This is a genomic window from Oricola indica (assembly GCF_019966595.1).
GTDB lineage: Bacteria > Pseudomonadota > Alphaproteobacteria > Rhizobiales > Rhizobiaceae > Oricola > Oricola indica.
The window spans coordinates 1-56,756 of record NZ_JAINFJ010000015.1 but is presented as its reverse complement, the minus strand read 5'-3'; the positions used below and the strand labels follow the sequence as shown (position 1 = coordinate 56,756).

Genomic DNA, 56,756 nt, shown 5'->3' with positions numbered 1-56,756 from the left:
TGCTCTTTAACCCGGATGTCATCGTGGCGACAGGCAATGGCTGGTGGACCGGCGACGCCAACATCGTCCCGATCCAGAAAGCGAACGTCAGGGCGTGGGCGTCGTTGTTCGGTTTGCCACTGGTTTTCGCTTTCAATGACTGAAAGTCCTCCAATGATAATCGATATTGACCATATTAGTCATTCGACCTCGACCATCTCCATATGATCGAACCCAGCAAACGAAGGGCAAAACTGTGATGTTTCATTATTCAATGTCACTACAAATGCCCGTATTGCTTCATTCAGATCAACACGCGACGCAATCCGTCCTGCGCTAGGAGTGGCGGTGAGAAAGTCTGCCACGGTAGCGGCGGGATAGTCCTGCCGCGAAGGATCGCAGAGAAACCTGCATGGATCCGTGATCACGACAGCCCGATCTACCACAATGTGGCACGGAATCTTGAGGTTCACGGTCCCAACCAACTTTGGGTCGCCGACATCACACATATCACCATAGGAACCGACTTTGTAGGGACCATGGGCCGAAGAGGAAATGGGCGCTGTGGAATTGGTCGTCGCCACAAGGATCTGAATTGTTGATGAGTGGCGGCGGAGGGGGTGTGACATCTGACTATATTCGCTCAATTGAACATGAATACAGCGGCGATTCACTTTTCAATAACACGTGCATGGGTCGGGCGCGGCGTGGTATCCAAGCCGCGCCCCTTCGTCATGTAAAACCCGGGCAACTCAGGCAGCGAGTTCTTCCTTCGCGGAAGCGGCGTCCTTGCCGAGTATCTGCCGGAAGGCGTCGTGTAGAAAACGGCGGCCGTCGCGTTGCACATCGCCGCGGAAGCGCCCGGCGATGTATCCGTCCGGCCGGACAAGCACCATCGAGACTGCTTCATCTCCCCGGTAGATGCGCGAAAACTTCGGTTCTTCCGGCTGGTAATCGCCCCGTCCGCTCAGATCGGCGACCGAAAGGCCGATGTCGAAGGTGTCGCGAATGCCCGCCGCTATTTCCTGCCATGCCGCGGCTTCGTCGATCGCCACGAGAACAAACCGGCCACCGTAGAGGTCGATTGTGGAAATCGTGTCGCCATCCCCTGTCTGCAACCAGACATGCGGGGCTCTGGTGCCCGGGATTGTCGTTTCGACATAGTCTTTCAGCGTCGGATCGGGCGCAGTCGTGCCGTCGCAGATCACGGAATCAGATCGGTAAACCGTGCCGAGCTGATAGCCTGTATGAAGCACGGCATTATCGCCATGCGGCTTCATGCGTTCCTGCAGGAACTGCTGACATGCCTCGCTGACCTCTCCATGGGTGTAGAGCCGCGGCTCTCCGACCAGCGCTGACTGTACGATCGACTGATAATGCAGCGAGTTGTAGGTGGCCGACTTCACGGTCTGCAACGCCTTCGACTTGCGCTCGATCTCAAAGGTGTCGAGCAGGTCTTCCGAAGCCGCGCCCTTGATGACGAGATTGAGTTTCCAGGCGAGATTGTTGGCATCCTGGATCCCCGAATTCGCACCGAAGCCGCCCCAAGGCGAATGCCAGTGGGCCGCATCGCCGGCAAAGATCACATTGCCTTCGCGCCAGCGCCTCAGGAGCCCCGTGGTATAGTCAAACCGGTAGGTGCGAATGACCTTGATCGGCAGGCCGGGTTCGCCGAGCGCCCCGCGAATCCGTGCCAGCACCACATCGGGATGCGGCAGCTCATCCTCATCATGCCGGAAACTGTAGCGCCATGACCCGGTTTCCGGATGTTTGCTGCCGAACCAGCCGGCATAGCGCGGATCGAGAACGAAGGAATGAAAGAAACCGTCCTTGCCGAGGCTATGATCGAGTTCCGCTTCGAATTCGACCAGAACCTGGTTGATGAAAGCAGGCCCGTTATCTTCGCCCTTGCCGATACGGTTGCGAATGAAGCTGTGCGCGCCGTCGCAGGCGACGACATATCGTGCCCTTACGGTCTCTGGCGAACCGTCATTCTGGTCACGCACCTCGAGAGCCAGATAAGTGTCGGCCTCCTGGATATCGGTAACGCGACGGTTGAAGTTGAGGTCGACATTCGGCCATTCTTCCGCTTTGCGGCAGATCGCCGCTTCGTAGTCGGAGGCAGGGATTTTACGCGGGTAGACGGGCGTTAGCGGAGCCCATTTTTCCTTATAGTCCTCTTCGCTTCCCATATTTGCGCGAACCTGCGCGACCGGACCGCTGGCGATATTGACATAGTAGCCCTGTCCATTGGACTTGTTGATTGGCCAGCCCTTGTTTGCCAGTTCGTCCCAGATACCCCATTGCCGGTAGAGCTCGGCTGTTTGGGCATGCATGTACTGGCCCTTTGGCAGGGTGGTCGTGCCGGCCCGCTTTTCGAACAGGCGGACGCGAATGCCCTCGCGGCCCAGAAGATAGGCAAGCGAAAGTCCAACAGGGCCTCCGCCGCAGATTGCGACATCGATCAGTTCGGCCGGTTGACTGTGCGTTTCTTCCTTGTTCGCTTCGGAATTCATGCCCGATGCCTCCCTTTGAGCTGTTGTTTTCCGTTTTCGATGAGGTGGCGCAGATAAGGCGCGCTACTCGCCATGCGTTCCTGAAATCTGCTCCATTGCGACCAGGAGCCGACAAAGAGGCGTGGCTGAATGCCAACCGTTTCCAGTGTCATGAAGACGAGGGCCGACAGAACGCCGCCGCCGCAATAGACGACGACTTCGGCGCCCGGTGTGATACCGGCCTTCTTGAAAAGTTCCGATATCTCGCTTGACGACCGCATGAGGCGGGACGGCGTCCATTGGTCGGACGCCGGTAGATTGATTGCCCCGGGGATGCATCCGGATAGATAGGCGGTCTCATCGCGCGCATCGATCAGGATCGTGCGCTCGTCGAGCCGTTCGACATCGTCGATGTCTATCGACGGCAAATTCCCTGGAGACAGGTTTGCGCGGCTGGATTTTCGCGCCGGGCGCGGCCGGGAATCGCCCTGCGCGACGGCGCCGCCGGCCAACTCCCAGGCACGCAGGCCGCCATCAAGGAAGCGAACATTGTCTAGGCCTGCCCATTTGAGAACCCACCATCCGCGCGCGGCAAGGGCAGGCGAGGGACCATAGACAATGATCTCGGTATCGACGCCCACTTGCCAGGCGTCGATCTGCTCCTGCAGCCGGGCGATATCGGGCAGCGGAAGGCTTCCGCTCGTTGGTGTCTCCGGGCCGGCAAACACGTCACGAATCTGCGCATAGACGGCGCCGTGAATGTGACCCTCCCTGAAATTGTCGATCTCCTCCTGCAACTCGGTGCCGAAATGGGCGTCGATGAAAAGTCGGTCGGGATGCGGCTCCGAGACCAACTGTCCGGCCTGAACGATCTGGCTGGAAACGGGCATCAGATAGGCGGGAGCGGCGATGTTCATCATTTTCCTCCCGCCCGGATTCCCGAAACGGGCAGGACCGGATGGTTGTGGACCTCCGTCCGGATGGATTTGGCACGCATTTTTCGACTCTCCTCCTGGATCATGAATTTTCTCTTGTAAAATGACCGCTAAGCGGTTATTCTTAGCCGCTAAGCGGTCATATTAGGCCGCGTTGAACAGTTCCGTCAAGAAAGGCGATGGAAATGGCGACTCCGGAGAGCGAATCCTTCGTGCGAACATTCGCTCGGGGACTGAAGGTCATTGAGGCGTTGAGCGTTGAGACCGACGGCCAGTCCCTGGCCCAGCTCGCCACGACGACCGGCCTGCCGCGCACCGCCTTGAGGCGCTTTCTCCTGACGCTGCTGGATCTTGAGATGGTGCGCAGCGACGGCAAACGATACTGGCTGACGCCGAGGGTATTGCGGCTTGGACTGTCCTATCTGGCGACCCTGCCTTATTGGCGGGAGGCCCAGTTCGCGCTGGAGGAACTCAGTGCGAACATGAACCAGTCATGCGCGCTTTCGGTGCTTGACGGCGACGACATCGTGTACCTTCAGCGTCAGCACGCCCTGCGGATTCTTCCAATGAGCCCGTCATTGGGCAGCAGGATGCCGGCCTACAGCGTATCGATGGGGCGGGCCTTGTTGTCGGGCCTGTCGGATGAGGAACTCGCCGCCTATCTGGAAAGAGCTGAGGTCAGGCGACTGACATCCAAGACGATAACGGACAAGGAATTGCTGGCCGAGGAAATCAGGAAAGTCCGCAGGCAGGGCTATTGCTGGGGAGATGGGGAATTCGACGAATCGATTGCGGGTATCGCCATGCCTGTCCGCGACATGGCTGGCGATGTGGTCGCGGCGATCAATATCAGCCTGCCAGCAGGCCTGTTCACCGAAGCGACGGCGGTGAAAGAGCTTTTACCGGCATTGCAGCACACGGCGGCCCGTATCCGGGCAAGTACAGGTTCCTGAACCCGACCGGGCTAACCGGCGTCGTGTGGGTCTCAGCGCATGCGCAAAACGGTCTCGATCTCGTCGCGGGTCTGCTGAAGGTTTGAGATAATTTCCTTCATCTTCGCCGGCTCCTCGCCGATATCCGGCCGGAAGTTGCAGCTTATCGCCGCGATGGTGCGATGAAGGCGATCGCGCACGGGCATGGCGACGCCGGAAATGCCGAGTTCGAGTTCTTTCATGACAATCGAGTATCCGCGTTCGCGGTCGATCTTTAGCCGCTCGCGAAGATCATCGACGTTGTCGATCGTGAAGGGAGTGAACTTTTCCAGGGTGGCCTGGGAAAGATATTGCTCGAGCTTTGCGTCGGGCAACATGGCGAGTTGAATGCGGCCAAGCGAGACCACATAGGCAGGAATGCGACTTCCGACGCCGAGATAGGATGCCAGCATCCGTTTGGTCTGGGCCCGCAACACGTAGACGACATCATTACCGTCGAGGACCGCAATCGAAGCCGATTCGCCCAGGCTCTCGCGGAGCTTCTCGAGATATTCCTGCGCAAAGCCCCAAAGCTCCATCGAGGACAGATAGGAATAGCCCAGATCGAGAATGCGCGGGGTCAACCAGAAGAACTTGCCGTCGGTGTCTGCGTAATTTTCGTTGCATAGCGTGTAGAGCAGACGCCTTGCGCCTGCCCGCGACAGGCCTGTCCGCTTGGCGACATCGGTAAGTGTCAGACGCGCGGCGTCCTCTCCAAAGCAACGAATGACTGCCAATCCGCGCGTAAACCCCTGAACGGATTCGATCCCGTTCGATTCACTATCTACCACGTCACCTACATCCGATTTTGTGCTCTCAGCGAACAAATGTTTGAAATATTGAAAAACGGCAGTCAAGGCGGTTGACCGATCTAACAATCGTCGAATATGTTCGATCTAAGAACAAAAGTTCGCAGGGAGAACAATTCGATGGGAGGAGCGCCACTGTCAGGAGTGCGCATTCTTGATCTGTCCCGAGTGCTTTCGGGGCCTTTTGCCACGATGCAATTGGCTGATCTCGGTGCGGACGTCTGGAAGGTCGAGCCGAAGGAGGGCGATCCCAGTCGGGATCTTTGCCCCCCGAGTATCGATGGCGAGTCAGCCTACTATCAGAGCGTCAATCGCAACAAGCGCAGCCTGTGCATCGATTTCCGGCATCCGGAGGCCGGCGCGTTACTGCTGAAAATGGCTGAGAAGGCCGACGTCGTCGTCGAGAACTTCCTGCCAAGGGTGAAGGAGAAGCTCGGTATCGATTATGAAGCGGTCCGGGCCCGCAATCCCCAAGTCGTTTACTGCTCGATCTCCGGCTTTGGCCAGACAGGGCCTTATGCCGACCGTCCCGGCCTCGACAATATCTTCCAGGGCATGGCCGGCCTGATGGCCGTCACCGGCCCCAACTCCCGGCCGGTCAAGTGTGGCGAGAGGGTAGCCGACATGGTTGCCGGTCTGAATGCTGCGCTCGCGATTGTTGCCGCCCTGCGCGCGCGCGATCGTGACGGCGAAGGCCAGTTCATCGAGCTTTCGCTGGTTGACTGCCTGGTCGCTCTGCAGGCGCCCCAGATTTCCAACTATTTCGCAACCGGCGAGCAGACGCCGAAAGTGGGCAACGGCTCGTACTTCTCGGCCCCCACGGATAGTTATGAGACAGCCGACAGGCCGATCAATATCTGCGTGATGAGCAACAAGCACTGGAAAGCGATGTGTTCCGCTTTGGGTGCCGAAGATTGGGTGCACGACCCAAGATTCACGAACAATTCCGACCGTGTTCGTCACCGCACTGAACTCGATAAACTTATCGTTCCGCTTTTTCGCGCCAGAACGGCCGACCACTGGGTTTCCGTGCTCGGCGGCGCGGGCGTGCCGATCGGCCTCGTGCTCGACTATGCAGAAGTCTTTTCGGATCCGCAGATTCAGCAAAACGGGATGGGTGCGAGGATCTCGGACGGCTCGGGCCGAACAGTCCCGACAATCGGTCTGCCCGTTCGCTATGGACGAACTCCTGCCGAACTCCGCTTGCCGCCACCCCTGCTGGGTGAGCACGGAAGAAAAATTTTGAGTGAAGCTGGTCTGTCGGCCGCAGAAATCGAGGCTGCGCTTGAAAGCAGTCTTTTGGTGTCAAACGGGCCGGCCGAAGCCGCCTAACCCCTTTTCAAATCAGAGAGGACAACAAGGAATGCAAGCGATTTCAACGGGCGAATTCGAGACCGATTTCTGGAAAGACGCAGGAGCGCGGCAAACATGGGATCAAATCGTTCCGGGCGCGCCGCGCGATACGAAGCCGTATACGCTGACGAAAGAGATCATCGCCACCTTCGCAGAAGCGATGGGCGAGACCAATCCGCTCTATTTCGATGAAGAGTATGCGCGCAAAACGCCGTATGGCGGAATTGTCGCGCCGCCGACCATTCACATTCTCCTGATGTTCGCATGCACGGGCACGGAAGACTGGATGCGTTCGCCCGGGACAATCAACGCCAGCCAGAGCTGGTTCTACAACGTTCCGGCCAGACCCGGTGACACGATCACCATGCAGGGCAGGGCGCTCGACCGCTACATGCGCAAGGGCCGCCTCTTCGTCATCCATGACAATGTTTTCACGAACCAGAACGGTGACGTGGTTTGTTCCGGCCGCGGCTGGACCATCCGCCCTCAATAAGAAATGGAACGACCGATGACGAACAAGACAACCGAACAGCATTTTTCGGAAATCAACGAAGGGGATCGCTTCGAAGGCACGCCCTTCACCCCGAGCCGGGAAACGATCAAGCGCTTCGCCGAAGCGTCGCTGGATTTCAACCCGCTTCATTTCGACGACAATTACATGGCGGATGATTTCGGCAAGACGAATTTCGGCGGCGTGATCATGCACGGCATGCAGAATTTCGCGCTGATCACCCGTACGCTGACCGATTGGCTGATGCCGCGCGGCGGCTATCACCGGCGCCTTGAGACCCGTTGGCTCAGCCCGGTGAAGCCCGGAGACACGATCACGCCGAAAGTGACGGTCAGCGAAAAGCAGATCACGGACAAGGGACGTTGGGTCGTCTTCGATGTCGCAGTGTTCAACCAGAGGGATGAACAGGTTGCGAGCGGAAGGGCCATGGCCGAGTTCCCCGATGAACTCACCATCGCCGCGCCGTTGGCCGCAGCGGAATAAACACAAGAACTAGATACCGAACTAGTCATTCAACCCAGCATGCAACCCAAGTGGAGGAGAAAGCATGATAAAGCAATTTGCCAAGGCGGCCGTTCTAAGCGCCGCCATATTCGGGGCGGCGAGCCAGATGGCCGCAGCCGCTGACGACAATCCGGAGTTCTTCAAGATTGTTTCCACGTCGCCCGGCGGCATCTGGCATACTTTCGGAACACAGCTTTCCGAAAAGCTGCAGAAGAAGTTCCCGGATATCGCTTTCAGTCACACACCCGGCGGTTCGCAGAAGAACCAGATGCTGGTCAGTGAAGGCAAGGCGCAGATGGGTTTCAGCTTTACGCCTGTGTCGCTTGAGGCGTGGAACGGAGAGGGCAGCTTCGACCGGAAGTACCAGAATGTCCGCCTGATCGGCACATTCTATCCGGCGTATCTCCACGCCGTTACTCGCAAGGACGCCAACATCAAGTCGATGGCAGACCTTCAGGGCAAGGTTGTCAGCCCCGGTAAACGCGAATGGTCTACGGCCCAGGCTGTCATGCAGATCCTGGAGACCAAGGGAATCACCGAGGAATCGCTGGCTGCCAATGGCGGACAAATGCAGTTTCTGGGTTTGAACGACGCAGGCAACATGATGCAGGACCGTCGCCTTGACGCCTTCATGTATTACGGGTCGGTGCCCAGTCCGCTGCTTCTGAAGCTTTCCGAGTCGCCGGGCATCGATATCCCGCCCTACACTGAGGAAGAAGTGGAGCAAGCGCTTGACGCGCTCACGCCGAAGGGCGCCTACACCAAGATGATGTATCCGGCCGATCCCTATAAGGGCGTGAAGGGTGACTTCCCGGTTCCCGTCATGTGGTCGATCTTCCTCGTCTCCGCGGATATGCCGAACGATCTGGTCGAGGAAATCACCAAGACGATCTATGAAGACCCTGACCTGCAGAAATTCATGGGTGGGGGCCCTTCGTTGAATGTCGAGCTTGCGACGAGCAGCCTGAAGGACGGCCCGATCCCGTTCCATGACGGTGCCATCGCCTATCTGAAGAAGAAGAACGCCTGGTAAGGCGTCACGGCGCGGCCGCTACGTTCGTGGCGGCCGCGCTTTCTCTGTGAACCATCTGCTTGAAGCGCGTCCCGGCATTTATCATGCGCGGTGGCGTGGGGAGGATGTAGTGGCAATTCACTACGAGGAAGAAAATGCAGCCGACTCCTGGTTCAATGGAACGGTTCGCACGATACCCGGCTGGTTGGTATTCGCCGCCGCCACGTTGGCTTTTGCCACCGCCATATATCATCTCGCAGGAGGACTTTTCGGTGTTGCGGAAGCGTTTCGCCACAGGCTGACGCATATAACCCTCTTTCTGCTTCTGACTTTTATTTTCTATCCGCTCGGCCGGAAGAGCTGGACCGCGCCGCTGCGTCTGGTCTCTCTTGTCGATCTTGCGCTGATCCTCGGTACTGTCGGCTGCTACACCTACATGATCAGTGACATCGATGGATTGGCGATGCGTTCGGGTCTGCCCGATCCGGGGGACGTCATCAACGGCACGGTGTTGGTACTCCTGGTTCTGGAATCCATTCGCCGCACGGTCGGAATGGCGCTGGTGATACTGCCCGTCTTTTTCATGCTGCACGCCGTGTTTGCGCCGAGTTTTCCGGGCATCTTCTATGCTGCGCCGACCGAGTATGAATCCCTCATTTCCTATCTCACGATGGACACTGACGGCATGCTCGGCATTCCGGTCTCTGTTGCCTCGACCTTCATCATTGCATTCATGATGTTCGGCGCGATCCTGGTCCGTTCCGGTGCCGGACAATTCTTCACGGATCTTGCGATTGCCACCACAGGAAACATGAGGGGCGGTCCGGCCAAGGCTGCGGCAATCGCGAGCGCGCTTTACGGGACGCTGTCTGGAAGCACGACCGCGAACGTGGTCACCTCCGGTTCCTTCACCATCCCTTTGATGAAGTCGTCGGGATTCAGTGCGCGAGTTGCGGCTTCGGTCGAGGCCATTGCGTCGAATGGGGGGCAGATCATGCCGCCAATCATGGGCGCCGCCGCATTTATCATTCCGATGTACATCCCGGGCACCGGTTACCGTGACGTGGTTATGGCGGCGTTGATTCCGGCGCTTCTCTACTTTCTCTCGCTTCTTGCCATGATCCACTTCGAGGCCGGCAAGAAGGGCCTTGTGGGCATGCCGCGCAGCGAGCTTCCGGATTTCCTGAAGGTTCTGCGCCGCGGCTGGCCGCTCCTGCTGTCTCTTGTTGCGATCATTACGCTTCTGATCATGGGATTCACGCCGATGGTTGCCGGCGTCGCAGCGTTGATCGTGACGCTGGTCGTGATCCAGTTCCGCCCCGAAACCAGGCTCGGACCGGCAGACGTGATCGCCGGCCTGGAGAATGCGATCAGGGCGACGATACCGATCGCGATCGCCTGTGCCGCCGCGGGCCTGATCATTGGTTCGATGGACCTCTCGGGGCTCGCCGGCAGGTTCTCCAGGCTCATTCTGGAAGTGTCGCAGGGCAACATGCTGCCTGCGCTGATCATGACGATGATCATCTGCGTCGTGCTCGGAATGGGCATGACCACGACGATCATTTACATCACGCTTGCGGCGCTCGTTGTCCCGTCAATCGTCGACATGGGCGTTTCGCCAATGGCCGCGAACCTGTTCGTGTTCTATTTCGGTGCCCTGTCGGGCGTCACTCCGCCGATCGCATTGACGACATATGCGGCGGCCGGCATTGCCGGCTCCAGTCCCTGGACGACCGGCTGGACCGCGTCCAAGATCGGGATCGCATCTTTCATCATTCCGTTCATGTTCGTTTACACGCCGGGCCTGCTGCTGAACGGGTCACCGTTCGAAATCGGTATTGCCGCTGCATCCGCGGGGCTGGGCGTGATCGTCCTGGCTGCCTCTATCCAGGGCTATTTCATGTCCCAACTGGCTGCCTGGGAACGGCTGCTCCTTGCGGCCGCTGCCATGCTGCTGATCACCCCCGATGCGCGTTACGGGCTCGCCGCGGTCACCCTGGTCGCGTTTGTCGCATTCCGTCAGCGCCGCCAGGGCAATGCGAACCGCACCAAGGAGGTTAGAACATGAAATTCTTACTCCAATGGATCATGGTCCTGCTGCTCACCGGCATCTGTTTTGTCCCGGCCTATCTCGGAATGCATTTCACGAACTACCTCGAATACCTGGCCCTGACGCTGGTCTGCGCGGTCGCGGTCATGGTTGGCATGCGGTTCGTTCACAAGGTGGCGCCGCTCAAACCAACAAGCTCCGACACTTACAAGGAAACCAAATGATAGTTGGAAAGTCGCTTGCATATACTGCAATTCAATATCGGGACCGGCCTGCAATCGTCTTCGAGGGAAAAAGCTGGACCCACCGCGAACTGCATGCACGTGTAAACAAGCTTGCCGATGCCCTGAATGCGCGCGGGTATCGCAGGGGCGACCGCATCGCCGTGCTGGCCCGCAATAGCCATCGCTATCTGGAGATTTCCTTTGCGCTCGGCCTGGCCGGTATCTGCATGGTGCCGATCAACCACCGCCTGCGGGCTGCAGAAGTTGCCGTGCGGCTTGAACATGCACAGGTCACCGGCGTTTTCATCGAGCCGGAATTTACCGAGTTGCTGGCAACCCTTCAGCCGGACATGGCGGCGACCATTGCGGCACGCACGATCGTTCTCGACGACGAGGCAGGCGGCGAACAGAATTACGAAACCATCCTCGAAGCCGGCCGGGAGATCGCGCCCGAGGTCGATTTCACGCCGGAGGAGCCGCTTTATCTCGGCTATACTTCAGGCACGACGGGGCGGGCCAAGGCCGCAATCGTCAGCCATCGCGCAATCGCCGTCGGCTATCTCTACAAGACGCTTCTCTATGATTTCCGGCCGGAGGAAGTTTCCCTGAATCCCGGGTATTTCTGGCATTCCGCACCGCGCGATTTTGCCCAGCTGCAAATCTATCTCGGTGGTACGTCCATCGTGATGCGAGACTTCAAGGCGCGCGAATGTCTGGAGTTGATCCAGAAATACAAGGTGACCAACGGGTTCTTCGTGCCAACCATGTTTCGCATGATGCTGGAATGCGAGGACTTCGCATCTTTCGACACCAGTTCTATGCGGCTTCTGATCAGCGGGGGTGCGCCATTGCCGACCAAGATCAAGAACGACGTTCTCGAAGGCTTCGGGCCGATCCTGCAGGAATTCTACGCTGCGACCGAAACGCGGATCATTGCGTCGATCGGATCGGAAGAACTGAAAAACAAGACCCGCAGCGTCGGCCGGCCGGTGCGCGATATCGATGTGCGCATTCTCGACACCGAAGGCAATGAAGTGCCGTCAGGAACGGTGGGAGAGATCTATCTGCGCACACCGACGCTTTTCAGCGGTTATTACAACGACCCGGAAAAGACGGCCCAGGCATTTCGCGGCAGCTGGTTTTCGCTCGGCGACATGGGCCGGCTCGATGAGGATGGTTATCTCTACATCGTCGACCGGCGCCACGACATGGTGATCAGCGGTGGCGAGAACATCTATCCGAGCGAGGTCGAGGACGTGTTGCAGCACCATCCTGCCGTCTCGGACGTGGCCGTGTTTGGCGTTCCGGACCCAAAATGGGGCGAGACCCTGAAAGCCGCGGTCTGCGTGAAGCCGGGCTTTAGCGTGACCGAAGACGAACTGACTGCGTACTGCGCGGACCATCTCGCCGATTACCTCAAGCCGCGCAGCTACGACTTCGTGGATGAACTGCCGCGCAATCCGACAGGCAAGGTTCTGAAACGCGTCTTGCGCGAGCGTTATTGGCAGGGAGCGGACGCGAAGGTTTGATTATGACCGAGTTGACCGAAAATACCGCTTACCTCGTCGACGGCGTGCGCACACCCTTTGGCCGCTATGGCGGCGCGCTCGCGAGCGTCAGGCCGGACGACATGGCCGCCGCGCTGATCATGTCACTTATGCAGCGCACCGGCATGGATCCGGCGCTGGTGGAAGAGGTCATCCTCGGATGTTCCAACCAGGGTGGCGAGGACAGCCGCAATATCGCGCGCAATGCGCTTCTGCTCGCCGGCCTGCCGGAAGAGACGCCGGGGCATACGGTCAACCGGCTGTGTGCCAGCGGACTTGCAGCTCTGGCTGCGGCTTCGCGCATGATTTCCTGCGGTGATGCCGGTCTGCTCATTGCGGGGGGCGCCGAAAGCATGAGCCGGGCGCCCTATGTGACTGCCAAGCCCTCGAAAGCATATCAGCGTACGGTCGAAACCTATGACTCGACCCTGGGCTGGCGGTTTCCCAACAAGGCGCTGCTCGAACGCATCGGCGACGACAGCCTGGCAGATACCGCGGAGAACGTTGCGGTGGAATGGGGCATCAGTCGCGAGGATTCCGATGCCTATGCCTATCGCTCACAGCAGCGCTACGCGGCAGCTCTGGCACGCGGATTTTTTGCCGATGAACTCGTGCCGGTCGACGTCAAGGGCAGGAAGCCATTCAGATTGGAGCAGGACGAGCATCCGAGGCCCGGCACGACCGCCGATGATCTTGCCGGGCTCCGGACAATTTCCCCCGAAGGTCAGGTGACGGCCGGCAACGCGTCTGGCGTGAATGATGGCGCTTGCGTGATTGCTGTCGCCGACAAGGCGGGTTGCGAAGCATTGGGACGCAAGCCGCTTGCAAAGGTCGTCTCGACCGCAGCGGTAGGCGTGCCCGCGCGCGTCATGGGGCTGGGGCCGATCACATCAATTCAAAAGGCATTGCAGCGCGCCGGTCTCGAATTGTCCGATATGGACATTATCGAGATCAACGAGGCGTTCGCGGCCCAGGTGCTTGGCTGCCTGAAAGGCCTTGACCTCCAGTTTGACGATGAGCGCGTCAACCCGAATGGCGGCGCAATTGCCATCGGCCATCCTCTCGGGGCCTCCGGAGCGAGGCTGGCATTGACGGCGGCGCGTGCTCTGCATGAACGCAACGGACGTTATGCTGTTGTCAGTCTTTGCGTTGGAATAGGGCAGGGTGAAGCCATGGTGATCGAACGGGTTTAACCGCCGGGAGACGTTTCTGGTATTTTGTTGGATTGCCCAGGGCGGACATGCAGTCACGCCGGCAAGCGCCTTCTTATCGGCAGGGGCACGGTCAGGAACGGTTTATCTTGTTCAATAGCAAAACGGGCAGTTCATGACCTTGCCGCCGGGGCTGTCGGTTGACCGGTCGATTTCAGTTGTCGAGCATATTTCCGCAATTGCGATAATATGCGCGGCGATGCTGACGCTTTTCGATACGCTCAGCGGCCATCACATGGCGGCGCTCGTCGCGCTGTTTTCTATCGTCGTCTACGTAATCGCCGGTTGGCCGGCGATGCGGTCCAGTTCGCGCATTACGGTCCTTGCGGCGGCTGCAGCGGCCGTTTTCTTCGTGGTTCTCGGGGGTGGACTTGAAGCGCTTGCACTGGCGGCGAGCCGGGCAATCTATTTGCCTGCATTGCTTGCCGTGATGACCCTCTTGCGTGTGGCAGCGCAACAATCGCGGCAGGTTCAAACCGCGGCTCATTTCGTTGTCGATCAGCCGCCGCGCCGCCGTTTCTGGTTACTCACGGCCGGCGGACATATTTTCGGCGTTCTGTTGAATGTTGGCGGGCTGCAGTTCCTGTTGCGGATCGCTCTCGCCGGAACCGTTCGCGAGAAAGAGGATGCGGCTGTTACCGAGATCCGTACCCGGCGAATTACGAATGCCGTTATGCGCGGCTTCGTTTCCACGGTGTTGTGGTCACCCGTCGGTGTCGCGATGAATCTTGTCATTCCTCTTATGCCGACAATGAGCTGGGTGGATTATCTGCCATATGGCCTTGGCATGATGGTTCTCTTTCTTTTTACGGGATGGATATTCGATTTTCTTGAGCCGAAGCCGAAAGCTCGGATCACGCCGACAAACCGCGACGGAGGGGTCGGCGCTGTCTTCATGTTGCTCGGGCTTGTTTTCGCTATCACGGGTTCGGCAGCGATGGGGGAATTGATTTTCGGTATTCCCATACGCGCAGCGATTCTGATCGTCGTGCCCTTATCCGCGGTCCTGTGGACGGTTCTGACAGGTGCCGCGTCGCCACGTGCCAGCACGGCGATGTTGGGCATCAACGGCTATCGCGCATTGCCTTCGTCCGTTTCGGAGATTTGCATTATGGCGTCCACGAGCTTCCTCGGCCTTTTGCTTGCGGAGATGATCCCGATGGAATTCGTTCAGGCCCTGGTTTCCGGTCTCAATGCAGGACCCGGCGTTATTGCCTGTCTCATCGTACTGGTCATGCCGCTCTTGAGCATAGTCGGCGTCAACCCTTTCATCACGGGCACGGTCATCGTCGGTTCGCTGACCGCAGCCGGGGTGCCTATCCCGGAGCCGATGCTCATGGCTGCCGCACTGTCTGGCTGGTGTAGCGCCATGACCATTTCTCCGGTCACTGCTACCGTCGCAATCGCGGCCGGGGCGGCAGGAAAAGGTACCGATGTAATCGGACTGCGCTGGAACGGTTTGTTTGCAATCGCATTTGCCGGCATTTCGATGGGTGTGTTCCTGATTTGGGGAAGCTTCGTTTCTCCCGGCTCATAACTGCAAGTTTGCTGGAAACGGGTGGCCTGCTGCCGGTTTCGTGGACACTTGGTTTTGAACTGCTGGGGTTGATGCCCCCTTCGTCCGGCATCGTATTATACCATCTGCGCCGGTGTGGCGCTTTCGAAGGAGGAGCACATGTCAGGCGTGCATATTCAGGCGATCGATCTAGCCAAGCGAAGCTTCCAGGTTTGTGGTGCCGATCGAGGCCACGTCGGGCGGCAAAATCGATGTTCTCGATGCATGCATCGGAGAACCGCAGTTTGGCGGCGGCGAGTCTGTTGGTGCGCCGTTTGTCCACGCGCATGGCCGCTTCGCGATCGAGCATGAGGCCGAGCCATTCATCGCGGCTGAGATGGTTTGCGTTGTTCTGGTCCGCCAGATCCCGATAGGCGGATGCCATCCTGCCAAGCCCGAGTGCCGGCATCTGATCCAGGGTGGGATGTGTGAGCATAGGTCGGTTCCTTTCGTTGATTTATAGTAGGATCTGCCGCGGATTTTGGTGTGCGGCGGTGTCGGCTTGATGGGTTCGGCAGCGGGCTTCGCCCGGTCGAGGCCGGATTTGAGGATCGCCGCGACGGAGGATTAGGTGACGGCGTTAATGGTCAGCGACCGCTCGCAAGCGGCTTCCAGCCGGCCCCGCTCGTAGCGCCGAGCTAGCGAGAGAATGCCCATAGCTGATCGGTATCCCTGCTTGGGATGCGGCCGGTCGCGCATCATGTGTTCGACCAGAATGCCTGTGTTGGGACCGATCCACGCGGCTTGTCTGATCAGGGTCGCCGGTGTCGTGTTGGTGTAGCCCTGATCGGCCCTGGGCATGTGCGCGTTGACGGTGACGTGACCGGAACGCTGAGGACGGCGGACATGATTGGCGACGCGTCTATGATTGTGGAAGACCTCGACCACCCGGTGCGTAAAATTGCGCGCCGACAAGACCGCGAATGGGTGGCGGTTGAACGGCGAGAAAACCTCGATCAGCTTTTCCACGCAGGCAGATGCTGCCGTGGTGTTTGCCCGCAGCGGTGACCCGGCAGGCGGTTCGCGCGGGGTCAGTGCATTCTTTGTCGATCTCAATTCCAAGGGCATCATCCGGACGCATCTGGACGACATCGGCACGAAGCCGGTAGGCCGTGGCTCGCTGTTTTTCGATGATGTGCATGTGCCGGCAGAGTGCATCATGGCCGAGCAGGATCGCGCCTTCGGCACGATTATGGCTGGATTCGATTACAGCCGCGCATTGATTGGCCTGGAATGCGTCGGACCGGGGCAGGCATCCGTCGATGAAAGTTGGGCCTATGTGCAGGAGCGTGAAGCATTCGGTGCACCGATCGTGCAGTATCAAGGCGTGAGCTTCCCGCTTGCAGAAGCCGAAACGCAACTGACCATGATGCGCCAGCTCTGCTATCATACGCTTGCGCTACGCGATGCGCAACGCCCGCACACGACCGAAGCTGCCATGTGCAAATGGTACGTTCCAAAGGTGACGTGCGAAATATTGCACCAATGTCTGCTGTTGCACGGACACTTTGCGTATACGCATGGCCTGCCGTTCCATCAGCGCTATAACGATGTTCTGGGTCTTCAGATCGGCGACGGTACCGCCCAAATCCAGAAGCTCGTCATCGCGCGCGAAAAGGCTGGCCGCGTGGCGTTGCAATATGCGCAGCGAAAGGCCGCGGCCAAATGAGCGAACCCGTCATTGTGCAGAAACGGGACGGTGTCGGGATCATTGTTCTAAACCGTCCCGACAGGTTCAACTGCCTGTCCTACGCCACCCACGCGGCGATCCAGCAGGCATGCGGCGCATTCGAGGCCGACGCTTCGATGCGCGCAATCCTGATCCGCGCTGAGGGAGAGCATTTCTGCACTGGCGCGGATTTGCAGGAAATTACCGGCATGATGGACGATCCGGCGGCGGTCGAGCGCTTCATGAGTTTCGGACACCGAACAATGACGCGGATCGAGGAAAGTCCGCTGCCGGTTGTCGTCGCGGTGCAGGGCTTGTGCCTTGCGGGCGGCATGGAACTGATGCTTGCAGCAGATGTGTGTTTCGCAGCGAAAAGCGCGCGCTTCGGCGACCAACATTCGCGATTTGGCCTGCTGCCGGGCTGGGGTGCCAGCCAACGTCTGCCGCGCCTTATCGGCATGCGTCGCGCGCTCGACCTGATGTATTCCGGTAGGTGGCTGGAAGCCGAAGACGCGCAACGCATCGGCCTTGTCAATTACGTGGTTACCGACACCACACTGAACGAAGAGGCGATGAAATACAGCGCCGAACTGGCAGGGCGGTCACGCAGCGGACTGTCGGAAATGAAGCGGCTGGCGCGGCAAGGTTCCGATATGCCGATGAGCGATGCTTTGAAAATGGAATGCGACGCTGTTGTGCGTCATCTCCAGGGCGCAGACGCTGCCGAGGGCATTGCGGCCTTCCGCGAGCGCCGCAAGCCGTCGTTCAAATAGGCGCTGACTGACCTAAATGTGGAAAATATTCGAACTAGCGAGAAAGCCACTTGCATTTTTCTAACAGAAGTTAGAATCTTCCGACGCTGGAGGAGAAGCCGCTGCAACACTGACTGCTTGCTTTCACGAATGCGAAACCCGGTGAGGAAGATCCATTCAGGGACTGGTACACGAATATTCATCTGGCTGATGTGCTGAAGCTCACCGGCGTTACGTCCGCGAAGCTCTTCCGTCTTTCCGGGACGCAGCATTTTGCCGATTCGAGTTCGTATGAATACAAGGTGATCTACGAGATCGATTCAACGATATGAGGTTACGCGCGCAGGCGCTACGCAGTGTCAGCTGTACTCCGCTTGCCGCTCTCGCCTGCCTTGCAGGACAAGCGAATGGTCTGGATTTAAGGACCTATGACCCCGAACCCCAGCGGAAACGGTGGGCTGAATTTGCAGGAAAGGAAATGGTCGAATGAAAGTACTCGTCCCGGTCAAGCGGGTGATTGACTATAACGTGAAGGCACGCGTGAAGGCGGACGGTTCGGGCGTCGAACTGGCGAACGTGAAGATGAGCATGAACCCGTTCGACGAGATCGCCGTCGAGGAGGCGATCCGGCTGAAGGAAGCGGGCACGGTCTCCGAGATCGTCGCGGTCTCGATCGGCCCGAGCCAAGCGCAGGAGACGATCCGCACCGCGCTGGCGATGGGCGCCGACCGCGGCATCCTGGTCAAGACCGACGACGTGACCGAGCCGCTCGCCGTCGCGAAGATCCTGAAGGGCGTGGTCGAGGATGAGCAGCCGGGGCTGGTGATCCTCGGCAAACAGGCGATCGACGACGACGCCAACCAGACCGGCCAGATGCTCGCCGCCCTGACGGGCTGGAGCCAGGGCACGTTCGCCTCCGAGGTCAAGATCGAGGGCGACAGCGCCAAGGTGACCCGCGAGATCGACGGCGGTCTGCAGACCATCGAGCTCAAGATGCCGGCCATCGTGACGACCGACCTGCGGCTGAACCAGCCGCGCTACGCCTCGCTGCCGAACATCATGAAGGCCAAGAAGAAGCCGCTCGACGAGAAGGCCCCCGGCGATTACGGAGTCGACACCGCGCCGCGCCTGAAGGTGCTCAAGACCGAGGAGCCGGAAGGCCGCAAGGCCGGCGTGAAAGTCGCCGACGTCGCGGAACTGGTCGACAAGCTGAAGAACGAAGCCGGCGTACTCTAAGGACGGGGAGAAAAAGACAATGACAATCCTTCTGATTGCCGAACACGACAACGAGACCCTGTCGGACCAGACCGCGAAGGCGATGAGCGCGGCAGCCGCAATGGGCGGCGACGTGCATGTGCTGGTGGCCGGCAAGGGCGCGAAGCCCGCGGCCGACGCGGCTGCCAAGCTCGACGGTGCCGCCAAGGTGCTGCTCGCCGACGACGCCTCGCTCGACCAGAACCTGGCCGAGCCGATGGCCGCGCTGATCGTCTCGCTCGCCGACGGCTACGACACCTTCGTCGCGCCGGCGACGACCAACGGCAAGAACATCATGCCGCGCGTCGCCGCGCTGCTCGACGTGATGCAGGTCTCCGACATCATCGAGGTGGTGTCCGCCGACACGTTCAAGCGGCCGATCTATGCCGGCAACGCGATCCAGACCGTGCAGGCGACCGACGCCAAGAACGTCATCACCGTGCGCACGGCCTCGTTCAACGCGGCCGGAGAGGGCGGTTCCGCCTCCGTCGACACGGTGTCGGCCGCGGCCGATCCGGGCCTGTCCTCCTTCGTCGAGAACAAGATCGCCGAAACGGACCGCCCGGAGCTGACCTCCGCCAAGATCATCATCTCCGGCGGCCGCGCGCTCGGTTCGGCGGAGAAGTTCGAGGAAGTCATCCTGCCGGTCGCCGACAAGCTGGGCGCCGCGGTCGGCGCCTCGCGCGCCGCCGTCGATGCCGGTTACGCGCCGAACGACTGGCAGGTCGGCCAGACTGGCAAGGTGGTGGCGCCGGAACTCTACATCGCCTGCGGCATCTCGGGAGCGATCCAGCACCTGGCCGGGATGAAGGACTCCAAGGTCATCGTCGCCATCAACAAGGACGACGAGGCGCCGATCTTCCAGGTCGCCGATTACGGCCTGGTGGCGGATCTCTTCGACGTGCTGCCGGAACTCGAAAAGGCGCTGTAAGATGGGCGGAGCTCTCGCTGGCACCCGGGTCATTGACCTCACGCAAATGCTCGCCGGTCCGTATTGTACAATGATGCTGGCAGACCAAGGGGCCGAAGTCATCAAGATCGAGCCCATTGCGGGCGACCCAACGCGTTCCTTTGGGCCGTTCCAGGAAGGTGACACCGATCGCCATTTCGGCGGTTACTTCCAGAGCACCAACCGCAACAAAATGAGCATAGGTATCGACCTCAAGTCGCCCGAAGGCAAAGACCTCCTTATAAAGCTCGTCGAAGACGCCGACATACTGGTCGAGAATTTCCGTGCGGGCGTGATGGATAGGCTGGGTGTCGGCTACGAAACGCTCTCGGAGGTCAATCCCAGGTTGGTGTATGCGGCGATCCGCGGTTTCGGCGACCCCAGAACAGGCGCCAGCCCCTATATCGACCGACCGGCTTTTGACGTGGTCGCCCAGGCCATGGGTGGCGCGATGGGTATAACCGGCCCCGACGCGCACACACCGATCAAGCTTGGTCCGGGCATCGGCGACATCTTCCCCGCAGCGATGAGCGCGTTTGGTATTCTCGCTGCCTACCATCATACCGTGCGGACGGGGCAGGGGCAGTTCGTGGATGTCGCGATGTATGATGCTGTCGTCGCGTTGTGCGAGCGTATCGTCTACCAGTACTCCTATTCAGGAAAGTCGCCTGTCCCGGAGGGCAACCAGCACCCGATTTTGTGTCCGTTCGGGGTGTTCACTGCAAAGGACGGTCAGGTCACGATCGGCTGCCCGCGCGACAGTTTCTGGGTTGACCTGGTCACTATCATCGGTCGGCCGGAACTGGCGGCGGACCCGAAATTTGCCACCAACAACGACCGTCTCGCCCATCGCGAAGAAACTGTCGCGATCGTCGAGGAGTGGACCAGAACGCGTACCAAGGCCGAGATATCGGAAGCGCTGGGGCTACGTGTCCCCTTTGGTCCGGTGAATACCGCTGCCGATATCTATGCCGATCCGCACATCGCCGCTCGCGAGATGTTGGTTGATGTCGAAAATCCAGGAACCGAACAGCCTGTCACGATAGCGGCTTCGCCGATACGCATGACCGCCACACCCGGTGGAGTGTCACGACGCGCGCCGCTTACTGGCGAGGACACGGATCGAGTGCTTAGTCGTTTGGGCTTGGCTAACGACGAGATTGCGGACTTGAAGAAAAGGCGCGTTATCGCCTGATGCGCCGACCCCGTTGCGGCGGTCTTTGGCTCAGTTCAAAGGCGACCAAGGCGTCGGTCGCAGGATCGTCGTTTCCATTTTCTGGATCATGTGCGTCGTCTTGGGGGCGAAAGCCGTCCATTCCGGATCCGCATATAGCGCCGCGCGCTTTTCCTCCCGGTCCGCCATCGATTCATAGCGCCACATCGTGATCACCTGGTTCAACGTTCCGATATCGGAAACGAAATATCCGGCCAGTGGAAGGTACTTTGTGTGGAGCGGGAGGCCTTCGCGTTCGTAAAGCTCGAGAAACTCCTGCACTTTGCCGGGGTGGAAGGTGTATGTGCGTTTTTCGATGATCATGGGTTTCCTCCTAGCCTCTCTGGGCATCGACACTAACCGGGTGGGCGGATAAAATCAAACGATTGTTAGATTGTTGCCGGAGGTCGTGCTACATGTTCTCCGGATCGATCATATTGGACTCTGGAGGATGACCGAATGGTTCCGCGCTCGCTGTTTTCCGAAGAACATGAAATCTTCAGGGAATCTGTTCGACGTTTCATGGAAGAACTCGCCCCCCACCACGAGGAGTGGGAAGAGAAAGGGGAAGTGCCTCGCTGGGCCTGGAAAAAGGCCGGCGAACAGGGTTTCCTTTGCGCGGCGATTCCAGAGGAATCAGGCGGAGTCGGTGCCGATCGGCGCTATTCGATTATCCTGATGGAAGAGCAGGCGCGGCTGAATTTGACCGGTCTCGGCTTTGCGTTGCATTCCGACATCGTTGCTCCCTATTTCGATCATTACGGTACGGCCGAGCAAAAGCAGCGCTGGTTACCGAAGATGACTTCGGGGGACTATGTCGCCGGCATAGCGATGACCGAACCGGGCGGGGGCTCCGATCTTCAAGCGATTCGTACGACGGCGACGCGTGACGGCGATGAATATGTCATCTCCGGCCAGAAGACGTTCATCACCAACGGTCAGACCGCCGATCTGTTTCTGGTCGCCTGCAAGACGGATCGGTCTCAGGGAGCGAAAGGTATCAGCCTGATTGTCGTGGAAACCGACCGGCCAGGTTTCGAGCGCGGCCGTCGTTTGAAGAAGTTGGGCACCAAGGCGCAGGACACATCGGAGTTGTTTTTCAACGAGGTGCGCGTGCCGGCCTCCAACCTGATCGGCGAGGAGGGCAAGGGCTTCGGTTATATGATGCAGGAACTCGCCTGGGAACGGATGCATGTCGGCATTCAGGCTATATCCTGCTGCGAGGCGGCGCTGGAGTGGACCCTCGACTATACACGCAACCGCAAGGCCTTTGGAAAACCGGTTCTGGATTTCCAGAATTCGCGATTCACTTTGGCCGAGATGAAGACAGAGATTCAGGTTGGACGTGTTTTTCTCGATCGCTGTCTCGAACTGGTTCTGGATGGTAAACTCGATACGACAACAGCGGCAATGGTGAAGCTCTGGACCAGTGAGATGCAGGGCAAGGTTCTCGACGTGCTGCTGCAATTGCACGGCGGTTATGGCTTCATGTGGGAGTATCCGATCACTCGTGCCTATGCCGACGCGCGCGTGCAGCGGATATATGCCGGCACCAACGAAATCATGAAGGAACTGATCGGCCGGACATTATAGAGGTTACAAGGTTAGGCGGCAGCCTGAATAGGCACCAAGCGGGAAACGGCGGCTCGAATGGCCGCCGTTTTCAAGTGCGCTATGCATTGGCTGCCGGCAGTTGATCCAGTCGCGCTTCCGCATATTCCTTCCAGCCTATGCCTTTGCGGCCGGTTACGGTCTCGACTGTATCATAGACTGCATCGGCAAGCGGCAGTTGGCCGTCCTCGATGGCGGCGATTCCTTCGGCTAAACTCTTTGCGTAGACGGGTTCGGCGCCTTGCCGGGTCATGGTTTCGAACAGGCTGGACGCGGGGCGAGGGCGGTATTCCACCGATCGCCCGGTGACTTCCGAGAAGATTTTCGCAACCTCCGCGAAGGGCATGGCTTCAACGGCCAGCGGATAAGTCTTGCCCTTATGTGTATCGGGGTCGCTTAGTGCCGCCGCTGCCACGGCGCCCATGTCATCGGCTGAGACGAAAGAACCGGCGCGGTCCCCGATGAAGTGGACAAGCCGGTCCGGGCGCCGGCGGAAGCCCTCCCAGATCGTATCCATGAAGAAGTTGGGCCGCAGATGCGTCCAGTCGAAGCCCATCGCCTCGATGGTGCGCTCGACCATTTGATGCCAGGCGAAATGCGCATGCGGCGTGTCGTCGGCGGCAAGCGCGCCGAGATGGACGATATGCTTTACGCCTTCGGCTTTCGCGGCGTCCAGCAGGCGCTTGGACTGCACCAGCATGTCAACTGTGTAGCCGGTGACCAGAAACACGCTGTCCACGCCACGCAGGGCCGGCCGCAGTCTTTCGGGCTTGTCGAAATCCATGTGAACCGGCTCGAAACCGCCGTCCTGCAGTTTCGCGGCGCCTTTTTCGCTCCGCGATGCGCCGAGAACGGTCAGCTTTCCACCATCCGCGTCACCTTTGAGCTGGCGGAGTGCCGCGCCGCCCACCGTTCCAGTGGCGCCTGTTACGAGAACCCGTCGGGTCATCAGTTTTCCTCCCGTTGCGTCGCCCGGCCTTGACCGCGCTAAAAATCTAACAGATGTTCGTTTTCTACAGGAGGAGTCGTCGCCATGTCCAGCGCGGATGCTGCCGCCAGAGCGAGGGGAGAGAACCCCACGCTTGGTGCTGCGGAGTTTGGCTTGCTTGCCGTGCTGAGCTTTGCATGGGGCACGTCGTTCATGTTTTCGAAGATCGCGGTCGAGGCCTTGCCGCCATTTACGCTGATTGCGCTTCGCACGCTCATCGCATCATCGATCCTGCTTTGCTTCCTGGCTGCACGGCGCAGGCTGCCGCGGCTTTCGCGTCGGGACATCGCCGCCTTTGTGCTAGTCGGGCTGATGTCCAACGCCGCGCCGCTCTGTTTCATCAGCACTTCGGTGATGTATGTCGACTCGTCCGTGACGGCGACTGCGCTGGCACTGGTGCCGGTCATCACTGTGATCTTCGGCATGTTTCGCGGTGTATATCCGACAGTCAGGGCCCTGTTCGGCGTTTTCGTCGGACTGGCCGGTATTGTCGTTCTGTTCGGCCTGGATGCGTTCGCATCGTTCGGAGACGACATGCGCGGGCTTCTCGCGGCCATGGGGGCGGCTATCACCTTTTCGGCGTCGCTGTTCGTCGTCTCGCTGGTTCGGCACCACAACTCGGTGACTGTTGCGACGTATTCGCTGACGTCGGCGGCAATCTGGACGATGACGGCGGCGCTGCTTTTCGATGGTGTTCCCCAGACATTGCCATCGCCAGGAATTCTCGGAGCGCTGCTGGTTCTCGCGCTCTGGAACACGGCGGCCGGTAGCTTGCTCCTGTTCATCACAGTGTCGCGCGCAGGGCCTGCCGTAACGTCCTACAACAACTACCTTGTGCCGGCTGTTGCCGTTGGATGTGGCACGATTTTTCTCGGTGAGCCTTTAACGCTGCAATCCGCTGCCGGCGTCATTCTGGTGCTGACCGGCGTTGCCATCTCGACGATCCGTCCGCGCCCTGCTTCCGCTGTGCCGCCACCGGGATGATCCAAACTTCCTGATCGCCTGTCAGTGATGACGGTGAGATTTATCCACTTGCGCAACTTTCGAACAATTGTTAGTTTTTAATCGAACCGGATGACGGTGGCGCTCAAACAACGGGCCGACAGCCTGCGCGAAGACGCCGCGACCGGGAGGAAATTCGAGGAGGAAAATGTCATGCGTCGTCTTGAGGGTAGGCTTGCTGTCGTTACCGGGGCAGCTAACGGTATCGGGCGCGCTTCCGCGCTGCGTTTTGCGTCCGAGGGCGCAAATCTGGCGATCATGGATCTGGAGGCCGACGGGCTTGAGGCGGTCGCCGAGGAGGCACGCAAGGGCGGTGCGAAGGTTTTCACCAAGGCTGGCGATTGCACCAAAGAAGATTTTCTCGTCGATACCTTCAAGGAAATCTATGCGGACGCCGGGTTCATCGATCTGCTGATGAACAATGTCGGGCAGAGTGCCCGCGAGCGAGCCTCGGAGTTTTACCAGTCCAATTCCGATGTCTGGCATTTCGTGATGGACGTCTCGCTCTTCTCAACGCTGCTGGCGTCCCGTCAGGTCGTGCCGTCGATGCGTGAGGCCGGGCGCGGCAAGATCGTCAATGTTGCGTCGAATGCCGGTCTGGCCGGTGAGGTGGGAATCAGCGAGTACGCCGCCGCCAAGATGGGCGTTATCGGCTTTACACGTTCGCTGGCGCGCGAACTTGCACCGTTCAAGGTCAATGTGAACGCGGTCTGTCCGGGTGTGACCAAGACCCGCGTCATCGAGCGCATTTCCGATGAGATCGTCGAGAAGATCCGGGTCTCGATCCCGCTTGGCTACTTTGCCGAGCCTGAGGACATCGCAGCCGTCGCCGCATTCCTTGGCAGCGACGACGCCCGATACATGACCGGCCAGTCCGTTGTGGTCGATGGCGGGCGCTGGATGGTCTGAGCAACTGCGGGACCGCATGACGACCGACAAATAATTGAAATTCTAAGTTGAAGATTGAAAGGCAGAGATGACTTTGATGCTTGAGAACAAGGTGGCGCTCGTCACCGGCGCGGGGCGCGGTATTGGCCGTGAAATCGCGCTCATGATGGCTGCCCACGGTGCGAAGGTCGTGGTCAACGATCCGGGCATGTCGCTGGGAGGCGAGGAAGAGGGCGACAGCCCTGCCGGCGAAGTCGTCAGCGAGATCAAGGCGGCTGGCGGCGAGGCGGTTGCAGATTTCGGCAGCGTTTCGGATCGTGGCGCGGCCAACGACATGGTCGCGCGCGCCGTCGATACGTTCGGCAAGATCGACATCGTCGTGAACAATGCCGGCATCCTGCGCGATGTCATCTTTCACAAGATGACCGACGAGGACTGGGACGCCGTCATCAAGGTTCACCTCTACGGCACCTACAATGTCAGCCGTTCGGCAGCGGAATATTTCCGCAAGCAGGAAAGCGGCACCTTCGTCCATATGACGTCGACGTCCGGTCTGGTCGGTAATCCGGGGCAGGCGAACTATTCGGCCGCCAAGATGGGCATCATCGGCCTTTCCAAGTCGATCGCGCTCGACATGGCCCGTTTCAACGTTCGTTCGAACTGTATTTCGCCATTCGCATGGAGCCGCATGGTCGGCTCGATCCCGAATACGCCGGATCAGGAAGAGCGCCTGAAGGGTCTGCGCATGCTGACGCCGGACAAGATCGCGCCGGTTGCGGTTTTCCTCGCCAGCGAGGATACGGCTGAGGTCAACGGCCAGATCTTCGCGGTTCGCGGAAACGAGGTCTTCCTGATGAGCCAGCCGCGCCCGTTGCGCTCGGTTCACCGCTCGGAAGGATGGACGCCGGAAACCCTGCGTGATCACATGCTGCCGACCTTGAAGACGTCCTTCATTCCGCTTGAGATGTCGCGCGACGTCTTCTCCTGGACGCCGGTGTGATGCCCGAATATCGCCGCTATGAGGAAGTGGCGGTCGGTGATGTTTATCCCGCCGAACCGTTGATTTTCGAAGTTGGACCGGATGCGACGAGAGAGTTTCTCGCCGCAACCGGCGGCGACAGCGGAGATTACGGCTTCGAGGCCGGGGATCGCGCGCCGTCGATGATCGCGTCGGTTTACCTGATCGATCTGCTGAAGGCGCGCATGAGCCCGCCCGGTGGCATTCACGCCAAGCAGGCGATCCGATTCCATCGGGCCGTGCGCATCGGCGACAAGCTCTCGCTGCAGGCGCGCGTAACCGACACCTATGTTCGCAAGGAGCGGCCTTATGTCGTCTCGGATTTCGAGGCGCGCGCCGCCGATGGCGAGCTGGTGTCGAGCGGACGCATTACCTCTATCTGGGGGAAAGACCCGTGAGTATGGCGCGCGAAACGGAAACACGATTCGATGCAGGAGCGCCGCTGCCGCTGGTGTCGCATCTGGTCACCCAGCCGGTCATCGATGCCTATGCGAACGCGTCCGGCGATCATAATCCGATCCATGTCGATCCGGAGTTCGCCAGGTCCGGCCCGTTCGGCAAAACCATTGCGCACGGGCTGATGACGCTCGCCTACGTGTCGCAGATGCTGAACCAGTGGACGGACGGGGCTTTCGACGAAAACGGCGAAATCGAACTGACCTTTATTTCCCCGGTCTATGCCGGCGACACGGTCGAGGTGACCGGGGAAATCGAGGAAATCTGTGAACGGGACGGCCGTCAGGTCGCCAAGGTCCGGCTGATCTGCAGGGTGGGCGACCGCTCGATCCTGGCCGGACATGCCTATCAACCGATCAATGCGGAGAATGAATAGCGATGGCGCGTGAAGCGGTGATCGTGGGGGCAGGTGACGTCCCTCTCGAAGATGGAAAGGTCGTCGGAGGCGGGTCGGTCCTGCAGGTGCAGGCGCGTGCTGCCAAGGCGGCGCTCGACGATGCGCGCCTTTCGATGGGCGATGTGGACGGGCTTCTTGTTGCCGGTCTTTGGGGTGTGCCGGGGCCGGGGCTTTTGCCGTCTGTCACCCTTGGCGAATATCTCGGCATCGCTCCGCGCTTTGCCGATACGACGAATATCGGCGGTTCGGCTTTCGAAGCGCATGTCGCGCACGCAGCCATGGCTATCGAGAAGGGCTACTGCGATGTCGCGCTGATCGTCTACGGCTCGACGCAACGCAGCGAGCGAAGCCGGACGCTGGGCGGCCGCCCTTCCATTTTGACCATGCAGTTCGAGAATGTCTGGGGCATTCCGCAGCCCGTTGGCGGATACGCCATGGCGGCGCGCCGGCACATGCACGAATTCGGAACCACGGAAGAACAGCTTGCCGAGATCGCGGTCGCAACGCGCAAATGGGCATCGCTCAATCCGGCGGCGACGAAACGCGATCCGATCACCATCTACGACGTGATGAACTCGATGCCGATTGCGGACCCGCTGAAGCTGCTCGACTGCTGTCTTGTGACCGATGGCGCCGGCGCGATCGTCATGACGACTGCGGACAATGCCCGCGCTCATGGCGCAAAGGCGATCCATCTTCGCGGCTATGGCGAGGCCCATACGCATTGGTCGATTGGTACGATGCCAGATCTGGCGCGGCTGACGGCGGCGGAAATCGCCTCGCGCCACGCTTTCGAGATGGCAGGCGTCAGCCATGACGCCATCGATCTTGTCGAATGCTACGACTCCTTCACGATCACCGTCTTGATGACGCTGGAGGCGCTCGGTTTCTGCAAGCCGGGCGAGGGTGGCGCTTTCGTTTCCGGTCAGCGAACGGCACCCGGCGGTGCGTTCCCACTCAATACGAATGGCGGCGGCCTGTCTTACTGCCACCCGGGCATGTACGGCATGTTCCTGCTCATCGAAGCGGTGCGGCAGCTTCGCGGCGAGGCCGGAGAGCGTCAGGTCGACAATGTGAATACGGCGCTGGTTCACGGCACGGGCGGCACGCTGTCGTCCGGCGCGACTGTGATTCTGGCGAACCATTGAGGAGAGGGCGATGAGCGATACCTATCAGAAGCCCCAGCCTGTCATCGATCCCGGCACGAAGCCGTTCTGGGATGCCGCGCGCGAGCACCGGCTTTCGATCCCGCGCTGTAATTCCTGCGGCCAGCATCATTTCTACCCGCGCGAGCTTTGCCCGCATTGTCATTCGGACGATCTCGAGTGGTCCGATGTCAGCGGCAAGGGCGAGATCTACACGTTTACGATCGCGCGCAAGCCGGCCGGCCCGGTCTTTGCCGACGATGTGCCCTATGTCATCGCGATGATCGCGCTCGACGAAGGGCCGCGGATGTTGACCAACATCATCACGGACGATGTCGAGCAGGTCGCCATCGGCGATCGTGTCACGGTGCGCTACGACGACGTGACGCCGGAGCTGACCTTGCCGAAATTCACGCTCGACAAGGACTGACATGAAAAGCGAAAACATCCCGGAAGAGATTGTCAGCATCGGCGAAAGCCTGATCCGCTTTGTGGAGCAGGAAGTCGTTCCGATCGAGAAGGCCAATGCGGCGCTTCTTGGCTCGGAGCGGACGATTTTCGACGAGCAGGGCCGCTATGTGCCCGAGGTCGAGGCGCTGAAGCGTCAGGTTCGGATGAAGTCCTCCGAGGCCGGTTTCTACACCATGTTCGGCCCGGAAGAGATCGGCGGCAGCGGCCTTGGCCCGCTGGCGGCGGTCTATCTCAATGCGCTTCTGGCTGAAAAGACCGGTCCGGACCGGCTGCTGGTGCACCCGGTCGTCATCCCGTCGCCATTCACCAACGGCTTGTCACCGATCCTGACAAACCTGTCGCCTGAGTTGCGCGACACCTACCTGCCGCCGCTTGCAAGCGGCGACAAGTCGCTTTGTTTCGGCCTGTCCGAGCCGGATGCCGGCTCCGATGTCTTTGCCATGAAGACGCGCGCCGTGAAGGACGGCGACGAATGGGTCATTACCGGATCGAAGCAGTGGATCACCAATGGTCCCTATGCCGACTATGCCATGATCTTCGCGGTCACCGACCCGGAACTGGCCGCGCAGCGCAAGGGCGGCATCACCGGCTTCTTCATCGAAACGGCTTGGCCGGGGTTTCAGGCCGTATCGACCATTCCGATCATGGGGCATCTGGGTGCTGAGATCGGCATCCTGTCCTTCGACGGGCTGCGCGTGCCTGACAGTCACAGGCTCGGGCCGGTGGATCAGGGCCTGAAAGTGGCGCTGAAGGGCGTCAACAATGGCCGTCTCGGTCTGTCGGCAACGTGCATCGGGCTTGCCCGCTGGGCACTGATGCAGGCCGTCGAATACGCGAAGGTCCGCAAGACATTCGGCGTGCCGATCGGTGATCACCAGGCGGTGCAAATTCTGCTCGCAGACAGTGCCGCCGATATCTACGCTGCCGAAACGATGCTCATCGATTGCGCCACGAAACTGGAGCGCGGCGAGCGGGCGCTTGCCGAAACATCGATGGTCAAGCTGCATTGCACGGATGCGGCCAACCGCGTTTTCGACCGCTGTATTCAGGTTCATGGCGGCATGGGGCTCACTAACGAGCTGCGGCTTGAGGCGGGTTATCGTTTCACGCGGTCCATGCGCATTCCCGACGGCACGAGCGAGATACAGCGCCGCACGATCGCGCGCGACATGCTCGTCAATGGCGTCAATTTCTGAGGGCGACATGAAGCATCTGTCATCCACTGGCCTCGACGCGCTTTTCCGGCCCCGATCGGTCGCCATTCTCGGCGCGTCCGACGATCCGACCCGTGTTTCCGGACGTCCGCTTCGCTACCTGAAGGAAGGCGGCTTTGCCGGCGGTCTTTATCCGGTCAACCCGAACCGGGAGACGGTTCAGGGCATCAAGGCCTATGCCTCGCTTGCCGATGTGCTGGAAGTACCGGATGTGGCGCTGCTGGCAGTGCCGGCCAGCATGACCGAGAAGGCCGTTGCCGATTGTGTCGAAAAAGGCGTGAAGGCAGCCGTCATCTTTTCCGCGGGCTATGCGGAAAGCGGTGAGGAAGGCCTTGTGATCCAGAACCGCCTTTTGCAGACGGCACGGGCCGGCGGCATGCGGATTCTGGGGCCGAATTGTCTCGGCCTGTTCAATCCCAATCTCGGCTTCTTCGGCACGTTCACGCAGTCGCTGGACAAGGAAATGCCGCATGGCGGCCCGCTCGGCATTATCAGCCAGTCCGGCGCTTACGGTTCGCATATCGCCTATCTCGCCCGCCAGCGCGGCATCGGCATCAACTACTGGATCACGACCGGAAACGAAGCCGATATCGACATTTCCGAGGCTCTCGAATGGATGGCAGGGCAGGATGATATCAAGGTCATCATGGCCTATGTCGAGGGCGTGCGCGATGGTGCGCGGTTCCGCCAGGCGCTTGAGCTTGCGCGCAAGAACCGCAAGCCGGTGGTCATGATGAAGGTCGGCCGCTCGGAAATCGGCGCGAAGGCTGCCTCGTCGCATACGGCGTCCCTTGCCGGATCGGATGCAATCTATGACGCTCTGTTCCAGCAATACGGTGTTCACCGGGCGCAGACGACGGAAGAGCAGATCGATGTCGCCTATGCCTGTGCGCGCGGCATTTTCCCGAAAGACAACAAGCTCGGCGTCGTCACCTTGTCCGGCGGTGCCGGTGTGCTGATTTCCGACGCCGCCGAGCGCTACGGCCTCGATGTCGCGCCGATGCCTGACGATGCGCAGAAGACGCTGCAGGAACTTCTGCCCTATGCGACCGTGGTCAATCCGGTCGATACGACGGCGCAGGCGCTCAACGACATGAGCCTGCTTGCCCGCAATATCGAGGTCATTCTCGATCAGGGCGGCTATGACGCGCTGATCGGCTTTTTCTCGACCGTGCCGAATACGCGCACGCTTTCCGGCCCGCTGCGCAAGGCTGTGGAAGAGGGCTGCGCCAAATATCCGGATCGGCTGATCGCGCTGGAGATGGTCGCTGACGAAGAGGTCGTGCGTGACTATGAGCGCGCCGGTTTTCTTGTCTTCGAGGATGCCGACCGTGCCGTGGCCGCGCTTTCTGCTCTGCGACGATTTGCTATTGCGTTCGAGCAGTCGGAGAGCGTCGCCGCACCTGCGCCGGCGGCTCCCATCGGCAAGCAGGCACTATCCGAGCGTGCCGCAAAGGACCTGCTCGGCAAGGCCGGTATTCCGTTTCTTGACGAGCGGCTGGCGACGAATGCGGCTTCTGCCGGCAATGCGGCCGATGCAATCGGTTATCCGGTCGTTCTCAAGATCGTGTCGCCCGATATCGAGCACAAGACCGAAATCGGTGGTGTGATGGTCGGTGTCGCCGACAGGGCAGGTGTCGAAGCCGGCTATGCAACCCTCATGCAGCGCGCGGCGGAACATGCGCCGAAAGCAAGCATCGAGGGCGTGCTGGTTGCGCCGATGGCGGGCAAGGGCGTCGAGACGATTGTCGGCGTGTCGCGAGACCCGGTCTTCGGGCCTGCGGTCATGTTCGGGCTTGGCGGAGTCCATGTCGAAGTGCTGAAGGACGTTGCCTTCCGTCTTGCACCATTCGGGCGGGAAGAGGCGATGCGCATGATCGACAGCATTCGCGGCCGGGCCATGCTTTCGGGCGCACGCGGAGCAGCTCCAAGCGATGTGAACGCACTGGCCGATCTGCTTGTTATGATTTCGCAATTTGCCGCGGCGCATGCCGACGATGTCGAGACCGTGGATTTGAACCCGGTGATTGCGTTGCCGATGGGCGAAGGCGTCGTCGCGCTGGATGCACTGGTGGTGCCAAGACAGGATAATTGAACTGAATTCCGAAGCCTTGTCGGCTTGCGGCCTTTCAGTTTTTGAACTATTGTTAGAAAAATATCCCGGGCCATGCCGGGTACCCAACCGGGAGGACCTCATGAGCGTCGATTATTCCAACTACAAATACTTCCTCTTCGAGAAGGAAGGCCGCACGATGACGGTGACGATGAACCGTCCCGATCAGCTCAATGCCATGACCTGGCAGATGCATGAGGAAGCCTCGCGCGTTTTCTACGATCTCGGCATGGACCACTCCATCGACGTGGTGATCTTCACCGGAGCAGGCCGTGCCTTCTCCGCCGGCGGCGATATCGTCGGCATGAAGCAGATGTACGAGGATACCGAGCTGTTCGACCGCTCGATCAACGAGGCCAAGAAGGTCGTTTTCGGCATTCTCGATTGCGACAAGGTCATCATTGCCAAGGTGAACGGAGACGCCATCGGCCTTGGTGCAACGATGGCGCTGTTCTGCGACATCATTATTGCGGCCGATCACGCCCGTTTTGGCGATCCGCATGTTCGCGTCGGTCTGGCTGCCGGCGACGGTGGCGCGGTGATCTGGCCGCAGGCCATTGGTTACGCAAAGGCCAAGGAATACCTGATGACCGGCGATCTGGTTTCGGCCAAGGATGCCGAGGCGATGGGCCTGATCAACTATTCCGTACCGGCTGACGAACTCGATGAACGCGTCGATGCCTTCGCCAAGAAGATCGGTGCCGGCGCGATGAAGTCGATCAAGTACACCAAGACAGCCGTCAATGTCGGTCTCAAGCAGCTTGCGCACACGATGATGGATACCTGCATGGCCTATGAGGCTCTGACCAATCGCAGCCAGGATCATCTGGAGGCGATCAATGCCTTTAGCGAAAAGCGGAAGCCGAAGTTCACCGGACTTTGATTTTCGGCCGCGCCCAGGCGCGGAGACCGCAGGAGGAGAAGTTTCATGGATTTCGGCGAACCCGAACATATCGGCATGCTCCGCGAGAGCATCCGCCGCATGCTGGAGCGCCATGCCACGCGCGAGATGATGGCCAAATGGGACGAGGAGGACAAGGTTCCCCGTTCCCTGATGGGGCCGATTTCGGAGCTTGGCGTCTGCGGCATGACCATTCCGGAAGAGTATGGCGGCTATGGCCGTGATGTTCTGGCGACGATGGTTACGGTGGAGGAGCTATCGCGGCGCTCGATGGTTATCGGCACGCTCTACCTGATGAATTCCTGTTATGGCGCGATGAACATTCTGGCGTCGGGCAGCGAGGAGCAGAAACAGCGTCTCCTGCCGAAGATGGCAGCGGGCGAAATCCTGTTCGCTTACGGTCTTTCCGAGCCGGATGTCGGATCGGACCTCGCCAGCGTCAAGACGCGCGCCGAGCGCCGTGGCGACAAGGTCATCATCAATGGCTACAAGCGCTGGTGCTCCGGTGCGGAAAGCGCTGACTACATCTATGCGCTGGTTCGCTCCGGCGATCCTGACGAGCGCTACAAGAACCTGTCGCTGGTGCTCATTCCGCCGACGGCAGAGGGTGTGACGCTCACACACATTCCGGCGATGGGCGCGCGCGGCCTCAACACCAATGACGTGACGCTCGACAATGTCGAAATCCCGATCGAGGATGTTGTCGGCGGCGAGGAGGGCTGGAACCAGGGCTGGTCGAAGCTTGCGGGTCCGGCGCTTGAGGTCGAGAAGCTGGAAGTCGCGGCCATGGCGCTCGGCATTGCCGCGCAGGCAGTCGATGATGCATGGGAATATTCCCAGACACGCAACCAGTTCGGCAAGCGTATCTGTTCTCATCAGTCGATCCGGCACATGCTGGCCGACGTGCAGACCAAGCTCGCCTCGGCGCGGCTGATGCTCTATCGCGGCTGCTGGCTGGCCGACAACGATTTGCCCTGTTCGGCGGAGACATCCATGGCGAAGATGTATGTCTGCGAGACAGGTCTCGATATCGTTCTGACCTGCCAGAAGGTGCTCGGTGCTTATGGCTACGCCAAGGGTTTCGACATGGAGCGCTTTGTCCGTGACATGCTGCTGATGCCGATCATCGGCGGCTCGACGGCCATTCAGAAAAACAACATTGCCAATCGCATGGGGCTGCCGAAAGCCTGAGGCGAATTGGACGGGAGGAGCAACGATGATTGAGACAGTTGGCGATATCCTGCGCAACAACGCATACAAGTTCCCCAATGAGCTTGCGTTCAGCTATCACGGGAGAGAGGTTACCTATTCCGCGCATCTCGACCGGAGCAACCGGCTTGCTTCGGCTCTGTGGAAGCGCGGACTGCGCCGCCAGGATCGTGTATCCATCCTGTCGCAGAACACCATCGAGTTCATGGAGTCCTATGCTGCCTGCGAGCTGGCGGGCTACATCGCGGCAACGCTGAACTGGCGTCTGGCGGCGCCGGAGCTTGCCTTCATCATCGGCGACTCCACGCCGCGCGTTCTGATCTTCGAAGCCCAATACGCCGAGATCCTCGACAAGATCCGCGATCAGCTTGACTACGTTGAAATCTTCCTGTGCTTCGGCGGCGATGTTCCCGAATGGGCGGAAGACTACGAGACGTTTCTTGCCACCGGTGATGTCGAGGGCGCGCCCAGCAGACCTCTGCCTGACGAGATCATGCATCTGATCTATACGTCCGGCACGACAGGCAGACCGAAGGGCGTGATGCGGACCCATCGTGCCGAAATCGCTGTCGCGATCCTCATGGCAACCGAACTCGGTCTCATCGTGTCCGACAGGCTGCAACTCATGATGCCGGTCTTCCATGTCGGGGCGAGGTTCCTGCAACTCGCCATGCATATCCGTGGCGGCACCGTCGTTCTGCACTACGGATTCAATCCGCAGGAGATCGTCGACACCATCGAAAGCGAACGCGTGACGATGACGCATATGGCACCGACCATGGTGCAGGCGATGCTGAACGTGCCGGGCATCGAGGATCGCGATCTGTCGTCGCTGCACACAGTTTGCTATTCAGCTGCGCCCATGCCGGTGCCGCTGCTCAAGCGCGGCCTGAAGCTGCTTGGCCCGGTTTTCCTGCAGCTTTACGGCATGACCGAAGGTGGCGGCACGACATTGCACAAGCGGCAGCACAAGCCGGATGGAACGCCGGAGGAGGTCAAGCTTCTCGGTTCGATCGGCCAGGCGGCCCCGAATGTCGATATCAAGATCATCGATGAAGAGGGCAACGAACTGCCGGTCGGGCAGCCCGGCGAGATCCTGACCCGGACCGCGACCCACATGGCGGGCTACTGGAACAATTCCGCGGCCACCATCGCGGCGCTGAAGGACGGCTGGTACTACACCGGCGATGTTGGCTACGTGGATGAGCAGGGCTTCCTGTTCCTGGTTGACCGCAAGAAGGACATGATCGTTTCCGGCGGCGAGAACATCTATTCGCGCGAGGTCGAGGAGGCGATTGCCACCCATCCGGCGATCATGGATGTCGCGGTCATCGGCGTGAAGGACGACTATTGGGGCGAGACCGTGCGCGCCGTCTGTGTTCTGAATGCGGGCCAGTCCGTCAGCGAGGCGGACCTGATCGAGCACACGAAGACGCAGATCGCGAGCTACAAGAAGCCGAAGTCGATCGTCTTTATCGACGATCTTCCCAAGCTGCCGAGCGGCAAGATCAACAAGGTGGTGCTGCGCAAGGAATATGGCGCGCCGGACGCGAAGGCCTGATCCCTGTGAACACGCCGAATGAACGTCCGCCCGTAACACGGTGGCTGGCCGAGCGGGCCTGCGCGATCCGCTACGAGGATTTGCCGGAAACCGCGGTCACCGTAGCGCGGCAGTGCATTCTCGACTGGTTTGCCGTGACGATCCCGGGTTTCAGCGAGCCGGCGGTCAGGATCCTGTCGGAGGAAGTCCTTTCGGATGGCGCAAGGCCGGTCGCCTCACTGGCCGGCTCGCCGTCGCGCACATCCGTGCTCAATGCGGCGCTGATCAACGGCACGGCCTCGCATGCTATCGATTATGACGATGTGAACATGGCGATTATCGGCCACCCGACCGTCGCCATCTTGCCGGGTTTGCTTGCGCTTGCCGAGGAGACCGGTGCGTCGCAGGACGATGTGATTGCCGCGTTTGTCGCCGGCTATGACGTTGCCTGCCGGACGGGCGCGCTGATGAGTCCCGGCCATTACGGACACGGCTTTCATGCGACCTCGACGGTCGGCAGTGTCGGTGCGGCGGCGGCCTGTGCGCATCTGATGGGGCTCGATGCCGAGACGACTGCGATTGCCTATGGCATTGCGGCGACGAAGGCATCCGGTTTGAAGTCGATGTTCGGCACCATGTGCAAGCCGATGCATGCAGGCATGGCGGCGCGAAACGGCCTGATGGCGGCGCGTCTGGCAGCGAAGGGCTTTACCAGCCGCCCCGATGCGCTCGAATGCGAGCAGGGCTTGGCCGCCACACAGAGCGTGGATTTCAATCCCGGCGAAGCGATGAAAGAGGCCGGTCTCGACCATCACATCGCCAACAACCTCTTCAAGTATCACGCCGCCTGCTACCTGACGCATGGTGCCATCGAGGCTGCGCAGGCGATCCGCTCGCAAAGCGCTGCGTCGTCCAATGCGATCCAGTCGATTGTCATGCGCGTGCCGCCGGTCGCCGACCGGGTCTGCAATCTGCCAAAGCCGTCGACCGGACTGGAGGCGAAATTCTCGTTACGCCTGACGGTCGCCATGGCGCTTGCCGGACGCGAGACCGCAGCGATTTCGACCTATACCGACGACCTCACGCGTGATCCCGAACTGGTACGCTTGCGCGACATGGCGCAAATCGAATTCGTCGACACGCTGCCCGAAGCCAAGGCCGAAGTGACGATCACCACTGAGGCCGGTCAGCGCTATTCAGCGACACATGATGCCGGTCTGGCAGATAGTGATCTCGACAGGCAGGGCGGCAAACTTGCGCAGAAATTCGATGCGTTGGTCGAGCCGGTGCTCGGCGCGCGGGCGTCGGGTTTGCGTGGCGCGCTGACCGCATTCGGCGGCGGCGCAAATGTTTCTAAAATCATGGAAATGGCAGGTGCGGCATGAGCGACGAATTGGGAACTGCGATCGTCACCGGTGCGGCCAAGGGGATTGGCCGCGGCATTGTCGAGCGGCTTGTCGGCGAGGGCTATCACGTCGTCGCGCTGGATCGGCTGGATGCTGTTCATGACGTTGCCGACGGGCTGCGCGCTGCGGGCGGCAATATCGAGTCCGCCATCATCGATATTCGCGACCGCGAAGCCATCGCCGCCTTGATGGACAAATATGCGCCGATCGATGTGATCATCAACAACGCGGCGATCACCGACACGCATCCGTTCGAGGAACTGACCGAGGACGACTTCCGGGAAGCCTTCGACATCAACACTGTCGGCACTTTCGTCGTTGCGCAGGAGGGCGCGCGGCGCATGCGCAATGGCGGCCGGATCGTCAATCTCGCATCGCGCTCCTTCGCGGGCGCGCCGAACATGGGGCATTACGTGGCCTCGAAGACCGCCGTGGTCGGGCTGACGCGGGCGATGGCGATCGACCTTTCTCCGCGCGATATCCGCATCAACGCCATCGCGCCCGGCGTCGTCGATACGGACATGCTTCATTACATGTCGGACGAAATGCAGCAGAAAATGCTTTCGCTCCAGCTTCTTGGCCGCATCGGCCAGCCCGAGGACATTGCGAGGGCGGTCTCGTTCCTCTGCTCCCCGGACAATCGTTACATCACGGGACATGTTCTGGTCGTTGATGGCGGACGCTCGCTCGGCCAGGGACAATTGCCGCCTGAGGAGTCGCCATATGCTTGAGTTGTCGGACGAACACCGGATGATCCAGGAATCCGCGCGTGAATTCACGCGCGATGTCGTTCGGCCGACGGCGGACCGTCTCGACCCGATCAAGGGCGAGATTCCGCGCGAACTGATCGACCAGATGGCCGAGCTTGGCTATTTCGGCATTCTCATTCCGGAAGAATATGGCGGTCTGGGGCTCGGCGCCTTTGAATACTGCCTTGTCGCTGAGGAGCTGGCGCGCGGCTGGATGAGCGTGGCTTCGCTGATAGCGCGCGGCAATGCGCTGATCGGCTCGCTGAAAGCCATGACGCCGGAACAGAAAGCCGAGTATCTGCCGCGTATGGTGCAGGGTGAGTTCCTTGGCGCATTCTCGCTGTCAGAGCCGGATGCCGGCTCCGATGTCGCCAACATTTCCTGCCGGGCGAAGCGCGTCGGCGACGAATGGGAAATCACCGGCAACAAGTACTGGTGCACTTTCGCCGACGGGGCGGATTTCATCATGGTCTTTGCCCGTACCGATTCGAGTGTCGATCCGAAAAAGCGCCATCGCGGGATCTCCGCCTTCATGGTCGAAAAGCCGCGCGGGCAATTGCCGGAAGGTGTGTCGGGCAACCCGATCCCGAAAATCGGCTACCATGGCTGGACGACCTGGGAACTGGCTTTCGACAAATGCCGGGTGCCGGCCGCAAACTTGATTGGCGAAGAGGGCGGGGGCTTCTACCTCGCCACCGCTGGTCTGGAGACGGCGCGTGCGCATACGGCAGCGCGGTCGATCGGGCTGGCGCAGGCTGCGCTGGACGACGCCATCGCGCATGCGCAGGAACGGCGCCAATTCGGTAACGCAATTTCGAGCTTTCAGGCCATCCGCTTCAAGATCGCCAACATGGCGACCGAAATCGAGGCCGCCCGGTCGCTGATGTACTCGGTTTGCCATTCCATCGATCAGGGCAAGCGCTGCGACAAGGAAGCGTCGATGGTCAAACTGTTCGCATCGGAGATGTCAGAGCGGGTGACCAGCGAGGCCTTGCAGATTTTCGGCGGGGGCGGTTACACGACCCTCAATCAGGTCGAACGCCATTGGCGCGACGCTCGCCTGACGAAGATTTTCGAGGGTACTTCAGAGATCCAGATGCGGATCATTTCCGACCATCTGCTTGGCAGGGGTCGGGACTGATAACACGCCTGCGAACGTTCGCGTTCGTCGTCCCGATCGTGTCAGGCCAAACCTGTCGAATTGATCGCTTGGTCAGGTGTCAGGTGCCGACGTCACTCAGGCCGAAGCTGCCTTGTTGGCCAGCAAGGCCGTCGACGACGACCGAAGTGAACTCCCGGGCGACATCGTCGATCATGCGTCCGCCCGGCTTGTACCATTCGACGGTCCAATTGAGTGCGCCGAGGATGAACAGGCGGGCGAGCGTCAGGTCGGCGCCGGTTTGGAACTCACCGCGGTCATGGGCGTCGCGCAGGATGTTCTGCCAAGTCGCGCCATAGCTGTCGCGCAGCTTGGTGTTCTTGAGGCGGATCGCCTCGGGAACCTGCCCGAAAACGCGGCGCGTCGCCAGCGTGTAATCGCCGTTCTCGATAATCGCGGAAAGGTGCGCACGCACGGCGGTTTCAATCCGTTCACGACCCGTCGCTGTCTCCGGCAATGCATCCAGTGCATCCTGGACCGTGTTGATGACAGTATTGATGCCGAGATCGAGAACGGCAGTGATCAACTCGTCTTTCGACTTGTAGTGATAGTATATGCTGCCAGCTTTCAGATCAGATTCGTCCGCAATTGCCCGCATTGTAGTTCCGGCATAGCCATAGTCGCGAAACATTTTGGCTGCGGCATCCAGAACTCGCCTTTGCGATATTGTCGATTTTGCGAGTTTCTTTGCCATGTCCCCTCCGATTTGGCTCACCGTTATTGATTCATATTACGCCGTCAGGCGATCCGATGGAATGGTTTCGAACAACCATATGAAAATGTTTTTTCTAACTAGTGTTAGGTTTTGGATTGGTGTAGTCTGAAACTTCGAGAATGGACCGTGGGAGGAGCGCATGGAATTTATCGAACTGGAGCGTCATGAGCGCGGTATTGTGCGTCTCGTAATGTCTCATGCGGAAGCGCGCAACGGCATGGGGGAGGCGTTGCGCGGCGAGTTGCTGCTCGCGTTCCAAACTCTGCTGCAGGACCGCACTTGCCGCGTCATCATCATCACGTCGTCCCTGAAGGACTTCTCCGTGGGCGGCGATCTCTCTCGCATGGACTCGCTGACCGACCCGAAAGCCGGCCGCGAGCGGTTGACTTCAGCGCACAGGCTGGCGCGCGTCCTGCTTGCCGCTGACAAGCCGATGGTGGCCGAAGTGCGCGGATATGCGATGGGCGCCGGCGCAGGGCTGGTGCTGATGTGCGACACCATCGTGCTCAGTGAAAACGCGACGCTCGGCTTCCCCTTCCCGAAGGTTGGTCTCGCGCCCGATTTTGCCATTGCGCACACGCTGCCTCAGCGCATCGGCATGGCCAAGGCGCGTCAGGCGCTGCTTTATGCGCGCAACTTCACAGGCGTCGACGCCCGTGACATCGGTTTGGCTGATGATGTGGTCGAAGACGATCAGGTGCAGGAGAAGGCGATGGAGCGGGCGCGCCGACTGGCCGCGTTGCCGTCTCATGCCGCTGCGCTGACCAAGCGGATGCTGCGTTACAGCGGCGACGCCGAGGCCGTTCTCGACTTCGAAGCCATGGCGCAACCGTTGTGCTTTGCAAGCGATGACTTCCAGGAAGGGCTGGCGGCCTTCCGGGACAAGCGCAAGCCGAATTTTGACCCATCCGTTGAATAGGGAGGGGCCGTCTTGATCACGAAAGTCCCGCAGACGCTTGCGGATATGCTCGACAACAACGCCTGGAAAAACCCTGACGAAACCGCGTTCGTCTGGGGCGATAAGCGCGTCACCCATGCCGAGCATCACACGAGGGCATCGAAGCTGGCCAGCGGCCTGCTGAGCCTCGGAATGCGCCGTCAGGACCGTGTCGGTATTCTCAGTCAGAACTCTCTGGAGTTTCAGGAGGTTTACAGCGCCTGCGAGATATCGGGCTATATCTGCGCCACAGTGAACTGGCGGCTCGCCGTGCCCGAGATGGTCTATATCGTCAATGACGGTTCGCCGAAGGTCTTCATCTTCGATGCCGAATATGCGGAAGCCGTTATCGAACTGCGCCCGCAGCTCACCTCCGTCCAGCATTTCGTTTGTATTGGCGGGAAGGGCGTGCCCGGTCTTGAGTTTGCGATCGACTATGAGGATCTCATCGCATCCGGCGACAGTTCCGGAGTGCCTTTCCGCCCATTGCCGGACGATATCGCCTTCCTGATATATACGTCCGGGACGACCGGCAGACCGAAGGGCGTCATGCTGGGGCAGGCCGGTCAGGTCGCCGCCGCCGAAATCCTCGGTTCGGACCAGCGCAATTCGCCGGCAGACCGGCTGCTCATCATGATGCCGCTGTTCCATATCGGCGCGAAGATCATCCAGCTTGCCCAGCATTGGCGCGCCGGCAGCGTTGTGGTGCAGCGTGGTTTCGATCCGCAGGCGATTGTCGAGTGCATCGAGAAGGAACGGATCACGGTCACGCATATGGCGCCGACGATGGTCCAGATGCTGCTGGATTCGCCGTCGGTCGAGGCGGCGGACCTCTCCAGCCTGCGCATGATTGTCTATGCCGCTGCGCCGATGCCGCTTCCGGTCCTGAAGAAGGGGTTGAAGATGCTTGGCCCGGTGTTTCAGCACCAGTTCGGCCAGACGGAGGGGATCGGTACGACCTTGCTGGCGCATCAGCACCGGCCTGACGGCACCGATCGCGACCGAGAGATCCTGACATCGGTCGGGCAGGTATCGCCGCGCGTCAATGTCCGCATTGTCGATGACCACGGTGTGGATCTTCCCACCGGCGAGGTCGGCGAGATCCTGCTGACCAGCCCCGGCGTGATGAAAGGCTACTGGAACAACTCGGCGGCGACCATCGAGACGCTGCGCGACGGCTGGGTGCATACCGGCGATATCGGCAAGCTCGATGACGAGGGCTACCTCTATCTGGTCGACCGCAAGAAGGACATGATCATCTCGGGCGGTGAGAACATCTACTCGCGCGAGGTGGAGGAGGCCGTCGTTGCTCACGATGCGGTGTCGGAAGTGGCCGTCATCGGCGTGCCGGACGAGAAATACGGTGAGGCGGTCATGGCTGTCGTGGTCCGCAAGCCGGGCGGGGATGTCAGCGCGGAAGAGCTGATCGCCCACTGCCGAACGCTTATCGCCAGCTACAAGAAGCCACGTCACGTCACATTCGTTGATGACATCGTGAAGCTGCCCAGCGGCAAGATCGACAAGGTTCGTCTGCGCAAGCTGTACGGCTGAAAAGACGAACAAGGAGGAGGTTTTCATGCTTGAGATGTTTTCGCTCAAAGGCAAGGTCGCACTGGTAACCGGCGCAAGTCGTGGTCTCGGCAAGCCTGTCGCCAAGGGCATGGCCGCGGCCGGCGCGCATGTCGTTGCCGTCGCCCGCGATGAAGAGAAACTGCAGCAAACCAAACAGGAAATCGAGGAAGCGGGCGGCAAGGCAACCGTTCTCGCCCTCGATTTGTCCGATGAGGATGCGGTCCGCGCTGGCGTTCGTAATGTTGCCGCAGAGCTCGGCCGCATCGACATCTGCGCCAATATTGCCGGCATCATCAACTGGCAGCCGCTTCTCGACAGCGACGAGGAGGACTTCCAGCGCACGATGGACACGAATGTGCGCGGCACGTTCGTCATGTCGCAGGAATGCGCCGCCGTCATGCGCGCCGGCGGACGAGGCGGGCGCATCATCACGACGGCTTCGGTTCTGGGGCCGCTTGGCCGGGCAAAGCTGCATGCTTACTGCGCCTCGAAGTCGGCGATCATCGGGCTGACCCGCTCGCTCGCATCCGAACTCGGCCGCGAGGAAATCACCGTCAATTGCGTGGCGCCGGGCTATTTCCTGACCGAGATCAACGCCAATTTGCAATCGCGTCCCGGCTACATGGACGCGATTAACGGCGTTACGCCGATGGAACGGTGGGGCAAGCCGGAGGAGATCGTCGGCGCGATGATTTTCCTGGCGTCCGATGCCGCGACATTCGTCAACGGGCAGGTGCTGCATGTCGATGGTGGCGTGTCGTCTTCTTTCAAATTCCAGCTTGCAGCGTAGGGAGGGGCGATCATGACGGAACGGTTTTCGCTCAAAGGGCAGGTTGCCATCGTGACGGGCGCCTCGCGTGGCCTCGGTTACGAAATGGCCAAGGCCATCGCCGAGTCCGGTGCCAAGGTCTGGATTACCGCACGCGGCAAGGAGCAACTCGAAGAGTCGGCGGCAAAGCTGCGCGCCGAAGGGCACGATATCGATGTGCGTGCGTTCGACCTGTCCGATGGCGAAGCTTGCGTTGCTGCAATCAACGAAATCGCCGAGGCGGAGGGACGCCTCGATATCCTCGTCAACAATGCCGGTATTAACGCCTGGGAGCCGCTCGCCGAAGCGACGACGGCGACCTGGGACCGGGTGATGGGGACCAATGTGCGCGCGCCCTATCTGCTCTGCCGGGAGGCGGCGCGCCATATGACCGAGAAGGGTTATGGCCGCATCGTCAATATCGGCTCGGCGCTTGCCGTCGTGGGGCGGGAGAACGTTACCGCCTATGTGTCGAGCAAGCATGGTCTTGCCGGCATGACGCGGGCCATGGCTGCCGAACTTGGCGGGAGGGGCGTGACCGTCAACATGATGGCGCCCGGCTATTTCCTGACGGAGATCAACACCACGATCCTGGCACGGCCGGGATATGAGAAAGGCGTGTCGAGCCGCATTCCGCTTGGCCGCTGGGGTGATCCTGAAGAGGCCGGTGGTGTCGTCGCCTTCATGGTGTCGAAGGCATCGAGCTACATGAACGGCCACGTCCTCGTCGTGGATGGCGGCCTGACCGAAACTTTCATGCTGCCTGTGGATGCGGCTTAGGAGTTAGTGGAAATGACAAGTGAAAAGGAAGTCGCTCTCGTTACCGGGGCAGGGCGTGGGATCGGTCTGGCAACGACGAAGAGACTGCTGGAAGACGGTTTTCATGTCGTCATGCTCGATGTGAACCCGGATCCGCTCACCGCCAATGCGGACGAGCTGCGGGCTGCAAGCAACTCGGTCGAGCATCATGTTTTGTCGGTGACGGACCGCGCTGCTGTCGCAGCCCTGACGTCGTCGTTTCCCCGTATCGACGTGCTGGTCAACAACGCGGCGATTTTCTGGGACGGTAAGTTCGACGAGGTGACCGAGGACGACTTCCGCAAGATGTACGAGGTCAATGTCATCGGCTCTTTCGTCATGGCACAGGAGGCGGCAAAACAGATGGAGCGCGGCGCGCGCATCATCAATGTGGCGTCTCGGGCCTATCTCGCCGGTTATGCGCATGCGCCCTACATCACGTCGAAAGCTGGTTCCATCGGCCTGACACGCGCCATGGCCATCGATCTGGCGGGACGGGGGATTCTGGTCAACAGCGTCGCGCCGGGCCTGATCGAAACCGAGATGTTCCGTTCTTTGACGCCGGAGCGGCAGCAGGAGCTGATTGCCAAGCAGCCGACAAAGGAAATCGGCCAGCCGGAAGATATCGCCAATGGCATCGCCTTCTTCGCGAGCCCGCGCACGAAGAACGTCACTGGTCAGATTTTGGCGCTTGATGGCGGTCGTTCGATGGGCATCACGCTTTATTAAATTGCCGTGGGTCCATATGGACGCATAAAGGAAGCCCGACGCCCTGCGATGGCATGAAAAAAGGGGCCCTTGCCGTTTTGGCATGGCCCCTTTCTTATGCGCTTGGGAGGTGCGCAGTGATATTGGTCAGGCGGCTTCCGTATCGACGCCCAGATAGTATTTCTGAATGTCCTCGTTGGCCGAAAGGTCTTCGGTCGTACCTTCCAGAACGGTTCTGCCGTTTTCCAGCACGTAGCCATAAGACGCGTATTTCAGCGCGATGACCGCATTCTGCTCAACGAGCAGCATCGAGACCTTCTTCTCGCGATTGATGCGGGCGATGATCTCGAAAATGTCGGCCACGATCAGTGGTGCGAGGCCCAGTGACGGTTCGTCGAGCAGGATAAGATCCGGATCGGCAACCAGCGCGCGGCCGATGGCCAGCATCTGCTGCTCGCCGCCAGACAGGTAGCCTGCGTGCTGGTTCCGGCGTTGCGACAGGATAGGGAAGTAGGAATAGACTTCCTCGTAGGCGTCCTTGCGCGACCGTTTCCCGCGATGGGCAAATGTCGCGGCAACCAGATTTTCCTCCACGGTCAGGGCGGAGAAGACGTGGCGGCCTTCCCGGACGTGGAAGACACCCCGCCGCACGATTTCGTGCGGCGGAGCCTTGATCATGTTCTTCCCGCCGATCGTGATCGATCCTTGGGTGACGCGGCCATGCTCGAGCGGCAGAAAATTGGAGATCGCCTTCAGCGTCGTTGTCTTGCCGGCGCCGTTTGCGCCCAGAAGGGTCACAATCTTGCCTTCGGGCACGCTGAGGCTGATATCGGCGAGAGCTTGAATGACTCCCTGATAAACGACTTCCAGATTCTTGATTTCAAGCATGGCGTTGCTTCCTGGAGCAATTCCGGCTTCGCCGATATGGCAAAGCCAGAATGCGCTTTTAATTCAATGGGTTACGCCGTTGTCCGGTTTCCGGAGAAACAGGGAACGGTTTAGTCCATCAGCATCCAGTCGGAGACGGGTTCCGGCACCCAGCCGTCCTTCTTCCACTCGAACACGCGAACCAGGCCGATCGCATTGTTCTTGAAGGTCACGGGTGTTTCAATGATGCCGCCCGTGTCCCAATCCTTAAGCGAGGTCACGGCCTTGATGAGATTGTCGCCATTGACCTCCTCACCGGCCTCCATGACCATTTCGGTGGCCTTGGCCGCCAGCATCGCGTCGAGCCAGCCGTCGACATAGCCGATCTTCAGATAGCCTGTGTAGTTCGGGTCTTTTTCCCGCTGGATGCCGTCGATGACCTTGAGCATCTCGCCTTCGGCACCCTCGGTCCGGATGTTGACGACGGCAACGCCGATCAGGCCATCGGCGATATCGCCGAGTTCCATGATCTTTTCGCGTTCGTTCTGCCAAAGCGTGCCCATAAAGACCACGTCATCCATGCCGTAGTCGCGTACGAGGCGCACGATCTCGGGCCAGACAGCCATGGCATAACCATGGAAGATCACGTGAGTGGGCTGAGCCTGGCGGATGGCGAGCGCAAAGGCACTGACGTCCGTTTCAATGAAACTGGTCTGCTGGACCAGAACAACCTCGACGCCGAGTTCTTCCGCTGCAGCCACGGCAGCGTCGACTCCGTCACGCCCGAACGAAATGCTGGAGTGAACGATTGCCAGTTTTGCATCGTTTCCCTGCGTGTCGGCGACGTGCTGGACCAGCGCAACCATCTGCTGGCGATAGGTCGCTCCGTTGACGATGTAGTAGGGGTAGTTTCCCGGATCGGCCAGTTCAGACGCATGGGAGCCGCCGCCCATGAAGATCTTGTGCGTGGTGTTGTTCTCGGGAGAAACGGCCTGAACCATGCCCGTGCTGTCGGCATAGACGTAGTCCAGCCGGCCGGCGGCGACGGCCTGGTTGAAGTTGGCGACGCTGACGGCAGGCTTGAAGCCGGTGTCCTTCACGGTCAGGCTGATCTGGCGGCCACCGACGCCACCGGAGGCGTTGATCCAGTCAACGAAATCCTGAATGCCTTCGGCTTCCGCCGCGCTGGAATAGGCTGCCGGCCCGGACAGGTCGGAGTTGACGAACCAGTTCAGGTTGTCCGACTGCGCGTTGGCAAGGCGGGGGAACCCGATCGAGCTAAGTGCTGTTGCGGTACCTGCCGCCTTCAGAAATGTACGTCTTTTGAGCATTACTTCCTCCACAATCTGCGATCGATCGATCGCGGCCAAGTTTCTTGCCAGCCTCCGCTCGGCAAGGATTCTTCACGCGCGTGCACGCGAGAATTTTCGGCGCGCTCTTTGCCACAGATGGGCAAGGCCGCGCGGTTCGAGGATCAGGAAGCCAACTATGATGAGCCCGAAAATGGTTTCGCGCAGGGGCGTCAGGATGGACGAAAGGTCGATGCCGAGACCATGGGCGGCAAGCAGCGAGGCCTCCCTGAGAAATTCCGGCAGGAGCGTGACAAAGACAGCGCCAAGTATTGCTCCGAGGATCGATCCCATTCCGCCGACGATGACCGCCGACAGGAAAAAGACCGAAAGCATGAGCTCGAATTGCTCGGGATTCACAAAGCGGTTGAAATAGGCGAGCAGCGCGCCCGCAATGCCGGCATAGAAAGAGCCGAGCCCGAAAGACAGCAGCTTGTACCAGACGATCTCGACGCCGAGGACCTGTGCAGTGAGGTCGCGTTCGCGAATGGCGATGAAGGCGCGTCCGACACGCGACCGGATGACGTTGCGCGCAAATATCGTCGAGGCGATCACGAAAGCCAGGATGAAATAGTAGATCCGGGTCTCGGTGTTGAACTGGTAGCCGAAGATTTCAGCCGGAGCGACGGACAGGCCGACATCGCTGTTTGTTACCGATTCCCAGTGCACGAAAATGAAGTAGAGGATGAACTGGGCGGCAAGCGTGGCGATGACCAGGTAAAGTCCGCGAATGCGCAGCGACGGCAGGCCGAAAGCGATACCGATTACCGTGGCGATGATGCCCGCCAGCGGAATGGTGATCCAGAACGGCAAGTCGAAATTTGTCTGGAGAATCGCAACCGTATATGCGCCGACGCCGACGAACGCTCCATGTCCGAGCGACAACAGACCTGTATAACCCATCATGATGTTCAGGCCGTGGGACGCGATGATGTTGATGCCGAGCAGGCCGGCGAAAAAGATCCAGTAACCGGGCAGCGCAAAGGGCAATCCGGCGAGGGCGACAATGAAGATAACGAGCCACAGGCGGTTGTCTGTCACGTAACTGGCTTTCTTGGCGGGCATGATGGACGACTGGTCGATTGCACTGCTCATCAGATTCTCTCGACCTCCTTGGCGCCGAACAGGCCGGTCGGCCGGACGAGGAGTACGATCAGAACGAGCACATATGGCGTGATTTCGCGGAATTCGGTCGGCAGATAGAGGCCGGTGATCGCCTCAAGCCAGCCAATGATCAGCCCGGCCACGAGAACTCCGCTGATCGAACTCAAGCCGCCGAGAATGACAACGGACAGCACATTGAGCGCGACCAGTCCGAGATGCGGGGTTAGTGTATTGATGTTGGCCATCAAGACGCCGCTGATGCAGCCGGTAATGGCGGCGATAACCCAGGCGAAAGCGACGACATTGCGCACGTTGATACCCATCGAATAGGCGGTGGTGGCGCTTTCGGCTGCTGCGCGCAATGCCACGCCAGCGCGTGAGAAGCGCAAATACGCGATCAGGGCGACGACGAGGATGACGGCAATGGCGAAGCCGCGTGCGGTCTTGCCCGGGACAAAGATGTCGCCAAGGAAAATGGGTGAGCGTGACAGGATGGACGGAATCTGGACCTCGTTCGGCCCCCAGACCATGCCGACGATGCCGCGCAGAATCGAGCCGATGCCGAATGTGACCATGACAACGGCGATGAAGGGGCGGCCAAGCATGGGGCGGATTGCGACGCGCTCAATGATCAATGCAACGATGATCGAACCGATCATGGCGACGATCAGGCCGAGGGCGGGGCCAAGCGCGAAAGTTACAGAGGCGGCATAAAAGAAATAGGCCGACAACATCATCATCTCGCCCATGGCGAAGTTGAAGGTATGCGATGCCTTGAAGATAACGATGATGCCGAGCGCGATGAGGGCATAGATGCCGCCCGCCGCGATGCCGACGATCGAGTATTCGATGAACAACTGAAGTGGGCTCACCGTGTCCTCCTCAAGCCGCGTTCTGCGTGGTTTCGTCGACAGAGCCGAGATAGGCCTTGATGACGTCGGGATTATTGCGGACTTCGTCGGGCGTGCCCGACGCGATTGGTTGTCCGAACGACAACACGACGATCGCGTCGGAGATGCCCATGACCATGCTCATGTCGTGCTCGATTAGCAGAACCGTGGTGTTGAGGTCATTCTTGACCCGCAGGACAAAGCGGCTCATTTCGCTTTTTTCCTCGCGGTTCATGCCCGCCACCGGCTCGTCGAGCAGAAGGATTTTCGGGCGCATGATGAGCGCACGGGCCATCTCGACGCGCTTTTGAAGCCCGTAGGCGAGGTCCTCGACCTGATCGTTGCGGACCTTGTCGAGTTCAAGCAGGTCAATGATTTCGTCGGCTTCCTTGTCCAGGTTGGCTTCCTCGTTGCGGGTGGAGGGCAGGCGCAGGCCAGCCGACAGGATGCCGCTCTTGAGGTGTGTGTGTGCGCCGAGCTTGATGTTGTCGGCGACGGTCATGCCATGGAACAGGGCGATATTCTGAAACGTGCGGGCCATGCCGCGATAGGCGCGCTGATGCGGCTTCAGCGACGAGATATCCTCGCCGGCCAGCGTCACGCGGCCCTTCTGGGGACGATAAAAACCCGAAATGACGTTGAAAAGACTCGTCTTGCCTGCGCCGTTCGGTCCGATCACGGATGTGATCATGCCGGTCTCGGCGTTGACCGTGACGCCCGAAAGGGCCTTCACTCCGCCGAAGGAGAGCTGAATGTCCTCGATGTCCAGCATGTCAGCCTGCTTGACCCAGTGCCGGCATGCGGTGGAGCATATTCTTGCAAGTCTTCATCTTTTCCTCCCGTATCCCGCACCTTGCCGGTGCTGGGATTTCAAAACTCTAACACCTGTTCGAAAATTTGTCATCATCCGCTGACGAGTTTCACCGGTGATTTGACTAACGCCCTGAAAAGTTGGGGGTTCTTTTCTCAATAAAGGCCGTCATGGCCTCCTTTTTGTCCTCGGTTCCGAAGAGCATATAGGCGGCTCGGCGCTCCAGCATGATGGCTGTATCGAGTGGCGCGTCGACGCCGGCAAGAACCACCTGCTTGATCTCTGAAACAGCAAGCGGCGGCATTTCCGCGATCTCCGCGGCAATGGAAATGGCGTCCGAAACAACCTGCTCGTCAGGGACGACCTTGGTAATCAATCCTGCGGAAAAGGCCTCGTCGGCATCCATCATGGCTCCAGTCAGTAGCAGCCGCATGGCGCGATGCTTGCCGATGGCCCGGACAAGGCGTTGCGTACCGCCGGCACCGGGCATGATGCCCAGTTTCACCTCTGGCTGACCGAATCGGGCGCTTTCGCCTGCGACGATCAGGTCGCAACACATCGCCAGTTCGCAACCGCCTCCGAGTGCGTAACCTTGTACCGCAGCTATGATGGGTTTGCGGCAGTGCCGGATCGCGGCCCAGTTGGTTTCGTCGTCTTGCGCCATGATCTCGGCTGGCGAGATGTCGGCCATGGCCTTTATATCGGCACCGGCGGCAAAAGCCTTTTCGTTCCCGGTGATGACGATCGCCCTGCAATCGCGGTCATCCGACAAGGTAAGAAAATGGTCTCGAAGCTCCACCCGAAGTTCCGGGCTCAGGGCATTGCGCGCTTCCGTCCGGTTGAGACGAAGAAGCGCGACATGCGGGGCGGGACGTTCAAGAAGCACCAAGGCCATATGGCTGCCTTTCATGATGGTGGCAAAACGCCAAAGGGGTTTACGAACTTAAAATCGAACGGTAGTTAGATTTAACGACAACGATCCCGCGCTGTCAAAGTCTGATTTGTGGACTGGCAGCGGCCCATTGCGGGGGCGGGTCAGGACGAGCAAAGCTCGTCATTGTGGAGGAGCAAAGAATGTCGAAGCAGCCGAAACGATTGCGCCGGTGCCAGTTGGCGGTTCCCGGTTCGAGCGACAAGATGATGACGAAAGCGGCGTCGCTTGGCGTGGATCACGTCTTTCTCGACCTGGAGGATGCTGTTGCGCCGAACGCCAAGGTTGAAGCGCGCGGCCAGATCGTCAACGCACTGAACACGCTGGATTTCGGCTCGACGATACGCTGTGTCCGTATCAATGATCTCGATACGCATTACGCCTATGAGGACATCATTACGGTTGTCGAAGGGGCAGGTGACAAGATCGACACGATCCTTGTGCCGAAAGTTCGTAACGCCTGCGACGTGCGCTTTGTCGACCGCCTCCTGACGCAGATCGAAATGAAGCTTGGCATTACCCGACGCATCGGTATCGAGCTTCTGATCGAGGAAGCCGAAGCGATGATGCGCGTCGATGAGATTGCCGGTGCGTCGGACCGTATCGAAGCGCTGATCTTCGGCATGGGCGACTACTCCGCATCGCAAGGCATCGATACCCGCGCGATTGCTGGCGATTCCGGCTATCCGGGCGATATCTGGCATTACGCGCGCTTCAAGATGATTGTCGCGGCGCGGACATACGGGTTGGATGCGGTTGACGGACCCTTCGTCAATTTCCGCGATGGAGACTGGTTCCGTACCGAATGCGTACGCGCCAAGCAGCTTGGCGCCGTGGGCAAATGGGCCATTCATCCGAGCCAGGTCGCCATCGCACAGGAGGTTTTCAGCCCGTCGCAGGAAGAGGTCGACAAGGCCTACGAGGCTGTTGCCGCCTATCGTGAGGCGCAGGAACAGGGCCTTGGCGCGATCCAGGTTGACGGTCAGATGGTCGATGTCGCCACCGTCCGTCTCGTGCAGAAGGTTATCGACCAGGCCGAACTGGCTGGCATCAAGCCGAGCGAAGGGCTTTGAGCATGGCCAAGTCCACCTCAGGCAATTTCTTTGAGGATTTCCGGCTTGGTCAGGAGATCGTCCACGCCGTGCCGCGTACGATTACGACCGGTGACGTCTCGCTTTATTCGGCGCTTTACGGAATGCGGTTTCCGGTGCAGTCGTCGGATGCCTTCGCGCAGTCGGTCGGATTGAGCCGCGCGCCGATCGACAATCTGCTGCTGTTCCATGTGATTTTCGGCAAGACCGTGCCGGATATCTCACTCAATGCGGTCGCCAATCTCGGTTATGCCGAATGCCGGTTTCTCGAACAGGCAATGCCGGGCGACAGCTTTACCGCAAAGTCAGAGGTGATCGGTCTTCGCGAGAACTCCAGCGGCAAGACCGGCATTGTTTATGTCCGATCCACCGGCATCAACCAGCACGGGGCAACCGTGCTGAGCTTCATTCGCTGGGTCATGGTCAACAAGCGCGATCACTCGGCTCCGGCACCCGATCCCGTAACGCCGGAGACCGCTACGGAGGTTGCCGGCGAAACGCTGACAGTGCCTGACGGTCTCGATTTCTCAGCCTATGACCAAGCCGTGGCGGGCAGTCCGTATTTCTTCGAGGACTATGCGGTTGGCGAGCGGATCGACCACATTGATGGCATGACCATCGAGGAGGCCGAGCACCAGATCGCGACGCGCCTTTATCAAAACACGGCCAAGGGCCATTTCGACAATGTGCTCCAGCGTGACAGCCGATTCGGACGGCGGATCGTCTATGGCGGGCATGTCATCTCGCTTGCCCGTTCGCTTTCGTTCAACGGCCTGGGCAATGGCGCGTTCGTCGCCGCCATCAATGGGGGGCGCCATGTCAATCCGGCGGCAGCGGGCGACACGGTCTATTGCGCCAGCGAGATTGTGGACCGCAGCCCGGTTGCCGGCCGCTCCGATGTTGGTGCCTTGCGCGTGCGCACATATGCCACGAAGGATGTTTCCTGCGCTTCATTCGCGCAGACGGGGGAAATGCCGAAGGACAACCTTCTCCTTGAACTCGATTATTGGCTCTTGATCCCATGCCGCGCGTGAACGGTACCGCAAGCGGGATGTCTGGGGGGCAATCCACACCACTCGAATATCCCTGGGGCAAGCCGCCATCGCCCGGTGAGGTGACGGAAGTCGCGCCGGGCATCCTGTGGGCGCGGATTCCGCTGCCGTTCCGGCTGAACCACGTCAATGTCTGGCTTATCGAGGAAGACGATGGCTGGACCGTGATCGATACCGGATGTGCGACACCGGAGATCTACCGGCTGTGGGACGGTCTGTTTGCCGGTCCGATGGGCGGGCGCAAGGTGACGCGCGTCGTCGCCACGCATGGGCATGTTGATCACATCGGTCTGACGGGCTGGATGGTCGAGCGGTTCGACAGCGATTTCGTCGGGACCTTCACAGAATGGATGTGGGCTCGCATCAGCCACACGCATGATGTGCCGCGTTCGGATAGCGCTCACCGCGCATATCTGCTGCGCAACGGGTTTGCGCCGGCGGATGCGGAGGAACTGGTTCGCAACCGCGCCGAATTCATGGATCTGGCAACGCCGCTTCCGGGCTTTCTGACGGAAATCCGCGACGGCGACAGGATCCGGCTCGGTTCGCGTGAGTGGCAGGTGATCGTGACCGGCGGTCATGCGCATGAACATGCATCGTTTTACGACCCGGACTCCGGCATTCTGATTGCAGGCGACCACCTTCTGCCCAAGATTTCTCCGGTCATTGCCGTCTATGAAATGCTGCCGAAAGCCGATCCGCTTGGCGATTATCTCTCTTCCTTTGCGCAATTCGACGGCGTAGCGGACGGTACGCTGATCCTGCCGTCACACGGTTCGCCCTATATCGGGATCAGGGAGCGGATCGCGCAACTCGGCGAGCATCATCGGGAGCGTCTGGAGGCCACGGCGAAATTTCTGGCCGAGCCTTCCACGGGGCTGGAACTCTCGAAGAAAATGTTCCCGAAGATCGAGGGGGTGGCAAATATCGGTTTCGCGCTTGGCGAGACGCTCGCGCATATCAACCATCTCGTTCATCTTGGCGTTGTTGCCGATGTTTCCGGCGAGCCGGGCATTTCCCGATATAAGACAAAAGCGTGAGACAATGAGCACAAGACAGCCAAGGGCGCGCCGATCCGTTCTCTACGTGCCCGGTTCCAATGGAAAGGCGATGGCCAAAACAGGTCAGCTTGCTTGCGATTCCGTCATTTTTGATCTGGAGGACGCGGTCGCCCCGGACGCCAAGTCAGGCGCGCGCGCGGCTATCGTAGAACATTTGAAATCCACCGAGGCCAACGGCCGCGAACGGGTCATTCGCGTCAATTCGCTGTCGAGCGAATGGGGTCGGGGCGATATCGCAGCCGCCGCCGAGGCCGGGCCCGATGCAATTCTTCTGCCCAAGGTGGAGACCGCTGCCATGCTCACCGAGGCGCGGCGCGTGGTCGATGACGCCGGTGCAACCGGCACGCCGCTCTGGGCGATGATCGAGACGCCGCTTGCCTTCGTCAACATCGGCGATATTGCCAGGTGCGGATCCGACAGCGCGATCCGTCTCGATTGCATGGTCGCGGGTACCAACGATATTGCCAAGGAGATGTCGCTGCCGCTTCCCGAGGGCCGTGCGACCATCATCCATTGGCTGGCTTCGCTTGTTATTCATGCCCGCGCGTTCGATATCGACGTGCTGGATGGCGTTTATAATGATTTCCGTGATACCGATGGTTTTGCCGCCGAATGCGGCGAAGGTGTGTTACTCGGCTTTGATGGCAAGACCCTGATCCATCCGGGTCAGATCGAGCCGGCTAACACGGCGTTCTCGCCGTCATCGGCCGCAATTGAAGAGGCAAGAACCATTGTCTCCTTCTTCGATCAACCGGAAAACGCCGACAAGGGCGTGGTCTCGTTCAACGGTCGGATGATCGAGCGGCTTCATGCCGAGGCCGCGCGCAAGTTGCTCGCGAAAGTAGAAGTTTCCTGCTCCTGACCGGCCGGGGAAGTATCCTCCCGATGAGCCTCCGATCGTTTAGGGCGAGTAATTGGACTTGCCCGGATTTAGTGGAGAGGCTTTCACTCTGAGATGGTCATATCGGCCTCGAACAATGCCGGCGATTTGTATCCTAGAGCGGAATGTCGCCGACGTGGAGTGTAGAAGCCGTCGATGTATCGGGCAAGGGCCAATTCGGCGGCGGCGCGGGTCTGTCGAGCCCGGCAGGATAGGCGACCACCGCAAACGTGTTCTGGAGCCGTATCGCGACTTCATTGTGGAGCGTCTACGCGAGACGCCGCACCTGTCGCTGCACGGGCCGAAGGCGGAATTGGCGGCGCGCGGGGTGACGGTATCGCACGACACAGTGTGGCGTTTCCTGCGGCGCGAGGGTCTGCGGTTCAAAAAAGCTCTTCGCTGCTCCGCGGCATCGTCGAGGTCTGCCAAAACGGCGGGCATTGACCATATCGTCTAGATATTAGATGCCCGCATCGCGCGGATCCTCCGGGCCGCGGACTGTCCCTATGAGGTCATCGGGACGCCGACACGGATCGGCAAAACCATGACCTATGCCGGCGTCTTCGAGATGACGGATACGTTGCGCAGCCGGCTTGGCGCCGTCGGCGATCTTCCTTCTACTGTCCTTGCCGGCCCGTCATGGCAAACGGAAGACGTATTGGCGGATCGGCACGTCGCTTGACACGATGATGTTGCAATTCGGTTCGCATGGCTGGTATGCGGCGGCCGGATGGAATAGTAAGGCCCCGGGGCGGTACGCGCCGCCCCGGGGCGTGGAAACCCCATCTTCGCGGATTGGTGCCGACCGTATCGGTACCAAGATCCTTCGGCTTTCGGCCGGGGGCCTGTGACGCATGTCCAGGCGCCCCGGTGCTAAAGGTCGCAGGGACCGTCGAAGACGGTTTTCCAACCCCCGGCTTGGGGTCGAGATCTTATCTTGTCGCGGGGGCGCACCGCGGCTCAAGCCGCGGGACGTGAATGCCGAACCGAGCGTCGATCAGTAGTTTTCAGCCCGGTCAGATCAATGACCGGCTGGTCCGTGTCATCCTCGAAGAGTTGACAACTGACGAACTTGCGCGCCTTGCGGTTGATATCATCGTCAAGAACCGCCGGCTTGTCGATTGTGCTCAATCGCTGTTCGAGCGGCTTGAAGAGCAGGATTCGGCAGGTTGCGAGAACGGGGATCTGAGGCACAGCTACCGTCTGGCGTTGCTCGAATTGAAGCTTCATCACGAACTGGTGCGGATTGTCGTCGATATTCTGGGCCATGTGCCGGAGGTGCCGGCGGACTCCGGGCTTCACTGACCGTTTTAGTTCCATAACGAAACTTATGCGATATGCGCTTATAGCAGCCATTTAGTAATGCGACAGTTCGGCCAGTTAGGATGCGACACTTCCATCGTCCGATTCTGACTTTATTCCGTTCCGGATCGTCCTTCTCAAATAAGTCCAATACGTATTGCCATGGACGCGGCCTGGCGGGTATTGGCAGCTCCGAGTTTCTGCGTTGCCGCATCGAGATATGAGCGCACTGAAGAATAGGAGACGCCCACAGACAGCGCGATATCGGGCATTGTCACGCCTTCCGCAAACCATCTAAGGCATTCTGCCTCTCTTGGCGAAAGACGAATATCGGTTGCTAGAGACACATCCTGGTTTGCGCCGGCGAGCCGCGCGTGAACAAAGGCAACGCAAACTGCCGCGGTCACAGGATCTACCTTCCGCGCGTCGAGTGGGTCCGCACGGTCAGTAACCAAAGTAAAAATCATCCGATTCTTGAAGCCAACAGGCACCGATATTGAGAGACCGGACCGAATGCCGAACTCTGCCGCAGCCGCAAACATCTGCGAGACATCGCGCCGCCCCATGCGCTTTGCTTCCGACGCGGACCATGTGAAGACCGGGGGGCCATGTTTTGCGCG

56 protein-coding genes and 4 pseudogenes (1 of these 60 running past the window's edge) are annotated in these 56,756 nt (G+C 59.9%); 44 read left to right on the top strand and 16 right to left on the bottom strand.

Annotated features, from left to right (window positions below):
- Positions 1–143: the 3' portion of a conjugal transfer protein TraB gene (locus LC343_RS22725; RefSeq protein WP_223479477.1), read on the top strand. Its footprint begins 985 nt before the window's first position; only the last 143 of its 1,128 coding nucleotides appear in the window; its start codon lies off the left edge, out of view; the stop codon is at positions 141–143.
- Between the two features lie 588 nt (positions 144–731).
- Here LC343_RS22725 and LC343_RS22720 read toward each other — a convergent pair.
- Positions 732–2,495 carry an FAD-dependent monooxygenase gene (locus LC343_RS22720; protein ID WP_223479472.1) on the bottom strand — a complete coding sequence of 588 codons (1,764 nt, stop codon included), beginning with the start codon at positions 2,493–2,495 and terminating at the stop codon, positions 732–734.
- Complete coding sequence (locus tag LC343_RS22715) at positions 2,492–3,391, bottom strand: sulfurtransferase (RefSeq protein WP_223479471.1); 900 nt, start codon at positions 3,389–3,391, stop codon at positions 2,492–2,494. The genes LC343_RS22720 and LC343_RS22715 overlap by 4 nt, the downstream gene beginning before the upstream one ends.
- 203 nt (positions 3,392–3,594) lie before the next feature.
- Here LC343_RS22715 and LC343_RS22710 point away from each other — a divergent pair, with 203 nt between their 5' ends.
- Positions 3,595–4,362, top strand: a complete 768-nt coding sequence (locus LC343_RS22710; RefSeq protein ID WP_223479470.1) for an IclR family transcriptional regulator domain-containing protein — start codon at positions 3,595–3,597, stop codon at positions 4,360–4,362.
- A gap of 32 nt (positions 4,363–4,394) precedes the next feature.
- Here the strand turns inward: LC343_RS22710 and LC343_RS22705 are convergent, their stop codons facing one another.
- Complete coding sequence (locus tag LC343_RS22705; RefSeq protein ID WP_223479469.1) at positions 4,395–5,171, bottom strand: IclR family transcriptional regulator domain-containing protein; 777 nt, start codon at positions 5,169–5,171, stop codon at positions 4,395–4,397.
- Positions 5,172–5,333: 162 nt separating this feature from the next.
- On the opposite strand from LC343_RS22705, the gene LC343_RS22700 reads away from it, so the two are divergent.
- The 9 genes from LC343_RS22700 to LC343_RS22660 all read left to right on the top strand — a co-directional run bounded on the left by LC343_RS22700 (position 5,334) and on the right by LC343_RS22660 (position 15,138).
- Positions 5,334–6,521 (top strand): CaiB/BaiF CoA transferase family protein, encoded by a 1,188-nt coding sequence (locus LC343_RS22700; RefSeq protein WP_338018603.1) that lies wholly within the window; start codon positions 5,334–5,336, stop codon positions 6,519–6,521.
- 31 nt (positions 6,522–6,552) lie between these two features.
- On the top strand, positions 6,553–7,035 hold the full coding sequence (locus tag LC343_RS22695) for a MaoC family dehydratase (RefSeq protein WP_223479468.1): 483 nt from the start codon (positions 6,553–6,555) through the stop codon (positions 7,033–7,035).
- A gap of 15 nt (positions 7,036–7,050) precedes the next feature.
- Positions 7,051–7,536: a MaoC family dehydratase gene (locus tag LC343_RS22690; protein ID WP_223479467.1), complete on the top strand. Its 486-nt coding sequence runs from the start codon at positions 7,051–7,053 to the stop codon at positions 7,534–7,536.
- Between the two features lie 64 nt (positions 7,537–7,600).
- Positions 7,601–8,590, top strand: a complete 990-nt coding sequence (locus LC343_RS22685) for a TAXI family TRAP transporter solute-binding subunit (protein ID WP_223479466.1) — start codon at positions 7,601–7,603, stop codon at positions 8,588–8,590.
- Positions 8,591–8,699: 109 nt separating this feature from the next.
- The gene (locus LC343_RS22680) at positions 8,700–10,637 is read left to right on the top strand and encodes a TRAP transporter permease (RefSeq protein WP_223479465.1); all 1,938 of its coding nucleotides are present in this window, start codon (positions 8,700–8,702) and stop codon (positions 10,635–10,637) included.
- The gene (locus tag LC343_RS22675) at positions 10,634–10,843 is read left to right on the top strand and encodes a hypothetical protein (RefSeq protein ID WP_223479464.1); all 210 of its coding nucleotides are present in this window, start codon (positions 10,634–10,636) and stop codon (positions 10,841–10,843) included. Before LC343_RS22680 ends, LC343_RS22675 begins: the two co-directional genes overlap by 4 nt.
- Positions 10,840–12,372: a class I adenylate-forming enzyme family protein gene (locus LC343_RS22670; RefSeq protein WP_223479463.1), complete on the top strand. Its 1,533-nt coding sequence runs from the start codon at positions 10,840–10,842 to the stop codon at positions 12,370–12,372. Before LC343_RS22675 ends, LC343_RS22670 begins: the two co-directional genes overlap by 4 nt.
- A gap of 2 nt (positions 12,373–12,374) precedes the next feature.
- Positions 12,375–13,583, top strand: coding sequence for an acetyl-CoA C-acyltransferase (locus LC343_RS22665; protein ID WP_223479462.1), 1,209 nt, complete (start codon positions 12,375–12,377; stop codon positions 13,581–13,583).
- A gap of 139 nt (positions 13,584–13,722) precedes the next feature.
- Complete coding sequence (locus LC343_RS22660) at positions 13,723–15,138, top strand: hypothetical protein (RefSeq protein WP_223479461.1); 1,416 nt, start codon at positions 13,723–13,725, stop codon at positions 15,136–15,138.
- 256 nt (positions 15,139–15,394) lie between these two features.
- Here the strand turns inward: LC343_RS22660 and LC343_RS25170 are convergent.
- Both LC343_RS25170 and LC343_RS22650 read right to left on the bottom strand, forming a co-directional pair.
- A pseudogene (locus LC343_RS25170) lies at positions 15,395–15,541 on the bottom strand (AAA family ATPase); the annotation flags it as partial.
- 71 nt (positions 15,542–15,612) lie between these two features.
- Positions 15,613–16,056 (bottom strand): annotated as a pseudogene (locus LC343_RS22650) (IS21 family transposase); the annotation flags it as partial.
- Between the two features lie 34 nt (positions 16,057–16,090).
- Between LC343_RS22650 and LC343_RS22645 the strand changes: the two are divergent.
- From LC343_RS22645 to LC343_RS22625, 5 genes are all read left to right on the top strand, one after another.
- Positions 16,091–16,825 (top strand): acyl-CoA dehydrogenase family protein, encoded by a 735-nt coding sequence (locus tag LC343_RS22645; RefSeq protein WP_238484435.1) that lies wholly within the window; start codon positions 16,091–16,093, stop codon positions 16,823–16,825.
- Positions 16,822–17,598 carry an enoyl-CoA hydratase/isomerase family protein gene (locus LC343_RS22640; RefSeq protein WP_223479459.1) on the top strand — a complete coding sequence of 259 codons (777 nt, stop codon included), beginning with the start codon at positions 16,822–16,824 and terminating at the stop codon, positions 17,596–17,598. Before LC343_RS22645 ends, LC343_RS22640 begins: the two co-directional genes overlap by 4 nt.
- Positions 17,599–18,063: 465 nt before the next feature.
- Entirely contained in the window at positions 18,064–18,813 is a 750-nt protein-coding gene (locus LC343_RS22635) for an electron transfer flavoprotein subunit beta/FixA family protein (RefSeq protein ID WP_223479458.1), read from the top strand.
- Positions 18,814–18,832: 19 nt separating this feature from the next.
- A complete protein-coding gene (locus tag LC343_RS22630) occupies positions 18,833–19,762 on the top strand; it encodes an electron transfer flavoprotein subunit alpha/FixB family protein (protein ID WP_223479457.1) in 930 nt (309 codons plus the stop codon).
- 1 nt (position 19,763) lies between these two features.
- Positions 19,764–20,975 (top strand): CaiB/BaiF CoA transferase family protein, encoded by a 1,212-nt coding sequence (locus LC343_RS22625; protein ID WP_223479456.1) that lies wholly within the window; start codon positions 19,764–19,766, stop codon positions 20,973–20,975.
- Between the two features lie 30 nt (positions 20,976–21,005).
- Here the strand turns inward: LC343_RS22625 and LC343_RS22620 are convergent, their stop codons facing one another.
- The gene (locus LC343_RS22620; protein WP_223479455.1) at positions 21,006–21,317 is read right to left on the bottom strand and encodes an NIPSNAP family protein; all 312 of its coding nucleotides are present in this window, start codon (positions 21,315–21,317) and stop codon (positions 21,006–21,008) included.
- A gap of 135 nt (positions 21,318–21,452) precedes the next feature.
- On the opposite strand from LC343_RS22620, the gene LC343_RS22615 reads away from it, so the two are divergent.
- On the top strand, positions 21,453–22,586 hold the full coding sequence (locus LC343_RS22615; RefSeq protein ID WP_223479454.1) for an acyl-CoA dehydrogenase family protein: 1,134 nt from the start codon (positions 21,453–21,455) through the stop codon (positions 22,584–22,586).
- Between the two features lie 79 nt (positions 22,587–22,665).
- Here the strand turns inward: LC343_RS22615 and LC343_RS22610 are convergent, their stop codons facing one another.
- On the bottom strand, positions 22,666–23,553 hold the full coding sequence (locus tag LC343_RS22610; RefSeq protein ID WP_223479453.1) for an NmrA family NAD(P)-binding protein: 888 nt from the start codon (positions 23,551–23,553) through the stop codon (positions 22,666–22,668).
- Positions 23,554–23,637: 84 nt separating this feature from the next.
- On the opposite strand from LC343_RS22610, the gene LC343_RS22605 reads away from it, so the two are divergent.
- The 15 genes from LC343_RS22605 to LC343_RS22535 all read left to right on the top strand — a co-directional run bounded on the left by LC343_RS22605 (position 23,638) and on the right by LC343_RS22535 (position 39,242).
- A complete protein-coding gene (locus LC343_RS22605; protein WP_223479452.1) occupies positions 23,638–24,576 on the top strand; it encodes a DMT family transporter in 939 nt (312 codons plus the stop codon).
- A 171-nt stretch (positions 24,577–24,747) separates the two neighbouring features.
- A complete protein-coding gene (locus LC343_RS22600) occupies positions 24,748–25,503 on the top strand; it encodes an SDR family NAD(P)-dependent oxidoreductase (protein ID WP_223479451.1) in 756 nt (251 codons plus the stop codon).
- Between the two features lie 67 nt (positions 25,504–25,570).
- The gene (locus LC343_RS22595) at positions 25,571–26,482 is read left to right on the top strand and encodes an SDR family NAD(P)-dependent oxidoreductase (RefSeq protein ID WP_223479450.1); all 912 of its coding nucleotides are present in this window, start codon (positions 25,571–25,573) and stop codon (positions 26,480–26,482) included.
- The gene (locus LC343_RS22590) at positions 26,482–26,898 is read left to right on the top strand and encodes a MaoC family dehydratase (RefSeq protein ID WP_223479449.1); all 417 of its coding nucleotides are present in this window, start codon (positions 26,482–26,484) and stop codon (positions 26,896–26,898) included. The genes LC343_RS22595 and LC343_RS22590 overlap by 1 nt, the downstream gene beginning before the upstream one ends.
- 2 nt (positions 26,899–26,900) lie before the next feature.
- The gene (locus LC343_RS22585; protein ID WP_223479475.1) at positions 26,901–27,332 is read left to right on the top strand and encodes a MaoC family dehydratase; all 432 of its coding nucleotides are present in this window, start codon (positions 26,901–26,903) and stop codon (positions 27,330–27,332) included.
- A gap of 2 nt (positions 27,333–27,334) precedes the next feature.
- Positions 27,335–28,501, top strand: a complete 1,167-nt coding sequence (locus LC343_RS22580) for an acetyl-CoA acetyltransferase (protein WP_223479448.1) — start codon at positions 27,335–27,337, stop codon at positions 28,499–28,501.
- 10 nt (positions 28,502–28,511) lie between these two features.
- A complete protein-coding gene (locus LC343_RS22575) occupies positions 28,512–28,928 on the top strand; it encodes a Zn-ribbon domain-containing OB-fold protein (RefSeq protein ID WP_223479447.1) in 417 nt (138 codons plus the stop codon).
- 1 nt (position 28,929) lies between these two features.
- A complete protein-coding gene (locus LC343_RS22570; protein WP_223479446.1) occupies positions 28,930–30,165 on the top strand; it encodes an acyl-CoA dehydrogenase family protein in 1,236 nt (411 codons plus the stop codon).
- 7 nt (positions 30,166–30,172) lie between these two features.
- A complete protein-coding gene (locus LC343_RS22565; protein WP_223479445.1) occupies positions 30,173–32,278 on the top strand; it encodes an acetate--CoA ligase family protein in 2,106 nt (701 codons plus the stop codon).
- Positions 32,279–32,378: 100 nt separating this feature from the next.
- Positions 32,379–33,179 (top strand): enoyl-CoA hydratase/isomerase family protein, encoded by an 801-nt coding sequence (locus tag LC343_RS22560; protein WP_223479444.1) that lies wholly within the window; start codon positions 32,379–32,381, stop codon positions 33,177–33,179.
- 45 nt (positions 33,180–33,224) lie between these two features.
- A complete protein-coding gene (locus tag LC343_RS22555) occupies positions 33,225–34,388 on the top strand; it encodes an acyl-CoA dehydrogenase family protein (protein ID WP_223479443.1) in 1,164 nt (387 codons plus the stop codon).
- Positions 34,389–34,413: 25 nt separating this feature from the next.
- Positions 34,414–35,967: a class I adenylate-forming enzyme family protein gene (locus LC343_RS22550; RefSeq protein WP_223479442.1), complete on the top strand. Its 1,554-nt coding sequence runs from the start codon at positions 34,414–34,416 to the stop codon at positions 35,965–35,967.
- Positions 35,968–35,972: 5 nt separating this feature from the next.
- The gene (locus LC343_RS22545; protein WP_223479441.1) at positions 35,973–37,331 is read left to right on the top strand and encodes an MmgE/PrpD family protein; all 1,359 of its coding nucleotides are present in this window, start codon (positions 35,973–35,975) and stop codon (positions 37,329–37,331) included.
- Complete coding sequence (locus LC343_RS22540; protein ID WP_223479440.1) at positions 37,328–38,083, top strand: SDR family NAD(P)-dependent oxidoreductase; 756 nt, start codon at positions 37,328–37,330, stop codon at positions 38,081–38,083. The genes LC343_RS22545 and LC343_RS22540 overlap by 4 nt, the downstream gene beginning before the upstream one ends.
- Positions 38,076–39,242 carry an acyl-CoA dehydrogenase family protein gene (locus tag LC343_RS22535; RefSeq protein WP_223479439.1) on the top strand — a complete coding sequence of 389 codons (1,167 nt, stop codon included), beginning with the start codon at positions 38,076–38,078 and terminating at the stop codon, positions 39,240–39,242. Before LC343_RS22540 ends, LC343_RS22535 begins: the two co-directional genes overlap by 8 nt.
- Before the next feature lie 79 nt (positions 39,243–39,321).
- Here the strand turns inward: LC343_RS22535 and LC343_RS22530 are convergent, their stop codons facing one another.
- Positions 39,322–39,954 carry a TetR/AcrR family transcriptional regulator gene (locus LC343_RS22530; RefSeq protein WP_223479438.1) on the bottom strand — a complete coding sequence of 211 codons (633 nt, stop codon included), beginning with the start codon at positions 39,952–39,954 and terminating at the stop codon, positions 39,322–39,324.
- 160 nt (positions 39,955–40,114) lie between these two features.
- Here LC343_RS22530 and LC343_RS22525 point away from each other — a divergent pair, with 160 nt between their 5' ends.
- The 5 genes from LC343_RS22525 to LC343_RS22505 are packed head-to-tail and all read left to right on the top strand — an operon-like array spanning position 40,115 to position 44,819.
- Positions 40,115–40,894: an enoyl-CoA hydratase/isomerase family protein gene (locus LC343_RS22525; protein ID WP_223479437.1), complete on the top strand. Its 780-nt coding sequence runs from the start codon at positions 40,115–40,117 to the stop codon at positions 40,892–40,894.
- 12 nt (positions 40,895–40,906) lie between these two features.
- Positions 40,907–42,463 (top strand): long-chain-fatty-acid--CoA ligase, encoded by a 1,557-nt coding sequence (locus LC343_RS22520; protein WP_223479436.1) that lies wholly within the window; start codon positions 40,907–40,909, stop codon positions 42,461–42,463.
- Between the two features lie 25 nt (positions 42,464–42,488).
- On the top strand, positions 42,489–43,274 hold the full coding sequence (locus LC343_RS22515; RefSeq protein ID WP_223479435.1) for an SDR family NAD(P)-dependent oxidoreductase: 786 nt from the start codon (positions 42,489–42,491) through the stop codon (positions 43,272–43,274).
- Between the two features lie 12 nt (positions 43,275–43,286).
- Positions 43,287–44,072, top strand: coding sequence for an SDR family NAD(P)-dependent oxidoreductase (locus LC343_RS22510; RefSeq protein WP_223479434.1), 786 nt, complete (start codon positions 43,287–43,289; stop codon positions 44,070–44,072).
- 12 nt (positions 44,073–44,084) lie between these two features.
- A complete protein-coding gene (locus LC343_RS22505; protein WP_223479433.1) occupies positions 44,085–44,819 on the top strand; it encodes an SDR family NAD(P)-dependent oxidoreductase in 735 nt (244 codons plus the stop codon).
- A 126-nt stretch (positions 44,820–44,945) separates the two neighbouring features.
- Here the strand turns inward: LC343_RS22505 and LC343_RS22500 are convergent, their stop codons facing one another.
- From LC343_RS22500 to LC343_RS22475, 6 genes are all read right to left on the bottom strand, one after another.
- Positions 44,946–45,686: an ABC transporter ATP-binding protein gene (locus LC343_RS22500; protein ID WP_223479432.1), complete on the bottom strand. Its 741-nt coding sequence runs from the start codon at positions 45,684–45,686 to the stop codon at positions 44,946–44,948.
- A 110-nt stretch (positions 45,687–45,796) separates the two neighbouring features.
- Positions 45,797–46,996: an ABC transporter substrate-binding protein gene (locus tag LC343_RS22495; RefSeq protein ID WP_223479431.1), complete on the bottom strand. Its 1,200-nt coding sequence runs from the start codon at positions 46,994–46,996 to the stop codon at positions 45,797–45,799.
- Positions 46,997–47,068: 72 nt separating this feature from the next.
- Positions 47,069–48,109: a branched-chain amino acid ABC transporter permease gene (locus tag LC343_RS22490; RefSeq protein ID WP_223479430.1), complete on the bottom strand. Its 1,041-nt coding sequence runs from the start codon at positions 48,107–48,109 to the stop codon at positions 47,069–47,071.
- Positions 48,109–48,990, bottom strand: a complete 882-nt coding sequence (locus LC343_RS22485; RefSeq protein WP_223479429.1) for a branched-chain amino acid ABC transporter permease — start codon at positions 48,988–48,990, stop codon at positions 48,109–48,111. The genes LC343_RS22490 and LC343_RS22485 overlap by 1 nt, the downstream gene beginning before the upstream one ends.
- 10 nt (positions 48,991–49,000) lie before the next feature.
- Positions 49,001–49,780, bottom strand: coding sequence for an ABC transporter ATP-binding protein (locus tag LC343_RS22480; RefSeq protein WP_223479428.1), 780 nt, complete (start codon positions 49,778–49,780; stop codon positions 49,001–49,003).
- A gap of 163 nt (positions 49,781–49,943) precedes the next feature.
- Positions 49,944–50,729 (bottom strand): enoyl-CoA hydratase-related protein, encoded by a 786-nt coding sequence (locus LC343_RS22475; protein ID WP_428982645.1) that lies wholly within the window; start codon positions 50,727–50,729, stop codon positions 49,944–49,946.
- Positions 50,730–50,893: 164 nt separating this feature from the next.
- Here LC343_RS22475 and LC343_RS22470 point away from each other — a divergent pair, with 164 nt between their 5' ends.
- Genes LC343_RS22470 through LC343_RS22455 form a run of 4 tightly spaced genes read left to right on the top strand, consistent with a single transcriptional unit; the run spans position 50,894 to position 54,816 of the window.
- Positions 50,894–51,823: an HpcH/HpaI aldolase/citrate lyase family protein gene (locus LC343_RS22470; protein WP_223479426.1), complete on the top strand. Its 930-nt coding sequence runs from the start codon at positions 50,894–50,896 to the stop codon at positions 51,821–51,823.
- A 2-nt stretch (positions 51,824–51,825) separates the two neighbouring features.
- A complete protein-coding gene (locus tag LC343_RS22465; RefSeq protein ID WP_223479425.1) occupies positions 51,826–52,875 on the top strand; it encodes a MaoC family dehydratase in 1,050 nt (349 codons plus the stop codon).
- A 17-nt stretch (positions 52,876–52,892) separates the two neighbouring features.
- Positions 52,893–53,933 (top strand): MBL fold metallo-hydrolase, encoded by a 1,041-nt coding sequence (locus LC343_RS22460; RefSeq protein ID WP_223479424.1) that lies wholly within the window; start codon positions 52,893–52,895, stop codon positions 53,931–53,933.
- Entirely contained in the window at positions 53,887–54,816 is a 930-nt protein-coding gene (locus LC343_RS22455; RefSeq protein ID WP_338018602.1) for an HpcH/HpaI aldolase/citrate lyase family protein, read from the top strand. Before LC343_RS22460 ends, LC343_RS22455 begins: the two co-directional genes overlap by 47 nt.
- 83 nt (positions 54,817–54,899) lie before the next feature.
- Here LC343_RS22455 and LC343_RS22450 read toward each other — a convergent pair.
- Positions 54,900–55,031, bottom strand: a pseudogene (locus tag LC343_RS22450) (IS3 family transposase); the annotation flags it as partial.
- Between LC343_RS22450 and LC343_RS22445 the strand changes: the two are divergent.
- The 3 genes and pseudogenes from LC343_RS22445 to LC343_RS22435 all read left to right on the top strand — a co-directional run.
- A pseudogene (locus LC343_RS22445) lies at positions 55,016–55,274 on the top strand (IS630 family transposase); the annotation flags it as partial. The pseudogenes LC343_RS22450 and LC343_RS22445 sit on opposite strands and share 16 nt — an antisense overlap.
- A gap of 104 nt (positions 55,275–55,378) precedes the next feature.
- Positions 55,379–55,516 (top strand): hypothetical protein, encoded by a 138-nt coding sequence (locus tag LC343_RS22440; RefSeq protein ID WP_223479422.1) that lies wholly within the window; start codon positions 55,379–55,381, stop codon positions 55,514–55,516.
- Between the two features lie 296 nt (positions 55,517–55,812).
- Complete coding sequence (locus LC343_RS22435) at positions 55,813–56,139, top strand: transcriptional repressor TraM (protein WP_223479421.1); 327 nt, start codon at positions 55,813–55,815, stop codon at positions 56,137–56,139.
- A 134-nt stretch (positions 56,140–56,273) separates the two neighbouring features.
- On the opposite strand, the gene LC343_RS22430 is transcribed toward LC343_RS22435, so the two are convergent.
- Positions 56,274–56,756, bottom strand: a 483-nt coding sequence (locus tag LC343_RS22430; RefSeq protein ID WP_223479420.1) for a LuxR C-terminal-related transcriptional regulator, incomplete at its 5' end; no start/stop codon positions are given.

Bases quoted from the DNA above. Each gene is read 5' to 3' on its own strand.
- LC343_RS22505 (WP_223479433.1), top strand. From the start codon at position 44,085: ATGACAAGTGAAAAGGAAGTCGCTCTCGTTACCGGGGCAGGGCGTGGG.
- LC343_RS22670 (WP_223479463.1), top strand. From the start codon at position 10,840: ATGATAGTTGGAAAGTCGCTTGCATATACTGCAATTCAATATCGGGAC.
- LC343_RS22600 (WP_223479451.1), top strand. From the start codon at position 24,748: ATGCGTCGTCTTGAGGGTAGGCTTGCTGTCGTTACCGGGGCAGCTAAC.
- LC343_RS22720 (WP_223479472.1), bottom strand. From the start codon at position 2,495: ATGAATTCCGAAGCGAACAAGGAAGAAACGCACAGTCAACCGGCCGAA.
- LC343_RS22460 (WP_223479424.1), top strand. From the start codon at position 52,893: ATGTCTGGGGGGCAATCCACACCACTCGAATATCCCTGGGGCAAGCCG.
- LC343_RS22615 (WP_223479454.1), top strand. From the start codon at position 21,453: ATGGTTCCGCGCTCGCTGTTTTCCGAAGAACATGAAATCTTCAGGGAA.
- LC343_RS22435 (WP_223479421.1), top strand. From the start codon at position 55,813: ATGCCGAACCGAGCGTCGATCAGTAGTTTTCAGCCCGGTCAGATCAAT.
- LC343_RS22495 (WP_223479431.1), bottom strand. From the start codon at position 46,996: ATGCTCAAAAGACGTACATTTCTGAAGGCGGCAGGTACCGCAACAGCA.
- LC343_RS22575 (WP_223479447.1), top strand. From the start codon at position 28,512: ATGAGCGATACCTATCAGAAGCCCCAGCCTGTCATCGATCCCGGCACG.
- LC343_RS22530 (WP_223479438.1), bottom strand. From the start codon at position 39,954: ATGGCAAAGAAACTCGCAAAATCGACAATATCGCAAAGGCGAGTTCTG.
- LC343_RS22500 (WP_223479432.1), bottom strand. From the start codon at position 45,686: ATGCTTGAAATCAAGAATCTGGAAGTCGTTTATCAGGGAGTCATTCAA.
- LC343_RS22540 (WP_223479440.1), top strand. From the start codon at position 37,328: ATGAGCGACGAATTGGGAACTGCGATCGTCACCGGTGCGGCCAAGGGG.
- LC343_RS22610 (WP_223479453.1), bottom strand. From the start codon at position 23,553: ATGACCCGACGGGTTCTCGTAACAGGCGCCACTGGAACGGTGGGCGGC.
- LC343_RS22490 (WP_223479430.1), bottom strand. From the start codon at position 48,109: ATGAGCAGTGCAATCGACCAGTCGTCCATCATGCCCGCCAAGAAAGCC.
- LC343_RS22690 (WP_223479467.1), top strand. From the start codon at position 7,051: ATGACGAACAAGACAACCGAACAGCATTTTTCGGAAATCAACGAAGGG.
- LC343_RS22480 (WP_223479428.1), bottom strand. From the start codon at position 49,780: ATGCTGGACATCGAGGACATTCAGCTCTCCTTCGGCGGAGTGAAGGCC.
- LC343_RS22470 (WP_223479426.1), top strand. From the start codon at position 50,894: ATGTCGAAGCAGCCGAAACGATTGCGCCGGTGCCAGTTGGCGGTTCCC.
- LC343_RS22515 (WP_223479435.1), top strand. From the start codon at position 42,489: ATGCTTGAGATGTTTTCGCTCAAAGGCAAGGTCGCACTGGTAACCGGC.
- LC343_RS22715 (WP_223479471.1), bottom strand. From the start codon at position 3,391: ATGAACATCGCCGCTCCCGCCTATCTGATGCCCGTTTCCAGCCAGATC.
- LC343_RS22560 (WP_223479444.1), top strand. From the start codon at position 32,379: ATGAGCGTCGATTATTCCAACTACAAATACTTCCTCTTCGAGAAGGAA.
- LC343_RS22550 (WP_223479442.1), top strand. From the start codon at position 34,414: ATGATTGAGACAGTTGGCGATATCCTGCGCAACAACGCATACAAGTTC.
- LC343_RS22605 (WP_223479452.1), top strand. From the start codon at position 23,638: ATGTCCAGCGCGGATGCTGCCGCCAGAGCGAGGGGAGAGAACCCCACG.
- LC343_RS22570 (WP_223479446.1), top strand. From the start codon at position 28,930: ATGAAAAGCGAAAACATCCCGGAAGAGATTGTCAGCATCGGCGAAAGC.
- LC343_RS22465 (WP_223479425.1), top strand. From the start codon at position 51,826: ATGGCCAAGTCCACCTCAGGCAATTTCTTTGAGGATTTCCGGCTTGGT.
- LC343_RS22535 (WP_223479439.1), top strand. From the start codon at position 38,076: ATGCTTGAGTTGTCGGACGAACACCGGATGATCCAGGAATCCGCGCGT.
- LC343_RS22475 (WP_428982645.1), bottom strand. From the start codon at position 50,729: ATGAAAGGCAGCCATATGGCCTTGGTGCTTCTTGAACGTCCCGCCCCG.
- LC343_RS22585 (WP_223479475.1), top strand. From the start codon at position 26,901: ATGGCGCGCGAAACGGAAACACGATTCGATGCAGGAGCGCCGCTGCCG.
- LC343_RS22620 (WP_223479455.1), bottom strand. From the start codon at position 21,317: ATGATCATCGAAAAACGCACATACACCTTCCACCCCGGCAAAGTGCAG.
- LC343_RS22565 (WP_223479445.1), top strand. From the start codon at position 30,173: ATGAAGCATCTGTCATCCACTGGCCTCGACGCGCTTTTCCGGCCCCGA.
- LC343_RS22695 (WP_223479468.1), top strand. From the start codon at position 6,553: ATGCAAGCGATTTCAACGGGCGAATTCGAGACCGATTTCTGGAAAGAC.
- LC343_RS22675 (WP_223479464.1), top strand. From the start codon at position 10,634: ATGAAATTCTTACTCCAATGGATCATGGTCCTGCTGCTCACCGGCATC.
- LC343_RS22595 (WP_223479450.1), top strand. From the start codon at position 25,571: ATGACTTTGATGCTTGAGAACAAGGTGGCGCTCGTCACCGGCGCGGGG.
- LC343_RS22635 (WP_223479458.1), top strand. From the start codon at position 18,064: ATGAAAGTACTCGTCCCGGTCAAGCGGGTGATTGACTATAACGTGAAG.
- LC343_RS22640 (WP_223479459.1), top strand. From the start codon at position 16,822: ATGAGCGAACCCGTCATTGTGCAGAAACGGGACGGTGTCGGGATCATT.
- LC343_RS22440 (WP_223479422.1), top strand. From the start codon at position 55,379: ATGACCTATGCCGGCGTCTTCGAGATGACGGATACGTTGCGCAGCCGG.
- LC343_RS22630 (WP_223479457.1), top strand. From the start codon at position 18,833: ATGACAATCCTTCTGATTGCCGAACACGACAACGAGACCCTGTCGGAC.
- LC343_RS22525 (WP_223479437.1), top strand. From the start codon at position 40,115: ATGGAATTTATCGAACTGGAGCGTCATGAGCGCGGTATTGTGCGTCTC.
- LC343_RS22710 (WP_223479470.1), top strand. From the start codon at position 3,595: ATGGCGACTCCGGAGAGCGAATCCTTCGTGCGAACATTCGCTCGGGGA.
- LC343_RS22590 (WP_223479449.1), top strand. From the start codon at position 26,482: ATGCCCGAATATCGCCGCTATGAGGAAGTGGCGGTCGGTGATGTTTAT.
- LC343_RS22510 (WP_223479434.1), top strand. From the start codon at position 43,287: ATGACGGAACGGTTTTCGCTCAAAGGGCAGGTTGCCATCGTGACGGGC.
- LC343_RS22555 (WP_223479443.1), top strand. From the start codon at position 33,225: ATGGATTTCGGCGAACCCGAACATATCGGCATGCTCCGCGAGAGCATC.
- LC343_RS22685 (WP_223479466.1), top strand. From the start codon at position 7,601: ATGATAAAGCAATTTGCCAAGGCGGCCGTTCTAAGCGCCGCCATATTC.
- LC343_RS22625 (WP_223479456.1), top strand. From the start codon at position 19,764: ATGGGCGGAGCTCTCGCTGGCACCCGGGTCATTGACCTCACGCAAATG.
- LC343_RS22455 (WP_338018602.1), top strand. From the start codon at position 53,887: ATGTTTCCGGCGAGCCGGGCATTTCCCGATATAAGACAAAAGCGTGAG.
- LC343_RS22580 (WP_223479448.1), top strand. From the start codon at position 27,335: ATGGCGCGTGAAGCGGTGATCGTGGGGGCAGGTGACGTCCCTCTCGAA.
- LC343_RS22665 (WP_223479462.1), top strand. From the start codon at position 12,375: ATGACCGAGTTGACCGAAAATACCGCTTACCTCGTCGACGGCGTGCGC.